48 protein-coding genes, 3 rRNA genes and 1 pseudogene (2 of these 52 cut by a window edge) are annotated in these 57,671 nt (G+C 55.3%); 45 read left to right on the forward strand and 7 right to left on the reverse strand.

Going from position 1 to position 57,671, the window contains the following annotated elements; genetic code table 11:
* Both EL294_RS00595 and EL294_RS00600 read right to left on the reverse strand, forming a co-directional pair.
* Positions 1 to 352, reverse strand: partial view of an LrgB family protein gene (locus tag EL294_RS00595; RefSeq protein WP_126464604.1) — the 5' portion only. The gene continues 353 nt to the left of window position 1, outside the view; the window shows 352 of its 705 coding nt (coding positions 1-352); its start codon is at positions 350 to 352; its stop codon lies off the left edge, out of view.
* On the reverse strand, positions 345 to 704 hold the full coding sequence (locus EL294_RS00600; protein ID WP_164715157.1) for a CidA/LrgA family protein: 360 nt from the start codon (positions 702 to 704) through the stop codon (positions 345 to 347). The genes EL294_RS00595 and EL294_RS00600 overlap by 8 nt, the downstream gene beginning before the upstream one ends.
* 127 nt (positions 705 to 831) lie before the next feature.
* Between EL294_RS00600 and EL294_RS00605 the strand changes: the two genes are divergently transcribed.
* From EL294_RS00605 to EL294_RS00615, 3 genes are read left to right on the forward strand one after another with little or no spacing between them, the layout of a single operon-like run.
* Positions 832 to 1,632, forward strand: coding sequence for an amino acid ABC transporter substrate-binding protein (locus tag EL294_RS00605; protein ID WP_126464606.1), 801 nt, complete (start codon positions 832 to 834; stop codon positions 1,630 to 1,632).
* A 29-nt stretch (positions 1,633 to 1,661) separates the two neighbouring features.
* On the forward strand, positions 1,662 to 2,309 hold the full coding sequence (locus tag EL294_RS00610; protein ID WP_126464607.1) for an amino acid ABC transporter permease: 648 nt from the start codon (positions 1,662 to 1,664) through the stop codon (positions 2,307 to 2,309).
* Positions 2,306 to 2,962, forward strand: coding sequence for an amino acid ABC transporter ATP-binding protein (locus EL294_RS00615; protein WP_126464608.1), 657 nt, complete (start codon positions 2,306 to 2,308; stop codon positions 2,960 to 2,962). Before EL294_RS00610 ends, EL294_RS00615 begins: the two co-directional genes overlap by 4 nt.
* Before the next feature lie 155 nt (positions 2,963 to 3,117).
* On the opposite strand, the gene EL294_RS00620 is transcribed toward EL294_RS00615, so the two are convergent.
* The 3 genes from EL294_RS00620 to EL294_RS00630 all read right to left on the reverse strand — a co-directional run bounded on the left by EL294_RS00620 (position 3,118) and on the right by EL294_RS00630 (position 6,996).
* Complete coding sequence (locus EL294_RS00620) at positions 3,118 to 3,369, reverse strand: GlsB/YeaQ/YmgE family stress response membrane protein (protein WP_197721093.1); 252 nt, start codon at positions 3,367 to 3,369, stop codon at positions 3,118 to 3,120.
* A gap of 107 nt (positions 3,370 to 3,476) precedes the next feature.
* On the reverse strand, positions 3,477 to 5,285 hold the full coding sequence (locus tag EL294_RS00625) for an ABC transporter ATP-binding protein (RefSeq protein WP_232006481.1): 1,809 nt from the start codon (positions 5,283 to 5,285) through the stop codon (positions 3,477 to 3,479).
* Positions 5,278 to 6,996 (reverse strand): ABC transporter ATP-binding protein, encoded by a 1,719-nt coding sequence (locus tag EL294_RS00630; RefSeq protein WP_164715158.1) that lies wholly within the window; start codon positions 6,994 to 6,996, stop codon positions 5,278 to 5,280. The genes EL294_RS00625 and EL294_RS00630 overlap by 8 nt, the downstream gene beginning before the upstream one ends.
* An 83-nt stretch (positions 6,997 to 7,079) precedes the next feature.
* On the opposite strand from EL294_RS00630, the gene EL294_RS07855 reads away from it, so the two are divergent.
* Together EL294_RS07855 and EL294_RS00635 are read left to right on the forward strand one after the other, a co-directional pair.
* On the forward strand, positions 7,080 to 7,664 hold the full coding sequence (locus tag EL294_RS07855; protein ID WP_164715159.1) for a hypothetical protein: 585 nt from the start codon (positions 7,080 to 7,082) through the stop codon (positions 7,662 to 7,664).
* Positions 7,665 to 7,701: 37 nt separating this feature from the next.
* Positions 7,702 to 8,193, forward strand: a complete 492-nt coding sequence (locus tag EL294_RS00635) for an LURP-one-related/scramblase family protein (RefSeq protein ID WP_164715160.1) — start codon at positions 7,702 to 7,704, stop codon at positions 8,191 to 8,193.
* Positions 8,194 to 8,249: 56 nt separating this feature from the next.
* Here EL294_RS00635 and EL294_RS00640 read toward each other — a convergent pair whose 3' ends face one another.
* Entirely contained in the window at positions 8,250 to 8,960 is a 711-nt protein-coding gene (locus EL294_RS00640) for a CPBP family glutamic-type intramembrane protease (protein ID WP_126464612.1), read from the reverse strand.
* Positions 8,957 to 9,733: an IclR family transcriptional regulator gene (locus tag EL294_RS00645; RefSeq protein ID WP_126464613.1), complete on the reverse strand. Its 777-nt coding sequence runs from the start codon at positions 9,731 to 9,733 to the stop codon at positions 8,957 to 8,959. The genes EL294_RS00640 and EL294_RS00645 overlap by 4 nt, the downstream gene beginning before the upstream one ends.
* 98 nt (positions 9,734 to 9,831) lie before the next feature.
* Between EL294_RS00645 and EL294_RS00650 the strand changes: the two genes are divergently transcribed.
* From EL294_RS00650 to EL294_RS00850, 40 genes and pseudogenes are all read left to right on the forward strand, one after another.
* Positions 9,832 to 10,992: an aminotransferase class I/II-fold pyridoxal phosphate-dependent enzyme gene (locus EL294_RS00650; RefSeq protein ID WP_126464614.1), complete on the forward strand. Its 1,161-nt coding sequence runs from the start codon at positions 9,832 to 9,834 to the stop codon at positions 10,990 to 10,992.
* A 283-nt stretch (positions 10,993 to 11,275) separates the two neighbouring features.
* Complete coding sequence (locus EL294_RS00655; protein WP_126464615.1) at positions 11,276 to 12,412, forward strand: glycosyltransferase family 4 protein; 1,137 nt, start codon at positions 11,276 to 11,278, stop codon at positions 12,410 to 12,412.
* A gap of 281 nt (positions 12,413 to 12,693) precedes the next feature.
* Positions 12,694 to 15,624: a CehA/McbA family metallohydrolase gene (locus EL294_RS00660; protein WP_126464616.1), complete on the forward strand. Its 2,931-nt coding sequence runs from the start codon at positions 12,694 to 12,696 to the stop codon at positions 15,622 to 15,624.
* Positions 15,625 to 16,696: 1,072 nt separating this feature from the next.
* Positions 16,697 to 17,635 (forward strand): S-layer homology domain-containing protein, encoded by a 939-nt coding sequence (locus tag EL294_RS07860; RefSeq protein ID WP_164715161.1) that lies wholly within the window; start codon positions 16,697 to 16,699, stop codon positions 17,633 to 17,635.
* A gap of 1,004 nt (positions 17,636 to 18,639) precedes the next feature.
* A complete protein-coding gene (locus tag EL294_RS07865; protein WP_164715162.1) occupies positions 18,640 to 19,350 on the forward strand; it encodes an S-layer homology domain-containing protein in 711 nt (236 codons plus the stop codon).
* Positions 19,351 to 19,832: 482 nt separating this feature from the next.
* A 16S ribosomal RNA gene (locus EL294_RS00675) occupies positions 19,833 to 21,360 on the forward strand.
* Between the two features lie 229 nt (positions 21,361 to 21,589).
* A 23S ribosomal RNA gene (locus EL294_RS00680) occupies positions 21,590 to 24,438 on the forward strand.
* Between the two features lie 31 nt (positions 24,439 to 24,469).
* Positions 24,470 to 24,586, forward strand: a 5S ribosomal RNA gene (rrf, locus tag EL294_RS00685).
* Together the 16S, 23S and 5S rRNA genes form the textbook arrangement of a ribosomal RNA operon.
* A 45-nt stretch (positions 24,587 to 24,631) precedes the next feature.
* Positions 24,632 to 25,012 carry a hypothetical protein gene (locus EL294_RS00690; RefSeq protein ID WP_126464619.1) on the forward strand — a complete coding sequence of 127 codons (381 nt, stop codon included), beginning with the start codon at positions 24,632 to 24,634 and terminating at the stop codon, positions 25,010 to 25,012.
* Positions 25,009 to 26,391, forward strand: a complete 1,383-nt coding sequence (locus tag EL294_RS00695) for a hypothetical protein (protein ID WP_126464620.1) — start codon at positions 25,009 to 25,011, stop codon at positions 26,389 to 26,391. The genes EL294_RS00690 and EL294_RS00695 overlap by 4 nt, the downstream gene beginning before the upstream one ends.
* 1 nt (position 26,392) lies before the next feature.
* Positions 26,393 to 28,165, forward strand: coding sequence for a DUF7601 domain-containing protein (locus tag EL294_RS00700; protein ID WP_269471186.1), 1,773 nt, complete (start codon positions 26,393 to 26,395; stop codon positions 28,163 to 28,165).
* A 267-nt stretch (positions 28,166 to 28,432) separates the two neighbouring features.
* Positions 28,433 to 28,852, forward strand: coding sequence for a flavodoxin (locus EL294_RS00705; RefSeq protein ID WP_126464622.1), 420 nt, complete (start codon positions 28,433 to 28,435; stop codon positions 28,850 to 28,852).
* Entirely contained in the window at positions 28,812 to 29,423 is a 612-nt protein-coding gene (locus EL294_RS00710) for a DUF3793 family protein (RefSeq protein WP_126464623.1), read from the forward strand. Before EL294_RS00705 ends, EL294_RS00710 begins: the two co-directional genes overlap by 41 nt.
* 178 nt (positions 29,424 to 29,601) lie before the next feature.
* Positions 29,602 to 29,985, forward strand: a complete 384-nt coding sequence (locus tag EL294_RS00715) for a GntR family transcriptional regulator (RefSeq protein WP_126464624.1) — start codon at positions 29,602 to 29,604, stop codon at positions 29,983 to 29,985.
* The gene (locus tag EL294_RS00720) at positions 29,966 to 30,661 is read left to right on the forward strand and encodes an ABC transporter ATP-binding protein (RefSeq protein WP_126464625.1); all 696 of its coding nucleotides are present in this window, start codon (positions 29,966 to 29,968) and stop codon (positions 30,659 to 30,661) included. The genes EL294_RS00715 and EL294_RS00720 overlap by 20 nt, the downstream gene beginning before the upstream one ends.
* The gene (locus EL294_RS00725) at positions 30,651 to 31,418 is read left to right on the forward strand and encodes a hypothetical protein (protein ID WP_126464626.1); all 768 of its coding nucleotides are present in this window, start codon (positions 30,651 to 30,653) and stop codon (positions 31,416 to 31,418) included. The genes EL294_RS00720 and EL294_RS00725 overlap by 11 nt, the downstream gene beginning before the upstream one ends.
* A gap of 1,135 nt (positions 31,419 to 32,553) precedes the next feature.
* Complete coding sequence (locus EL294_RS00730; protein WP_126464627.1) at positions 32,554 to 32,754, forward strand: AtpZ/AtpI family protein; 201 nt, start codon at positions 32,554 to 32,556, stop codon at positions 32,752 to 32,754.
* Positions 32,751 to 33,137: an ATP synthase subunit I gene (locus tag EL294_RS00735; RefSeq protein ID WP_126464628.1), complete on the forward strand. Its 387-nt coding sequence runs from the start codon at positions 32,751 to 32,753 to the stop codon at positions 33,135 to 33,137. Before EL294_RS00730 ends, EL294_RS00735 begins: the two co-directional genes overlap by 4 nt.
* Positions 33,134 to 33,871, forward strand: coding sequence for a F0F1 ATP synthase subunit A (gene atpB / locus EL294_RS00740; protein WP_232006482.1), 738 nt, complete (start codon positions 33,134 to 33,136; stop codon positions 33,869 to 33,871). Before EL294_RS00735 ends, atpB begins: the two co-directional genes overlap by 4 nt.
* Before the next feature lie 21 nt (positions 33,872 to 33,892).
* A complete protein-coding gene (gene atpE, locus EL294_RS00745) occupies positions 33,893 to 34,156 on the forward strand; it encodes an ATP synthase F0 subunit C (RefSeq protein ID WP_126464629.1) in 264 nt (87 codons plus the stop codon).
* 32 nt (positions 34,157 to 34,188) lie between these two features.
* Positions 34,189 to 34,692 (forward strand): F0F1 ATP synthase subunit B, encoded by a 504-nt coding sequence (gene atpF / locus EL294_RS00750; protein ID WP_126464630.1) that lies wholly within the window; start codon positions 34,189 to 34,191, stop codon positions 34,690 to 34,692.
* Positions 34,682 to 35,206, forward strand: a complete 525-nt coding sequence (gene atpH, locus EL294_RS00755; RefSeq protein WP_126464631.1) for an ATP synthase F1 subunit delta — start codon at positions 34,682 to 34,684, stop codon at positions 35,204 to 35,206. Before atpF ends, atpH begins: the two co-directional genes overlap by 11 nt.
* Before the next feature lie 11 nt (positions 35,207 to 35,217).
* Complete coding sequence (gene atpA, locus EL294_RS00760) at positions 35,218 to 36,717, forward strand: F0F1 ATP synthase subunit alpha (protein ID WP_126464632.1); 1,500 nt, start codon at positions 35,218 to 35,220, stop codon at positions 36,715 to 36,717.
* A gap of 8 nt (positions 36,718 to 36,725) precedes the next feature.
* On the forward strand, positions 36,726 to 37,580 hold the full coding sequence (gene atpG / locus EL294_RS00765; protein ID WP_126464633.1) for an ATP synthase F1 subunit gamma: 855 nt from the start codon (positions 36,726 to 36,728) through the stop codon (positions 37,578 to 37,580).
* Positions 37,581 to 37,594: 14 nt separating this feature from the next.
* Positions 37,595 to 39,079, forward strand: coding sequence for a F0F1 ATP synthase subunit beta (atpD, locus tag EL294_RS00770; protein ID WP_126464634.1), 1,485 nt, complete (start codon positions 37,595 to 37,597; stop codon positions 39,077 to 39,079).
* Complete coding sequence (gene atpC / locus EL294_RS00775) at positions 39,076 to 39,477, forward strand: ATP synthase F1 subunit epsilon (RefSeq protein WP_126464635.1); 402 nt, start codon at positions 39,076 to 39,078, stop codon at positions 39,475 to 39,477. The genes atpD and atpC overlap by 4 nt, the downstream gene beginning before the upstream one ends.
* Positions 39,478 to 39,616: 139 nt before the next feature.
* Positions 39,617 to 41,203: a cardiolipin synthase gene (cls, locus tag EL294_RS00780; protein ID WP_164715164.1), complete on the forward strand. Its 1,587-nt coding sequence runs from the start codon at positions 39,617 to 39,619 to the stop codon at positions 41,201 to 41,203.
* A gap of 12 nt (positions 41,204 to 41,215) precedes the next feature.
* Entirely contained in the window at positions 41,216 to 42,982 is a 1,767-nt protein-coding gene (locus tag EL294_RS00785; protein ID WP_126464637.1) for a DUF4153 domain-containing protein, read from the forward strand.
* Positions 42,983 to 42,995: 13 nt separating this feature from the next.
* Positions 42,996 to 43,873, forward strand: a pseudogene (locus EL294_RS08225) (TMEM165/GDT1 family protein).
* A 61-nt stretch (positions 43,874 to 43,934) separates the two neighbouring features.
* A complete protein-coding gene (locus EL294_RS00800) occupies positions 43,935 to 44,606 on the forward strand; it encodes a tRNA1(Val) (adenine(37)-N6)-methyltransferase (RefSeq protein WP_126464640.1) in 672 nt (223 codons plus the stop codon).
* Entirely contained in the window at positions 44,596 to 45,408 is an 813-nt protein-coding gene (gene rsmI / locus EL294_RS00805; RefSeq protein WP_126464641.1) for a 16S rRNA (cytidine(1402)-2'-O)-methyltransferase, read from the forward strand. Before EL294_RS00800 ends, rsmI begins: the two co-directional genes overlap by 11 nt.
* Positions 45,405 to 46,364 carry a DNA double-strand break repair nuclease NurA gene (locus EL294_RS00810; RefSeq protein ID WP_126464642.1) on the forward strand — a complete coding sequence of 320 codons (960 nt, stop codon included), beginning with the start codon at positions 45,405 to 45,407 and terminating at the stop codon, positions 46,362 to 46,364. The genes rsmI and EL294_RS00810 overlap by 4 nt, the downstream gene beginning before the upstream one ends.
* Positions 46,365 to 48,200, forward strand: coding sequence for an ATP-binding protein (locus tag EL294_RS00815; RefSeq protein ID WP_232006483.1), 1,836 nt, complete (start codon positions 46,365 to 46,367; stop codon positions 48,198 to 48,200).
* The gene (glgB, locus tag EL294_RS00820; RefSeq protein WP_126464643.1) at positions 48,201 to 49,967 is read left to right on the forward strand and encodes a 1,4-alpha-glucan branching protein GlgB; all 1,767 of its coding nucleotides are present in this window, start codon (positions 48,201 to 48,203) and stop codon (positions 49,965 to 49,967) included. It begins immediately after the preceding gene.
* A gap of 10 nt (positions 49,968 to 49,977) precedes the next feature.
* Positions 49,978 to 51,111, forward strand: coding sequence for a glucose-1-phosphate adenylyltransferase (locus EL294_RS00825; protein WP_126464644.1), 1,134 nt, complete (start codon positions 49,978 to 49,980; stop codon positions 51,109 to 51,111).
* A gap of 9 nt (positions 51,112 to 51,120) precedes the next feature.
* Positions 51,121 to 52,248, forward strand: a complete 1,128-nt coding sequence (gene glgD, locus EL294_RS00830) for a glucose-1-phosphate adenylyltransferase subunit GlgD (RefSeq protein WP_126464645.1) — start codon at positions 51,121 to 51,123, stop codon at positions 52,246 to 52,248.
* Positions 52,245 to 53,669: a glycogen synthase gene (locus tag EL294_RS00835; RefSeq protein ID WP_126464646.1), complete on the forward strand. Its 1,425-nt coding sequence runs from the start codon at positions 52,245 to 52,247 to the stop codon at positions 53,667 to 53,669. The genes glgD and EL294_RS00835 overlap by 4 nt, the downstream gene beginning before the upstream one ends.
* Positions 53,666 to 56,296: an alpha-amylase family glycosyl hydrolase gene (locus tag EL294_RS00840; protein ID WP_126464647.1), complete on the forward strand. Its 2,631-nt coding sequence runs from the start codon at positions 53,666 to 53,668 to the stop codon at positions 56,294 to 56,296. Before EL294_RS00835 ends, EL294_RS00840 begins: the two co-directional genes overlap by 4 nt.
* A gap of 139 nt (positions 56,297 to 56,435) precedes the next feature.
* Entirely contained in the window at positions 56,436 to 57,224 is a 789-nt protein-coding gene (locus EL294_RS00845) for a copper amine oxidase N-terminal domain-containing protein (protein WP_126464648.1), read from the forward strand.
* Between the two features lie 166 nt (positions 57,225 to 57,390).
* Positions 57,391 to 57,671, forward strand: the 5' portion of a protein-coding gene (locus EL294_RS00850; RefSeq protein WP_126464649.1) for an S-layer homology domain-containing protein. 619 nt of this gene lie beyond the right edge of the window; the window shows 281 of its 900 coding nt (coding positions 1-281); it begins with the start codon at positions 57,391 to 57,393; its stop codon lies off the right edge, out of view.

The following is a 57,671-nucleotide window of genomic DNA, read 5'->3' on the forward strand; positions in this document are numbered from 1 at the left end:
TGCCCAGCACAAAGCCCGACACCAAGGCGACCACCGCCCCGACGAAAATGCCGCCCAAAATCGGCACCGCATTGGCGAGGAGCACGTGGCGCTGTTTATACACCGGCATCCCCAAGGCGAGGGTCATGGGCCCTACCAAAAAGGTAATCATATCCCCGCCCTTTTGGTAGGACGCGACGTCGATCCCCGTCAGGGTCAAAAACCCGATTAAGAGGAGCAAAGAGACGAAGAGATTGGTGATATACGGGCGCTTTAGGCGCTCGACGATCCGCTCCGCCGACAGAAAGGCCGCCACGGTAAGCAGCACCCCGAACAGCGGCGTATCGATCAGTACGGCGAGGATATCAGACACGGCGCGCCTCCTTTCTGCGGGCCAAAAATTGGGTGGTGAGGCCGGTGGAGATAATGACGAGAATCGTCGAGACCACCGTAACGAAGAGAATCTTTAAGACCGTGCCCCGAATCGAGGGGTAGACGAGGATCAGATTGACCGCCCCCGGGGCAAAAAACAGATTCATATGCAGCAAGAGCGATTCGCAGATCGCATCGACGATCTCCTCGGGAATCACGCCGGCCACCAATCCGGCGAGAAAAATTCCCATCCCATAAATGGAGCCGGGAATCGCCACCGGAATCAAAAGCGTCAGGATATTTCCGAAAAGCAGACAGAGCAATAGAATCAAAAAACCGTAGGTATTGCGCATAGAACCTCCAATACAATATATTTTCAATCCGCCCTTTACAAAGGGGAGCAAAGGGGGTATTATAGAAACAGATGATTTAGTATGATAAAGCGATAAAGAATAGAAGCAATCGAGAAAGGACAAAACCATGAACAAGAAACTGATCGCCCTATTGACGCTCTGCCTCCTGCTCTTGGCGGGCTGTGGCAAAGAGAACGCGGCCGCAACCGATGAAAAAGCCGGCGCGGATGCCGTCCTGGATACCGAAAAGACCTATGTAGTCGGCCTGGACGACACCTTCGCGCCCATGGGATTTCGAGACGAATCCGGCGAGCTGATCGGCTTCGACGTCGAGCTCGCGCGCGATGCGGCGAAGCGCATGGGCATCGAGCTGGACTTTCAGCCCGTCGATTGGACCATGAAGGAACAGGAACTCGAATCCGGCAATATCGACTTTATATGGAACGGATACTCCATTACGCCGGAGCGCGAGGAAATGGTGGCATTCTCCGAGCCCTATATGGACAATCGTCAAATAATCGTAACCCAAAACGATTCGCCGGTCAATTCCAAGGCGGATCTCGCGGGTAAGCGCATCGCCGTGCAGGGCGAGTCCTCGGCGCTCAAGGCGGTCATGGAAGATGCGGCCTTTGTCGATACATTGGCGGAAGTGCCGGTGGAATACGCCACCAATGTGGAATGCTTTAAAGACGTGGAGGCGGGTCGTTCGGACGCGCTGGTGGTCGACGAGGTACTCGCGCGTTATTATATGAAGGAAAACGGCGAGGAAAACTACAAAGTGCTCGACGAAAACTTCGGCGAAGAGCGCTACGCCGTGGGCATGCGCAAAGACGATGTGGCCCTGAAATCCGCGCTGGATCAGGCGATGAAGGAACAAAAGGAAGACGGAACCTACGACAAGATCTACGCGACCTATTTCGCAAAATAGGCGTAGATCGGTAAGATCAGGAGGCCGATTTGGAAGTATTACAACGACTTCTCCCCTTGTTGGGAGAGGGGATCCGGACGACGGCGGCGGTGTTTTTCGTCACCTTGCTCTTCTCCGCCGTTCTGTCGCTTCCGGTGGCGCTGGCGCGGCTCTCGAAGAACCCCATTCTCTCGAGGCTCGCCGCCCTCTATATCTATATTATACGGGGTACGCCCCTTTTGCTGCAGCTGATGTTCGTATTCTTCGGCCTGCCCCTTTTGCCGGTGGGGGCGATTGCCCTGGGGAGATACAGCGCCATATTCCTCGCCTTTGTTTTGAACTACACCGCCTATTTTGCGGAAATCCTGCGGGGCGGCATCCAATCCGTCGACCCCGGCCAGTGGGAGGCGGGAAAGGTGCTGGGGCTCTCCAAAAGCTATACCTTCTTTAAGGTCATCCTGCCGGTGGTGATCTCGCGCAGTTTCCCCGCGCTTTCCAACGAAGTCATCACCCTCGTCAAGGACACTTCCTTGGTGTATATCCTCGGGGTGATGGACATCTTAAAGGCGGCGAAGTCCGTATCCAATACCATGTCGTCGATTCTGCCCTATGTCTATGTGGGGGTTTTATACCTCGTGATCGTCGGCGCGCTCAGCATACTGCTCAGAAATATGGAGAGGAAGATCGAAGCGTCATGAAAATATCCGTTCGCAATTTAGAAAAATATTTCGGAGAACGAAAGATTTGGCAAGGCATCGATCTCGACATCACATCCGATGAGATCGTCACCATCGCCGGAAAAAGCGGCGAGGGCAAGACCACCTTTCTCCGCTGCCTAAACGGCCTGGAAACATACAGCGCCGGCGAGATCCGATTCGACGACCGCCGAATGCCCGTCGGCGAGACCGACGCAAAGAAGATCGGCATGGTGTTTCAGGGGTATCACCTGTTTCCCAAGATGACCGTATGGGAAAATATCCTCCTCGCGCCGAAATTCCACGGGATCGACGCCGCCGTGGCGGAGGCCCGGGCGCGGGATCTTTTAGAGGAGCTGGAGATCGCGGACGAGGCGGACAAATACCCCCGCGAACTCTCCGGCGGCCAACAGCAGCGGGTGGCGGTGGTGCGCGCCTGTATGCTGGAACCCGAGATCCTCTGCTTCGACGAACCCACATCGGCCCTAGACCGCGAGACCATCGACCGGCTGGTGTGCATGATGGGGCGGCTCAAACAAAAGGGCATCGGCATGATCGTCGTCACCCACGACCGCGAATTCGCCCGCCGCGTATCCGACCGCATCCTCCACTTTGAAGGGGGCAAGTTGCGCGAAGAAATTTTACACGCGGCATAGAGCGCCCGCAAGCGAATTTTACAAAGCCGTGGTATGCTTATACTCGTAAGCGGCTTTGACAAGTGCAAAGACCCGAAAATCGGCGCCATGCGTCGATTTTTTTATGCCCGTTTTTTCGCAAAAAAAAGTACCCCGAAGGGCACTTTGTCCAGCGCTTAGGAGCGTTTGGTCACTGCGTTGACGATCAGCAAGAGAATGACGGAACCCGCCACGCCGATCAATACACTGTAGAGATTGAATCCGGAAACCTTGCCCAGACCCAAGAAGTTGCTTGCAATCCAACCGCCGATAAAGGATCCAACGATCCCGGTGATAATATTGGCGATAGCGCCCATTTGCGCGTCCTTACCCACGATCATACTGGCGATCCAACCTGTCAAAGCTCCGAAGATTAACCAAAATAACATATTGATCTCCTTTCATGACTAAACAATGATTGCATACTTTTTATACCCGCTGCCCGGGTCTCTATTCACAATTTACAAAAAACATACATTCTTTCCGGCGAAGCACATTAAATTTCTTCGCCGGCGAATTGCGAGCGGTACAACTCGGCGTAGACGCCGTCTTTTTGCATGAGCGCGTCGTGGCTGCCCTGCTCAACGATATTGCCGTCCTGTAAGACGAGGATCGTATCGGCGCCGACGATGGTCGAGAGCCGGTGGGCGATGACGAAATTGGTGCGTCCCGCCATCAGGCGGTCCATCGCCTTTTGGATCATCTTTTCCGTACGCGTGTCCACCGAACTGGTCGCCTCGTCCAAGATCAAAATATCCGGATCCGAGATCAGGGCGCGGGCGATGGTCAACAGCTGCCGCTGCCCCTGAGAAATCTCGGAACCCGACTCGGTGATTTTTGTCTCGTAGCCCTTGGGCAGGGTGCGGATAAAGTTGTCGGAGTAGGTCGCCTTTGCCGCCGTTACGATCTCTTCGTCGGTGGCATCGCGCCGGCCGTAGGCGATATTGTCGGCGATGGTGCCCGAAAACAGCCAAGTGTCCTGGAGCACCATGCCGAAGTGGCGTCGAAGGTCGTCGCGGGACATATCGCGAATGTCTATGCCGTCGATAGTAATGCGGCCCGAATCCACGTCGTAGAAGCGGAGGAGCAGGTTGATCAACGTCGTCTTTCCGGCGCCGGTGGGGCCGACGATGGCGATGGTTTCGCCGCTTTTTACGTCGAGGCTAAAGCCCTTAATGACCTCGCGGCCCGGTTGGTAGCCGAAGTGCACGTCTTCAAATCGCACGGCGCCTTGAATGTCTTCGAGGACGGCGGCGTCTTGTACGGGGGCTTCTTCGGCCGCATCAAGCACCTGAAAGATGCGGTCCGCGGCCGAAATCGCCGATTGCAGCGCCCCGACCACTTCCGCCATGCCACTGATGGGTTGGTTGAGCTTGCGGGAATATTGGAAGAACGCCTGAATGGCGCCCAAGGTAATATTGCCGGCGAGCACCAAATATCCGCCGAATACGGCGATGGCGACGTAGCCCAGATTCGAGATAAAGCCCATCAGGGGCATAATTTGTCCCGAGATAAACTGCGCCTTATACGAGTTTTCGTACAGATCTTCGTTGATGGCGTCGAATTCCGAAAGCGCCCGAGACTCAAAGGTAAAGCTCTTTACCACCTCGCGGGAGCTGATGACTTCTTCCATATAGCCGTCGATCTTGCCCAAATGGTGGCTCTTTTTGCGGAAATAGCCCTGGCTGATCGAGGCGATCTTCGCCGTTACGATGCCGCTTACCGGAAGCACCACCAGAGAGATCAGCGTCAAGCGGGGTTCGATGGAAAACATCATAATCAAGATTCCTACAATGGTCACCACCGCGCTGATAATCTGCGCGATATTTTGGCGCATATTGTTGACGATCGATTCCATATCGTTGGTCATGCGCGAGAGGAGATCCCCCACCGAATAGCCGTCAAGATAGGCGACGGGGAGTCGCTCGATCTTGTCCGAGAACTCCTGCCGCAGCGTATAGACCGTCTTTTGGGTGATATCCACCAGAATGCGGCCGCGAATATAATAAAAGAGCGACGAGAGCAGATACAGCACCGCCAAGATCAGGATCAAGCGCAGCAGATATTCGTAGTCGATGGCGACCTTCGCCTTGAGGGATTCGAAGATGCTCGTAATCCCCAACCCCAAGATCCAGGGCGTAAAGATATCGAAGATCGTCGAAGTGGCCGTAAAGAGCACCGCGAGAAACATCGGCAATTTGTCTTGATTCAGATAGCCGAACAGGCGGCGCAGAATCTTTCGGCTCTCCCGGGTGCGCAGGGAGCGCTTGTCTTTTTCCGAGACCACGTGCATATGTCTAGGCATAGGCGGCCTCCTCTCCCAATTGCGAAGCGGCGATCTCGCGGTAGATCTCCGAAGACGCCATCAGTTCGTCGTGGGTGCCGCGCGAGAGAATCTTTCCGTCCTCGAGGACGAGGATTTCGTCGGCATCCAGCACCGTCATCACCCGTTGGGCGACGATAATGGTCGCGGCGTCTTTGCTGATGGGGGCGAGGGCCTTTCTGAGCGCCTTGTCGGTCTTAAAATCCAGCGCCGAGAAGGCGTCGTCGAAGAGCAAAATCTTCGGCCGCTTTGCCAGGGCGCGGGCGATGGAAAGCCGCTGTTTTTGCCCGCCGGATAGGTTCTTTCCGCTTTGGGATACGGCGCTGTCGATCCCCGATTCCATCTTGGAGACGAAGCCGTCCGCCTGGGAAATCTCCAAAAATTCCAAGGCGTCCTCGTCCGAAAGGGGGATGTCGCGGCCCAAGGACAGATTGTCGCGCACGCTCCGCGAGAGCAGATGCGGGCGCTGGGGCGCATAGCCCAATGCCTTTCGAAGGGCGTCAGTGGACAGATCGCCGATGGGTACGCCGTTTAGGCGAATTTCCCCTTCGCTCACCTCGTAAAAGCGGTGGATCAGCTGGAGGATGGTGCTCTTGCCGCTGCCGGTCCCGCCGATAATGGCGAGCTTTTTGCCCGCTTCTACTTCAAACGAGATGTCCGAGAGCACCGGCCGTTCCGCGCCGGGATACGAGAAGCTCACGTGGTCGAAGGTAAGGGTGGTCTTCTGTTCGGGGAGCGCCCGTTTGTCCTCGTCGGGATAGATCGGCGTCGCCAACAGTTCCGAGATCCGGTCGTAGGCGGCGCGGGCGTTGGGATACATGGCAAAGAGCATAGAAAACATGCTCAATGCGAACATGATTTGGGTAATATACTGAATGAAGGCCATCAGATCGCCCACTTCGATTGCCCCCGCCGAAATCCGGCCGGCGCCGAAGTACAACAGCGCGATCATCGTCATATTGAAAATGAGATTGAAGGCGGGCAGCATAATTACCATATAATTGTTGACTTCTTCCGACACCGCGCGCATCTCGTCGTTTACCGTAGTAAACCGTTCGTGCTCGTAGCCCTCCCGGCGAAAGGCGCGGATCACGCGGATCCCCGTCAAGCGTTCGCGAAAGCGGAGGTTGATGGCATCCATCAGCACGCGGATCTTACCGAAGCCGGGGATCGATTTTCTCGCGATCCAGGACACCAGCCCCAAGAGCATAGGCGCGCTTACGAGAATCACCGCCGAGAGCGGAAGGTCCGTCGTCACCGCCATAAAGGTGGCGCCGAAAAACATAAGGGGCGCGCGGACCATGGGCCGTAGGGTGACGATCGCCATCCGCTCCAGTTGGCTGATGTCGTCGGTGGCGCGGGTCAATATGGAGGGCGCGCCGAAGGTCTCGAACTGCTCGAACCGGAGCGACAATACATGCGAAAAAATCGCCCGGCGAATATCCCGTGAAAATCCCATGGAAATCTTGGACGCCAAATGGCCCGCCGCCGTCATCAAAAGCACCGAGACGAGGGCGAGGCCGATCATATACAGGGCGTATTCCAAGATCAAGTCCACATTGCCCCTGAGCACCCCGGCGTCGATGATAAAACTCATCAAGCGGGGTAGATACAAATCGGCCAGAATACTCAGGCCGATCAGGAGCACTTCGGGGACGATCAGGGGAATGTAGGGTTTGATATGCTGTTTCATTCCACCATCCTTTTGTGCATACATCGATTGTGATTTGTACGTTAGTTGTCGAAATAAATACCCGTTCCTTGGGAGGGATACACATGGGCGAGAGTATAGGCATACGCAACAAGCGCTTCGTCGCGGTGGCGGGGGGGTTCGGTTTCGACCAAAACGCCTTAAAGGGCCGCTGGAGCGGCTACAATGTGGACCGATCTTGCGGCGTCGCCGCCCTGGCGAATTTGATCAGCTACGAAAAGCGCGAGTTTTCCCTCGATAAAAAAGATGCCCTCGCCCGCATGGACCGCATCTTGTACCACGCCCCGCCCCGCCCTTGGGGCATCGTGGGCGCGAGCATCTTAGAAGCGGCGCTGGAGAATATCCTGCCGCAGATGCGCCTAAAGGCGATCGCCGGGCATATCTACGGCGATGCCGCGCGGTCTTTTATTCGAGAGGGCTTGGCGGCGGACAAGCCCGTGGCGCTGATGAACACCAATCATCCCCATCCGGGTTTTCGCTACCATTGGGTCACCATCATCGAACTGCTGTATGAGGACGGGGCGGAATTCGTGCGGTTTTCGTCCTGGGGGCGGCGCTACAAACTGCCCTTCGACGTGCTCCTCACCCCCAAGACCGTCTACCGGGTGCTGGCGTATTTGGAGCATAAGGACGCGGGGAGAAGGGTATAAAGCGATCACACCGAAACGATCGAAACGGAGGTACGCTATGGAAAAACTATACGTAAAACAGAAGGTCCTCAAGATCACCGACCACTATCCCATCCTCGACGAGCGGGAGAACGAAATCTATCACGTCGACCAGGACTTTAAGCTGATCGGCAACACCGTTCGGGTCTCCGATGCCCGCGGCGAGGAGATCTTCGTCGTCGACCGCGAAGTCTTCGCCTTTCTGCCGCGCTTTTACGTGCGCTTTGCCGACGGCCGTGAAATCAAACTGCAGGGGCGACTCTCCTTTTTGCGGACCAAGATCGACATCGAATCCGACGATATGGATCTCGCCATAGAAGGCGACCTGATCGCCAAGGACTTCCGCATCTTCAACCGGGACGGGGGCAGAGAGATCGGAAGTGTCGATCGCAAGATCCTCGCCTGGGGCGACACCTACGAGATCACCGTCGATGTGCCCGAAATGCGCGATGTGGTCGTCGCCGTTATGATCGCCGTCGACCACCTGATCGACATGGCGGAAAACAGCTAAAACAAAAAACGCGTCGCGGTAGCTCTGCGGCGCGTTTTTCTGTGGATGTATCGATCTTACAAGCGGCGTCCTTTGCCGTAACGAAAGTTGCGGGACACAACGGTCCCCACAGCGACGAGCAGCAAAAACAGGAGATGGTGCGAAAGGCACACGGCGCTTCCGTCGAAGGGAACGAGCAGCGCGTTGTGTAGGGCGTGTACCGCGACGGCGGTGACGATGCCGCCTTCGTCGTAAAAGGCGTCGATCAACAAAGAGATCGCCGCGCCGCGAAGGGCCTGGGTCAGTACATAAAACCCCGTCAGGTATAGGGGCGCGTGCCACAGTCCCCACAGGAGGCCGGTGGCGAGGGCGCCGTAGGGGCCGGCGGGGAGTTCGGGCCGCAGGATCTTTCGCAGAAACAGCTCTTCCGAAAAGACGAAGACGAGGGTTCCGATCAGGCCGTTGGCCGCCCGGGAAAGGGAGTGCGCCGAAAATGCCGCCCCGGCGGCAAAAAAGGTCGCGAGCGCGGCGGCGGTAAGGATCAAAAGGGGCGGAAGCAGTATGCGGCGGTCCGTATGGCGCCACCACAGCCACAAAACCCCCAGAGAAAGGGCGCCCTCTACATAAACCCCATAGGGCGTAAAGGCCGAGGCGAGGACGTAAAAGGCGAAGAGGACGAGGGCGGGAAGGCGAAACTTCTCGTTTCGCACGCCGTATAAGAGCCCCGGCACCAAGAGGGCGAGCTTCTGCGGAAGCACCCAGGGGGCGCCGAAGTAGAGGAGCATCATAACTGCAGAAGCGATCCCAGTCCCGGTTCCGCCGCCAGGGCATCCGCCACATCGGCGAGGATTTCTTCCATGCGGTCCATCCCCTTATGTGCGAGCCGGCTCGTGGGGCCCGAGAGACTGATCCCGGCGATCAGCTCGCCTCGGGCATAGATCCCCTTCGCCATACATGAGAGGCCGTACTCGTATTCCTCGCGGTCATAGGCGGTGCCGGTCTCGTCGATGGTCTTAAGATCGGCGAGAATGCTCTTCTCGTCGCAGAGGGTCGAGATGGTGCGGGGCGTAAAGACCGTATTTTCGAGATACTGCCGTCGGTCCTCCTCTTCGTACTCCGCGAGAAAAATCTTTCCGATGGCGGAGCAGTACAGCGGAGCGATGGGGATCAAATGCCGCATAATAAAAAACTCCTCGCCCGCCACCGTATCCAGCATAACGATCGCGTCGTCTACGCAGATCCCCAGGTTCAGACTCTCGCCGCTCAAGGCGACGCCCCGTTCCATAATGGGGCGGGTGACGTCGGTGAAGTTCCAGCGGTTTCGGATTTCCGCCTCAAAGGGCAAAAAGCCCAGCCCCAAACTATAACGGTCCTCGGCGTCTTTTGCCACCAGCCGGTCCGATTCCAGCGTATAGAGGATCTTAAACACGCTGGTCTTGGGGAAGTTTAGCGCCTGGGCGATCTCGCCGATGCCGTGGGAACCGCGGTGTTCCAGCAGAAAATGCAAAATTTGCAGTGCCCGTCGGACCATGGGCACGATGTATTCCGGTTTCTTTGCCATAAGGGCAACTCTCCTTTATAATAGTACCATTCGATACAGAAATGCCTGTATTTTCAGTATAGCAGATAATTTCCGACAGAAGAAACGGAGGAATGCCCATGTCCAAAGAAATCGTCGCAGCCAGATACAGAAACACCGCCGCCAGCGCCTTGGAAGAAGGCGCCGATTTGGCGAAGCGCTACGCCGATGTGGCGGATTTTACCCTGGGGGATCCCGATCTCGCCACCCCCGAGATCATCATCCGCGCGGCCGCCGAAGACGCCTTGGCGGGGCACACCCACTACACCGACAGCTGCGGAGACCCGGAGCTGATCGAAGAGATCCTCGCCTTTCAGCGTGAGGAATACGGCATGGCGCTCTCGAAAGAGAACGTCCTCGTCACCACCTCCGCCTGCCACGGTATGTGGCTCGTGCTCGAGGCGATGCTCGATCCGGGCGACGAGGTCATCGTCATCGAACCCTACTTTCCGCCCTATGCCGATCAGATCGCCATGGCGGGCGGCGTCCCCGTGTTCGTAGAGACCGATCCCGACGCGGGATTCGTGCCCGACATCGAACAGATTCGCCGAAAGATCACCGAAAAGACCAAGGCGATCATCTTGAATACCCCCAACAACCCCTCGGGTCTCACCTTAAACACCGAAACCCTGACGGAAATCGGACATCTGGCAAAGGAGGCGGATCTCTTTTTGATCGCCGACGACATCTACACCGCCTTTTCCTACGAGACGCCCTTCGTCCCCGTTGCCTCCTTAGAAGACTTCTTTTCGCGTACCGTCACCCTGCGTTCGTTCTCCAAAAACTTCGCCATGACCGGCTGGCGCATCGGCTATATCCTTGCCGATCCCGCGTTGATCCGCGCGGCGGATATCATCAACGAGAGCAATGTCTATGCCGCCCCCTCTATTTCACAGCGGGCGGCGATCCACGCCTTACGACATCGCAAAGCGGTTCAACCCGCGCTGGTGGCGGAGTTTAAGAAGCGCACCCGCCGCGCCTACGAGCGCATCCGGCGGCTGAAGAACGTGCACGTCGCCCCGCCCCGCGGCACCTTCTATCTATTTATGGACGTCCGCCCCACCGGCCTTTCGGAAGAAGAAGTATGGCGACGCCTCGCCGAAGAGGCCCACGTACTCACCGTACGGGGCAGCGGCTTCGGAAAGAGCGCAGAGGGCTTTCTGCGCCTCGCCGTCACATTGGACGTCGATGCCATCGACCGCGCCTTCGATCGCATCGAGCAAATGGAAATCTTTCAATAAACGCGAAAAAGCGCCCCTTCCGGCATCGAAGGGGCGCTTTTCGCTCTATACTTTTTAAGGAGCACGATTAGACATAGATGAATGGATGCAGGAATACACCTGCCGACTATATTTTACCACAAATTCCCCATTTGGGTAGGGGGTAGAGCGAAAGAATGTCGTAAACAAGTCTAAGAATCGGCATGGGGAACATTCGTTAGATAAAACTTTGAAAAAGTTTACGAGAATGTCATCTGTTGTAAACGCAGCTTTGGTACAATGAGCGTGAAACAAAGGAGGCACTATGCGAATCGGACTCTTTACGGACACCTATTACCCGGAGATCAACGGGGTGGCCAACTCCACCTATATGTTGCGCAACGCTCTGGAGGCCATGGGACACACCGTATACGTCATTACCTCCCGCGTAAGCGGCACGGAAAGTTCTCCGGAGGAACATATCTACCGCATTCCCAGCATCAAGCCTTATCTGGTCAAGGATCGGCATCTGGCGCTGGTGGTAGAACCCTATTGGAAGCACAAGGGCAAGCAAATGGAGCTCGATGTGATCCACACCCAGACGGAATTTACCGTCGGCATGCTCGGCATGCGGATCGCTCAAAAATTCGGCATTCCGCTGGTACATAGCTATCACACCATGTACGAAGACTACACCCATTATTTCCACGTGCCCAAGAGCGAAAAACTCAAGCCCGTGGTGCGCATGCTCAGCGCCAAATTCTGCAATTACGCCGACGGCGTCATCGTCCCCACCGACAAAGTGCGCAAAAAGCTGCACAGCTACAAGGTCTACCGCGACGTGTATGTGGTGCCCACCGGGCTCGACCCCGCCAAGTACGGCAATTGCGATGCAAACGAGGTAGAGCGCCTGCGTGCGCGCTACGGCCTCGAATCCGGCTATACCCTGCTGTATATCGGCCGCCTCGCCGAGGAAAAAAACATCGACCAGGTCATCGACCACTACAAAAAGCTCGAGGACGCGGGCGAGGACGTGAACCTCTTGATCGTCGGCGACGGCCCCGTGCGGGGAAAGCTCGAAAAACAGGCGCGGGATCTTCGTATCCGAAACATCGCCTTTACCGGCGCCGTGCCCTGGGAGGAGATCCAGAACTATTACGCCCTGGGCGATCTCTTCGTATCGGCCTCGACCTCCGAGACCCAGGGGCTCACCTACAACGAGGCGCTGGCATCGGGCTTGCCGATCTTGGTGCGCCGCGACCCCTGCCTCGAGCAGGTCCTCCGAGAGGGTGAAAACGGCATGGGTTTCGTCGGCGAGGAGGAGTTCCTAAAGGGCTATCGCGCCATCCGCGCCCTGCCCGAAGGCCTCGCGCCCGAGGCATACACCGATCGCGACTTCGCCCAAGAAGTCCTCGCGGTCTACAAAGAAATCTCGTCCGAGGCCATGCGCCACCGGGCATAAGAAGGGGAAACCCTTCTTTTTTTGTGCCCTCGCTATTTTTTACATAGCGCAGTCCTCCTTAACGGGAACTTAATCTACCCCTAATCTGAACAGTCTCTGCCTTTGCTATACTGCAATTGTTTGAAGGTCGATATATAAGTAGCAAGTATGCAGAAAGGTAGGAATGATTTCGTTGAGAAGAGGTGTGGCCCTTCTGTTGGCGCTGCTCATGGTCTTGAGCATCGTGCCCGTCGGCGCCCTTCGTCTACGGCGAGTCTAAATCCATCGGTAAGACCGTCACGGTGAAGGTAGACAATTCGCCCCAGATTTTGAACGTAAAACCCGCGAACAACGCCGAAACGCTCGACGACAAGCGGCCCGAAATCTCGGCCACCCTCTTGAATGTGTCCGACCGGGCGACGGCGACGATCTCCCTAAACGGCGGCGAGAAACAGCCCATGGTGCGCGAAGGCGCGCTCGTGCGCTACACCCCCGATACCGACCTTAAAGACGGCAAGACGGAGGCGACCATCACCGTCACCGATGGCGATGTGGTAAAGGAATATTCCTGGAAGTTCTATGTGGGCAAGGCCACCGTGAAGCACTACCGCGGCCAGATCCACTCTCACTCCAACTATTCCGACGGGGCGGGTACGCCAGAAGAAGCGATCCAATACGCATCCACCGCGGATCATATCGACTTCTTCTCTTTGACCGACCACTCCAACTATTTCGATAAAGAGGCCAATCTCGGCACCATCGACGACGAAAACAGCGGTCTGAAAGATCCCCGCGACGGCAGCAAGTCCAAGTGGAAGCGCTACAAAGAAATCGTCGAAGCCGCGCGCACCGAGGACTTCCTCCCCATCTACGGGTACGAAATGACCTGGACGAAAACCGGCGCCAACTACGGCCATATGAACACCTTTAACACGAAAGGATTCGTCTCCAGAAATAGTGATTTCTATAATGACAAAACCGATTCTAAAGGTCTGCTCCGCTACTACGAGTTAATTTCAGGCTTGGGAACCGACACTTTCTCTCAATTTAACCACCCGAGCAAGACCTTCGGCAATTTCGACGAATTCGCCTACTACGATCCCAAAGTCAACGAAAATGTAAAACTCGTGGAAATCGGCAATGGCGAAGGACCCATCCACGGCGACGGCTATTTCCCCAGCTACGACGAATACATTAAAGCGCTGGACATGGGCTGGAAGCTCGCGCCTTCCATTAACCAAGATAATCACAAGAAAAGATGGGGCGATGCAAATGACGGTCGCAATGTGGTAATCGCCGACGGCCTGACGAAAAAAGATATCATCACCGCCATTCGCAATCTAAGCGTCTATGCATCGGAAGATAAAGATATTACGGTTGATTTTACCATCAACGGTCACATTATGGGCTCTACTCTGGCTGATGCCGGAAAAACCCTGAATGTAGATATTGCCGTTGCGGAACAGGGCGGCAAAAGTATCGGAGCGGTAGACATTTTAACCACCGGCGGAAAAGTGATCAAGTCTATGGAGTCTTCCGCCGACACCGACCGCTTTACCTTTGAACTGCAAAACGACTATCCCTACTACCTCGTGCGCATCACCGAAGCCGACGGCGATTTTGTCTTTACCGCTCCTATCTGGACAGAAAAAGTAGAAGCGAAGGGAATTACGGCCCTAAGTCCCGTAGGTGGCGACGAGGCCACAGTCGGTGAAGAGAAAGAATTAAGCTATACCTTCTCAGCAGAGGGAGAAAGAATACAATCTGTTGAAGTTTACGACGGCGATACCGTCATCAGCACCAAAACAGAGTATGGAAAAGTCACTGTCGTGCCGGCAAAAGAAGGCAAGCGTCAGCTGACCCTCAAAGTAAAAACCGACGGTGGCGAATACGAGCGGAATGTCGAGCTCGTCGTTTATCCGAAAGGACTCGCCACATCGCCTATCAGCGAGGTGCAAAAAGCAAAACCGGGCGAAATCTTCCAAATCGAAGGTATCTTAACGTCCAACGCTTCCGGATACGATAAGGCCACCGCTTTCTTCGATGCCGCTTATGTACAAGATGAAACCGGCGGCATCAATATCTTCCCCATCAGCGGGAACTACAAAATTGGCGACCGCTTAAAGATCCGCGGTATCCGCGACGGCTACCAAGACGAGCGTCAGCTTTCCATTACGAGTATGGAAAAAATTGGCGAAACCACGCCGCCACAACCGACAGTCCTCCCCACAGGTAAGGTGAAAGACAATACCGGCCTTTTGATTCAAACAAAGGGCAAGGTCGTAAGCGTAGTAAAAGACGATCTCAGCGAAATTATGATCGACGACGGCAGCGGACCGATCAAGGTCTTCATCGACGGTTATATCGGGCGACCGAAATCTGATGATAAATCCATGCCGAAGATTGCAGTTGGTGACATCCTTCAGGCAACGGGTCTCGCCTCGGTCAATCCGGAAGGGGATCGCATCCGCATTCGCAATCGAAACGATGTGGTCGTTCTAAACGAAGCAAAAGAAACCGAGCCGAATACACCTGATACACCGAATCAACCGGATAAAAAACCGAAAGATGAGCAACCGACGAAACAAAATGGGGGCATCATCTTAACACCGGTAACGCCGTCTCCGGGTAAGACGGACGAAGGAAAACCTGAAACACCGGCACACCCGGTAAATCCGGTAAATAATGAAAGAAAAGGATTCAAGGACGTGAAGGCGAGCGATTGGTTTGCAAAAGATGTAGACCGCATCGTAGAGAAAAAACTCCTCGTCGGCATGACCGAAGATACCTTCGGTCCGAATGAAAAGGCGAGCCGCGCCATGATCGTCACCATGCTCCACCGCATGGCGGGGAAACCTTCTGTAGAAGGCAACCATAAGTTCACGGATATCGAAAAAGGAAGCTGGTACGAAGAAGCCGTCAACTGGGCAGAAGCTAAAGGCGTGACGGCGGGCATCAGCGAAACCGCATTCGATCCCCACGGCGACATCACAAGAGAAGCATTCGTCGCCATGATGTATCGCTACTATGTAAGCGAAGGTCTTATCGAATCCGTAGAGGGCAAGCCTCTCGACGGCGTATCCCCCTGGGCGCAAGAAGCCATGACCTGGGCGGTGGATAACAAGATCGTCGTCGGACGAGAAAATGGAAACCTCGCGGCGAAAGAAACCATTACGCGTGCAGAAATAGCGGCCATCACGCTTAGGGTAATGGATCGATTCGGCAGCAAATAGCATTAGAAAATAGAGGAACAAAAAAGAGCGAGAAATCGCTCTTTTTTGTTGGGAAGAATTACAAGATGATAGGAGTTAAGAAAAGCATAGAGAATTTAGAAGCGTCAAGAATTGCAAAAGCTGTAAAGTTCTATTTTGTAGTTAGATGCAAGTAATTATATGCATATGAATTAAGCGAAAATACAGAAAACATTTTCTCCAAAAACACGTAGTTTATCAGATGGGAAGATAAGCTTAATTTAGGAAATGAAATCTTCAAAATAAAAAGATAAAAAATAGTATACGAGAACATTTTCCTATAGTTTGTGGTAGAATAATAACAAGCAATAATCTCGTTTATGGATGATGGAATAGTTCACATTCATCATAAACGCAATATTTAAGAAAGGAGAATTCGATGAGAAAAAGATTAGGCATGTTTTTTATCCTGCTCTTACTGACCTTAACCATGAGTTTCGGTACTCCGGTGTTTGCCGGCGGAGAGAGCGAAAGCGTCCGTACCGCTAGTGACAAGTACAGCGGTGGAGGTTCAGGGAATGGAGGTGGCAGCAGCGGAGGGAGTGGAAGTGGCTATGTCTCCAGTCAACCGGTTTACTGGGAATTACCGCCCATTACGAAACGAATCCTGCTACCTGACGGTAAGACCAAGTTCCAAGGGAATATTAAATTTGATATTAAGGTAACATTGTTAATCTACAGCCCGCAGGGCCCACAACCCCTTAAGTCGATGGCAAAGCAAAATGCTTTCAGCATCGATTTTTCCAGCAATGAAATGGGAAACGGAAATAGCGTAGAAAAAAGCTATGAAATCGACACATTGGTCCGCGGCATGGTAAGCAAACTTGAACAGCAACCACCTCAACCCGGAGGCGATGGAGGCAATGGATGGCCCGGCATGCCCTATAGCGGAATTCTTGTAGAAGTTTCGGAAAGTGAAAGTAGCACCCCCGGCTTAAGCCTCGTTATGCCGGAAAAGAATCTCGTAACGATGTCGATTGACCTAATACCTGGAGGCTCCCAACCCCAACCTCGCCCGAAGGCACTTGCCCCTTCCGGGACGGTACCGCCTCAATTGGAAGGTCGTGTTCACCGGAATGGACCTGTTCTGTATGGCAATACCCGGTTTGTCAACCGCTACACACCGGACAAGCCGAACGAACCCGATTGCCCCAACGTATGTCCCAATCCCAACCAAGGTAACTGCAAACAAAACAGTTGCGACACACCCTGCAGGAGCGGTTGCCCGGACATTAACATCAACATCAACAACGAAAACAACTCCTCTGCCAACAACAACAACGTGAACAACAATACCAACGTGGGCAGAGACCAATACAATGTCAACCAAAACGCAAACCCGAACCCGAACTTAAAACTGGATCGGTACAACCACTTCGTCTACGTCCACGGCTACCCGGATCGCAGCTTCCGCCCCGAAGGCACCATCACCCGCGGCGAAATGACCGCCATCTTCCGTCGTCTCCTCGATCAAGGCACCTTCATCGGCAGTAACAGCACCGCCTTTCGAGATGTTCGCTCCGGCGACTGGTATGCATCCGATGTGGATCGCCTAAGCACCCTCGGCGTCATCTCCGGCTACCCGGACGGCTCCTTCCGCCCGAACGCCTCCGTAACCCGCGCTGAATTTGCAAGCGTCGCCGCGAAATTCGTCTCGGCGAAAAGCGGCCAAGGCTTCAGCGACCTGAACGGCCACTGGGCCCAAAACGCCATCGAAAAACTGAACAGCGCCGGCTGGGTCAGCGGCTACGGCGATGGGTCCTTCCGTCCCGATTCCGTCATCACTCGCGCAGAAGTAGTAAGCATCGTCAACCGCATGCTCGATCGACAAGCCGATGCCGGATACGTCCAAAACCACAGAGGCAGCCTGATCCAATACACCGACCTCGCCCCGAATCACTGGGCCTACCTTCCCATCATGGAAGCCTCCAACGCTCACGACTACACAAGGAATAGTGACGGATCGGAAACCTGGACGCGGCATTGGCGGTAAGAAAGGAGATCGAAATGAATAAACTGAAACATCATGTAACATCACTTGTTGCCGTTCTTTTGTGCGTACTTCTTCTTCTGCCAAGCGGCATGGCTTTTGCCGAGGGTGATGCAGGTGATGACGGTGACATTCAGCCAATTATCCTTCGCGAAAAAATCCTGCTTAGCGATCCCGACAAGCCCTTAGAAGGAACGGTTCGATATAGGATAAGTGTAACCTTGAATAATATAAGAATATGGCTTCCACCAGAAGGAAAGAAGTCCGTGGATTCGAAAACTGCATCAGAGACTTACGACGTAGATTTCACGGAACGGGAAAAAACGGACGACTATACCATGAGTCGAGATATTAATATTGCACCTTCTATCAAGGCACTTATTGGAAAATTGGAGCGAGAAGTGCAAGAGCGTATTCGAGAGGAAGGTAAAGTTTACGAGGGTCCTTTTTTTGGACCGACAGACGTATATGCCACCTACGATAGTATTACGATCCGTGTACATGAGGAGAGTGATCAGTCGAATTTGACGCTTATGCCCCAGGTTGAAAGCGGCTCCACGATACAGTACAAGATACGGGAGGGGGGGGCAGAGGATCCTGCCAGGTGTGTCCGGATACAGCATCCCAATGCTTATCTAACGGACTATGATAAAAAGATTCAAAAAAAGTTCCCCCATCCCAAGCTTAAGGTTCGTAATGGGGAAGATCCGATCTTCACTTACGGATACACACCGCCGACGCCCCTTCCGGAACCGCAACCGAAACCGCCGGCACCGAATCCCCAACCGAATCCTCCGGCGCCGAGCCCTGATCCCGGCCATGGACAAGATTCGTCTGTAACACCTAAGCCCCAACCTGCGCCCGATCAAGGCACCTGCCCGGCACCCGGAAACAACACCTGCCCGGTACCCGGAAACAACACCTGCAAGCCCGATTGCAACAGCGGTTGCCCGGACATTAACATCAACATCAACAACGAAAACAACTCCTCTGCCAACAACAACAACGTGAACAACAATACCAACGTGGGCAGAGACCAATACAATGTCAACCAAAACGCAAACCCGAACCCGAACTTAAAACTGGATCGGTACAACCACTTCGTCTACGTCCACGGCTACCCGGATCGCAGCTTCCGCCCCGAAGGCACCATCACCCGCGGCGAAATGACCGCCATCTTCCGCCGCCTGCTCGATCAAGGCACCTTCATCGGCAGTAACAGCACCGCCTTTCGAGATGTTCGCTCCGGCGACTGGTATGCATCCGATGTGGATCGCCTAAGCACCCTCGGCGTCATCTCCGGCTACCCGGACGGCTCCTTCCGCCCGAACGCCTCCGTAACCCGCGCTGAATTTGCAAGCGTCGCCGCGAAATTCGTCTCGGCGAAAAGCGGCCAAGGCTTCAGCGACCTGAACGGCCACTGGGCCCAAAACGCCATCGAAAAACTGAACAGCGCCGGCTGGGTCAGCGGCTACGGCGATGGGTCCTTCCGTCCCGATTCCGTCATCACTCGCGCAGAAGTAGTAAGCATCGTCAACCGCATGCTCGATCGACAAGCCGATGCCGGATACGTCCAAAACCACAGAGGCAGCCTGATCCAATACACCGACCTCGCCCCGAATCACTGGGCTTATCTTCCCATCATGGAAGCCTCCAACGCCCACGACTACACCCGTAACAGTAACGGATCGGAAACCTGGACACGGAATTGGAAATAAAATAAAACAACGCTTGTAAATATAAAAAGAGATCTGCTCCGGACGCGGATCTCTTTTTTAATTTTCGAGTTCAAGAAACTTAGATAATTTAAAACTATTATTATTTAGGCTCTTCCGGTTCACGCCGAAAGAATCGAAATAAAACGGTTGACACAAAATAAATTCGGTGTTACTATATGAAAGTCGCTTCGAAAGAGCGGAATCGCAAAAAAGAATTTCAAAAAAGTTCTTGACGCGGCGCTGATTTCGAGGTAGTATATACAAGTTATCTCTTGAAGGGAAAGCAAGTGTAAACAAAACTTAACAAAGTTTTAAAAAGCGCTTGACAAAGTCTTTTCGAGAAGATATACTAAATAAGCTGCTTCACCGAAGCGGCACATTGAACCAAGTTAATTAAATGGTATAAGAGAATAAACCATAACACATCTAAGCTTAAAGCGGAAACACAGTCAGTGAATCCGAGTTAGGCAAACTCAAAAGTTTTTATTGAGAGTTTGATCCTGGCTCAGGACGAACGCTGGCGGCGCGCCTAACACATGCAAGTCGAGCGATGAACCTCTTCGGATCCCTTCGGGGTGAAGAAGAGCGGATTAGCGGCGGACGGGTGAGTAACGCGTGAGGAACCTGCCTCTCACAACGGGATAGCCTCGGGAAACTGGGATTAATACCGTATGAGACCACAGTAACGCCTGTTACAGTGGTTAAAGTCACAGCGGTGAGAGATGGCCTCGCGTCTGATTAGCTAGTTGGTGGGGTAACGGCCTACCAAGGCTGCGATCAGTAACCGGCCTGAGAGGGTGAACGGTCACATTGGAACTGAGACACGGTCCAAACTCCTACGGGAGGCAGCAGTGGGGAATCTTGCACAATGGGGGCAACCCTGATGCAGCGACGCCGCGTGAGCGATGAAGGCTTTCGAGTCGTAAAGCTCTGTCCTATGGGAAGATAATGACGGTACCATAGGAGGAAGCCCCGGCTAACTACGTGCCAGCAGCCGCGGTAATACGTAGGGGGCGAGCGTTGTCCGGAATTACTGGGCGTAAAGGGTTCGCAGGCGGCTCGGCAAGTCCGATGTAAAAGGCGAAGGCTTAACCTTCGCAAGCATCGGAAACTGTCGAGCTTGAGTGAAGGAGAGGCAAGTGGAATTCCTAGTGTAGCGGTGGAATGCGTAGATATTAGGAGGAATACCGGTGGCGAAGGCGACTTGCTGGACTTCAACTGACGCTGAGGAACGAAAGCGTGGGTAGCAAACAGGATTAGATACCCTGGTAGTCCACGCTGTAAACGATGAGTGCTAGGTGTCGGGGGTCAAACCTCGGTGCCGTCGTTAACACAATAAGCACTCCGCCTGGGGAGTACGTGCGCAAGCATGAAACTCAAAGGAATTGACGGGGACCCGCACAAGCAGCGGAGCATGTGGTTTAATTCGAAGCAACGCGAAGAACCTTACCGGGACTTGAAATATTGTCGCCAATTTTAGAGATAAAATGTTTTCTTCGGAAACGGCAATACAGGTGGTGCATGGTTGTCGTCAGCTCGTGTCGTGAGATGTTGGGTTAAGTCCCGCAACGAGCGCAACCCTTACTTTCAGTTGCCAGCGCATTATGGCGGGAACTCTGGAAGGACTGCCGATGATAAATCGGAGGAAGGTGGGGATGACGTCAAATCATCATGCCCTTTATGTCCCGGGCTACACACGTGCTACAATGGTCGGTACAGAGGGCAGCGAGACAGCGATGTTAAGCGAATCTCAAAAAGCCGATCCCAGTTCGGATTGCAGGCTGCAACTCGCCTGCATGAAGTCGGAGTTGCTAGTAATCGCGGATCAGAATGCCGCGGTGAATGCGTTCCCGGGTCTTGTACACACCGCCCGTCACACCATGGGAGTTGGCAATACCCGAAGCCAGCGAGCCAACCGTAAGGAGGCAGCTGTCGAAGGTAGGGTTAATGACTGGGGTGAAGTCGTAACAAGGTAGCCGTATCGGAAGGTGCGGCTGGATCACCTCCTTTCTAAGGAAAACGGCCCTCGCCTGCGGGCGAGGCGCCATAAAGATGGTTACTTCTCTTATACCTTTAATTGTGAATCCGCAAGACGCCTTGCGTCCGTGCAAATCGGACGGGATTCGTAATATTGAACCTTGACAATCACATACACAATCAACGAGAACATCGTAAGAATCAAATCTTCAAATTTTTTAAGATTACAATTTCAACGATTGGATCAAAACAGATCAATTTAGGTCAAGTTAGAAAGAGCATCCGGTGGATGCCTTGGCACCAAGAGCCGATGAAGGACGCGATAAGCTGCGAAAAGCTGTGGGGAGTGGCAAATACACTTTGATCCACAGATTTCCGAATGGGGAAACCCCCTTTGATAGCCTCAAAGGATCCTAAGGTCAATTCATAGCCTTAGGAGGGAATACCGGGGGAACTGAAACATCTAAGTACCCCGAGGAAAAGAAAGAAACCTCGATACCCTAAGTAGCGGCGAGCGAACGGGGTAGAGCCCGAATTGAGATACGGAAGTGACGACGAGTAGAATCGCCTGGGAAGGCGAACCGTAGGGGGTAACAGTCCCGTATACGAAGAAGTCACAACCACTCTAAACGAGTACCACAGGGCACGTGAAACCCGGTGGGAATACAGGGGGACCACCCCCTAAGGCTAAATACTCCTTGGTGACCGATAGCGCATAAGTACCGTGAGGGAAAGGTGAAAAGAACCCCGGGAGGGGAGTGAAATAGAATCTGAAACCGGATGTTTACAAGCAGCGAAAGTGGCTTCGGCCACGATCGTGTACTTTTTGTAGAACGGGCCAGCGAGTTATGTTCTACGGCAAGGTTAAGGTGTGCTGCACCGTAGCCGTAGCGAAAGCGAGTCTGAACAGGGCGAAGAGTCGTAGGGCATAGACCCGAAACCGTGTGATCTATCCATGGGCAGAGTGAAGTTGCCGTAAAAGGCAATGGAGGCTCGAACCGGGTAGCGTTTAAAAGCTATCGGATGACCTGTGGATAGGGGTGAAAAGCCAAACGAACGCGGAGATAGCTGGTTCTCCTCGAAATAGCTTTAGGGCTAGCCTGGAAGGGAGTGTCTCGGGGGTAGAGCACTGAATGGTCAAGGGACTTTACCAAGTTACCGCGACCTATCAAACTCCGAATACCGAAGACATATCCTCCGGAGTCAGACTATGTGGGATGAGCTTCATAGTCGAAAGGGAAACAACCCAGACCACCGTCTAAGGTCCCAAAATTCGTGTTAAGTGGAAAAGGATGTGGAGTTACTGAGACAACTAGGATGTTGGCTTAGAAGCAGCCATACATTGAAAGAGTGCGTAATAGCTCACTAGTCAAGTGACCCTGCGCCGAAAATAACCGGGGCTAAACACGATACCGAAGCCGTGGAATCAAAGGATTGGTAGAGGAGCATTGTGTGCGCTGTGAAGCAAAAGCTGTAAGGCATTGTGGAGTGCACAGAAGAGAGAATGCTGGCATGAGTAGCGAGAGGGGAGTGAGAATCTCCCCCGTCGAAAACCTAAGGTTTCCTGAGGAAGGCTCGTCCACTCAGGGTAAGTCGGGACCTAAGGCGAGGCCGAAAGGCGTAGTCGATGGACAACAGGTGGAAATTCCTGTACCGGCGATCGCAATGAAGAAGTGGGGACGCAGAAGGATACGCGTAGCGCCCAGTTGGTGTGGCGTGCAAGCACAAAGGATGGAAAGTAGGCAAATCCGCTTTCCCGAGTCTGAAGTGTGATGCGGATCGAAAATAAGTAGAGAAGGAGCCGACTCCAAGCTGCCGAGAAAAGCCACTATTCGCGTAAGCCGCCCGTACCGTAAACCGACACAGGTAGGTGAGGAGAGAATCCTAAGACGAGCGGAAGAACCTTTGTTAAGGAACTCGGCAAAATGACCCCGTAACTTCGGGAGAAGGGGAGCCATGGCAACATGGCCGCAGTGAAAAGGCCCAAGCGACTGTTTACCAAAAACACAAGTCTCTGCGAAGTCGAAAGACGAAGTATAGGGGCTGACACCTGCCCGGTGCCGGAAGGTTAAGGGAACAAGTTAGCGCAAGCGAAGCTTAGAACTGAAGCCCCGGTAAACGGCGGCCGTAACTATAACGGTCCTAAGGTAGCGAAATTCCTTGTCGGGTAAGTTCCGACCCGCACGAAAGGTGTAACGATTTGGGCACTGTCTCAACAAAGGATCCGGTGAAATTGTAGTAGCGGTAAAGATGCCGCTTACCCACGACAGGACGGAAAGACCCCATGGAGCTTTACTGCAGGCTGATATTGGATTTTGGAATGAACTGTACAGGATAGGTGGGAGACTATGAGCGGAGCACGCCAGTGTTTCGGGAGTCGCCCTTGGGATACCACTCTATTCATTCTAGAATTCTAACCTACTTCCGTGAATCCGGAAGAGGGACACTGCCAGTCGGGCAGTTTGACTGGGGCGGTCGCCTCCCAAAGAGTAACGGAGGCGTTCAAAGGTTTCCTCAGCACGGTCGGAAATCGTGCGTAGAGTGCAAAGGCAAAAGGAAGCTTAACTGCGAGAGCGACAACTCGAGCAGATGCGAAAGCAGGACTTAGTGATCCGGTGGTACCGCGTGGAAGGGCCATCGCTCAACGGATAAAAGCTACCCTGGGGATAACAGGCTTATCTCCCCCAAGAGTCCACATCGACGGGGAGGTTTGGCACCTCGATGTCGGCTCGTCTCATCCTGGGGCTGAAGCATGTCCCAAGGGTTGGGCTGTTCGCCCATTAAAGAGGCACGCGAGCTGGGTTCAGAACGTCGTGAGACAGTTCGGTCCCTATCCGTCGTGGGCGTAGGAAATTTGAGAGGATCTGTCCTTAGTACGAGAGGACCGGGATGGACAAACCGCTGGTGCATCAGTTGTCATGCCAATGGCACGGCTGAGTAGCTAAGTTTGGACGGGATAAGCGCTGAAAGCATCTAAGCACGAAGCCCACCTCGAGATGAGATTTCCCTCAATGATAAGACCCCTTGTAGCCTACGAGGTTGATAGGTCTCAGGTGTAAGTACAGCAATGTATGTAGCTAAGAGATACTAATCGGTCGAAGACTTGACCAAGCGTAGTTGATTGTGTAGTGATTGTGGGTTGTCCGGTGACAATAGCAAGAGGGACACACCTGTTTCCATACCGAACACAGAAGTTAAGCCTCCTAACGCCGATGGTACTTGGTTGGTAACGACCCGGGAGAGTAGGAAATTGCCGGTCATACAAAGAACACACGCTGATCCTGAAGGACGGCGTGTGTTTTTTTTGCGTACATACGATAGAAAAAATCGATATAAAACAAAAACAGAGGGAAAAATGCGTAAACGGTTCTATGCGCTCTGCCTGATGGCGGCGCTACTGTCGTTTCTGACCGGCCACGCGTCGGCGGAATCGGAAACGGCGGCGCCTGCGGCAGAAAGCGCGGCGGACACAGCGCGTGATCCCGTAGATGGACCCGCGGCCGACTCCGAAGCGGTGGCCGACGTGCTCGAAGCGGGCACCGAACTCGACGCCGAGGCGCTCGCCCGCGCTCCCAAAGCGCTGGGGCCGCCGCGCAAGCGGAAGAAGCGGATGCGGTCGTCGAGGTCCACAGCTTCGACGAGCTCAAAGCGGAGATTCAAAATGCCGGTTCGAAGAAGACCGTGATCAAGGTTATGGAGAGCTTCGAATTGACCGAGAAGCTGACCATCGCAAAGGATCAGAACATATTGCTTACGGCGGACAACGAACAGACCGCCGAGGAACTCTGGAAGCCCATCGAACAGCCGGCGGATTCGAATGATGCCGGTGAAGAAAAACAGAGAGAAAGCATTGATGCGGGCAGAAACCGCGGCGAAGAGGCTTTAGAAAAAGCCGATACGCCCCTGCCTTCCGAAGAAGAAGGCGCGATTATTCTAAAGCGCGCAAAAGAGTTTGTGGAAGATACTTTATTTGCAATCTTTGGTACGTTGACATGGGGCGACGAAGATAGCGCCATCCATATCGACGGAATCGAAGAAGTAGAGACGGAATTCGACGATCGCGGCGCTATTGCCACGGTAGAAAACGGCGGCAGCTTGACCCTAAAGAACGGCACGGTGATGCACGCCAATAACAAACACGGCTACACCGCGCCGATCAAGGTAAAGAAGGGCGGTACCTTCACGATGGAAGGCGGCCGCATCTCCCATAACAAATCCTATGAGCGGATCGATCCCGACTACAATCGTCCCACTTCGTCGGGCGCGGTCTATGTAGACCCCGGCAGCACCTTCCATATGACCGGCGGCATGATCGACAACAACGACGGCGGCATGAGCGGCGGCGTGTTTGCCGGCAGCCTGTTCGGCAGCACAGGCGATCCCGCCCGGGTGATCATCGACGGCGGCATCATCGCAAACAACAGATCGAATACGCGGTACCAGTCCGGCGGGGGGATTACGATCTACCCCAAGGCGGAGCTGCATATGAACGACGGCATTGTAGCGGGCAACAAATCCGGTTCCGGCGGCGGGATCGCCGTGTCGGATCAGTTTCTCAGTGAATTTTCGAACATTATAAATCGCGAATACGCCAATACACCGGCAGATTACGAAAAACATTTGGAAGAAAATAAATCCGAGGCCTTTATCGACGGCGGACTGATCTACAAAAACAAAGCATCCGCCGTCGGCGGCTTGGTCTATGTGGACACGAATTTCGTCCACTTCGGCAAGACCATGATTTTGGATAACAAATCCGGGAACTTCGGCGGCGGGGTCTATATCTCCTTTCCGCCTCGCATTCAGACCCTCGAGAATTTGTTGATTACGGAAAACACGGCGATTGCCACCTGGATCGATTCCTTCGGCGGCGACGGCGGCGGATTGTGGAACTGCCCCACGGGCTATGTCCACATCGGCGACAAGCACACCGTCTACGTCTTCGACAACGAGGCCAAAGGGAGGGGTAAGGACATCGGCTTTTTCGAAAAGACGAAGTACTTCCTCTTAAACAAAGAAAATATTCAAGACAAATTCTACTCCCACATTCTACGCATTCGGTGAACTGAACGTAGAAAAGAGTTGGAAGGTGCCGGAAGCGCAACTGCCGAAGAGCGTAACCCTATACCTCCGCCTGGACGGCGAGCGGATCGTCGACGGCTACGACGAAGCTGGCAAACCCATCTACCGCACCCTGACCTTGACGAAAGAGGACGGTTGGAAGGGCAGCTTCGACAAGCTGGACCCCGGTGCCCTGGCGAAGGGCCGCTACACGCTGGAAGAAGATTCCGACGTATTTGCGCCGAAGTTTACGCCCAAGGACGACACCTACGACATTCGCATCGAGTATGCGGACAATTACAAACCGGAAGCAGATCTGACCGACGACGGATTGATCCGCCTGCTCCCCACCAAGGATCACTTTAAAGATTTTGCCGGCAATATTACTTTGAACCTGCACAAGGACGGCAAGGTCATCGACTCGCAAGTATTTACTTGGAATAAAATTCCCCATCCGGTTTTGGATGGAGAATTCCTCACGGAGTTAGACAAAGAAGTCGTCTTCAAGTCCCTGTCTCTCCCCAGCTATGGCACGGGGATTCGCGTACGAAGCTATGACCTCGTAACCAACGAACCAGGGTTTACGACCTACGACTTCTATCTCAAGCAAGGGGAAGACGGGTTCTACACCCTCTACCTGCCGCGGCTTGTGATCGACGGCGTGCCCTACGAGTTGTTTAATGTCACCAAGATGGAACCGAATAAGTACGGCTCGTATGGTAAGGAAAGTATAATCTTGCCCGGTGATACCGAAAATACGGGCATGGCGACAGAAAACCACAAGGGACCCGGCCATGAAATCGAGATTTCGAAGCGCTGGAAAGGCGAGGGCAATGCCCCCGATTCGATTACCGTTGTGGTCGTCTCCGAAAACGGCGACACGCGCGAGGTCGTCCTCAATGCAGACGGCGATTGGCAAGACCGCATCGCCGACTTGGAGGGAACCTTCCGCAAGCACGGCTACATCATTCGAGAAGCAAAGGTACCGGGCTACACCGGCACCGTAGATACGAATAAGAACTTGCGGATCGTCGATAAGGACGGCAAAGACGTAGAAATCATAAAGGAAGAGGACGGATCCTATCTCATCCGCTATCCCGAAGGGATGAAGGTGACCGAGATCCTGGACGTCATCCTCACCAATACCGCCACGCCGCCGGATACGTCGGACAATCCGCCGGAGGAACCGAACTACGGCGAGCTCATTGTCTCGAAGACGGTGATCGGCGAAGAAAGCGGCAAGGACTTCCGTTTCCGCGTTGTCCTACAAGACGCGAACGGTGCAGAGCTTAAGGATGTCTTCGATTACTTGAAAGAGCGGATCGACGGCGAAACCCTGCGCGGCTCGATTCAGAGCGGTGAGATCTTTACGCTGAAAGGCGGAGAGACCTTCCGCATCTTAAAACTCTCCTACGGCACGAGCTATATCGTAGAGGAATTGGACAAAGCAGGCTATACCGTGACCGAAAGATATACCCAAGGTGTGATCGGAGCGGCAGAGATCCGGGTAGAATTTACAAACCATAAGATCCCGCAAGAACCGCCGGTAACGCCTCCGGAAGTACCGGAAGAACCGCCGGTAACACCGCCGGAAGTACCGGAAGAACCGCCGGTAACGCCGCCGGATACACCCAAGGTGCCGCCCTTTGATAAGATTACCAAAAATCCCAAGGGCAAAGCGCCGCAGACCGGCATCGACGGCATCGGAATGTACCAGGCCGCCATGCTGTTGGCCATGGGCGGATTGGCCTATATGGAAAGTAAGAAAAGACGATAACACAAATTGTATGAGGCATCCCTACGGGGATGTCTTTTTATGTGGTGAATGTATGAACCCTCGCAAGCTAAAGGCGAGAGGAACTCCGGTCGAATAAAGGAAAATTAATATCAAAAACCCCTTGCAATTTCTCCAAGAGGTCTATATAATGAAGTTGTAAACGATATGAATTATCAACTCGACGGTACATATTCGATAAGTCGTGTCGTTTACACCAAAACAGACGGTTGTTTTACGGTACCGTCGAGGGAATAGAAAGGAGGAACTATGATTCCTGTGGTGTACTGGTCCGGAACGGGCAATACGGAAGCCATGGCTAAGGCGGTGGCGGAAGGAATTGCCAATGCCGGCGGCGAAGCGGAGCTGATCGAGGTTGCAGATGCGACCGCGGATACGGTTCGCGCGGCGGAAAAGATCGCCTTCGGATGCCCCGCCATGGGCGCAGAGGAACTGGAAGAATCCTATATGCGGCCCTTTATGGACGAGGTAAATTCCGATCTCAAAGGCAAACACGTCCTCCTCTTCGGCTCCTATGAGTGGGCCGACGGAGAGTGGATGGAGCGTTGGGAGGACGAGGTCCGCGGATTGGGCGTCGCCTCGGTAGACGTCTTGATCGTAAAGGGCACGCCGACGGAAGAGGACGCGAATGACTGTATGGCAAGCGGCGGCGCGCTTTGTAAAGCGTAAGCTCAAAGAAAATACCCTCACTTATCTGGAAAACTGCAGAGATTGCGGTGACGGGGAATATCTCCTCGCCCTCCTAAAACTTTACACGGCGCCCACCGTATTTGCGGCAAAGACCGGCACGCTGGTCAATCTGAACGCGGGCGGGCGCGATCTGTATCGCTGTTGGCGTTGTAACGATTCGCTCCGAAAGGCAATACCCCTTGCGTATCTGGAGCTTGAAAACGAAAAGGGAACGCCACTCTTGTACTTTTACCATCCGAAGCGCCTGAAACGGCGCCTTGCGCGGCGGGATTGCCGGGCATTTTTAGAGAATCGCGGCTATGTATATACGAGCGCTGCGGAGGCACTCCGCGAGTTGCGTGCGCGGTTTCGGACGGGATGCCCCGACGAGATCGGCATATTTCTCGGCTATCCCCCGGCGGATGTGCAGGCTTTCAGTGAAAAGCGCGAGCATCGCTATGTCGACTATTGGAAGTGCTACGAGCATATTTTCCGATCGAAAGTCCTATTTTTTCTGTACGATGTTTCCAAACACTTTGTCATTCAAAGAACGATATACCTTCCCGAATAGAACGATCAATCCTAGATGAAAACTACTTTTCCTAAACCATACAAAGGCGGACTCGAGAGAGTCCGTTTTTTGTTTGCGCCGATTTAGAAATATTTTGAAAAAAGAGTTGACACTGTATTAAGACGATAGTACAATATGATTGTATTAAGGAAGTGATACAGATTGGAGAGGAGGTCCCATGGACTTTGACGCAAGTCGGCCGATCTATCTGCAACTCTACGAGGTATTTCGTCGCCATATCGCGGCGGGGGAATGGCCCGGGGGCGAGAAGATCGAATCGGTGCGGAATTTGGCGAAGGCGTATCGGGTCAATCCCAATACGGTACAGCGGGCATTGGCGGAATTGGAAAGGGAGGATTTGATCGTGACGGATCGCACCAGAGGAAAATATGTAACCGAAGACGAGAATTTGATCGCGCTCTTGGGGCGGGACGCGTTTGTAGAAGCGTGTAGGGAGCTTCGGCGCATCGCCGACGACCTGTCGATGAGCAAGGAAGTGGCATTGAAACTGCTGTCGGAACAGTGGGAGAGAGGAGGAGACGATGGAAGCCGTACGCATTAACGAACTCTCGATGGGATACCGCGATACGCTCGTGCTCGACGATTTGGAGCTCGCGATACCCGCCGGCAGTATGGTGGGGCTTTTGGGGCCCAACGGCGCCGGCAAGACGACCTTGTTAAAGATCCTTGCGGGCCTGGAGATGGCCTACCAAGGCGAAGTTAAGATCTGCGGCAGCGTCCCGGGGCCTACGAGCAAGGCGAAGGTCAGCTACCAGCCCGACCATTTGCCCCTCGCCAAGGATATGCGGGTGAAGGAGACGACGGCGCTTTACGAGACGTTTTTCGAGGACTTCGACACAAAGCGGGCCAATTTTATGATCCGGCGTTTGGGTCTCGATCGGGAGAGCCGGATTCGGGAGATGAGCAAGGGCATGCGAGATAAACTGCAGATCGCGCTCACCCTTTCCCGCCGGGCGGAGGTCTATCTCTTGGACGAGCCCATCGGCGGGGTGGATCCTGCGGCGAGAAGCGGCGTGATCGACGCCATACTCGACGGCTTCGACGACGGCGCGACGCTGATCATCTCCACCCATATGGTGGCGGACATCGAACCGTTGATCGATCGGGCGGTGTTCCTCGGCGGCGGAAAGGCGTTGCTCAACGAGAACGTGGAAACGCTACGGGCGGTACACGGCAAGGGATTGGAAGAGATTTTTCGGGAGGTGTATGATGCGTAAGCTGCTGGGATACTTTTTTAAGCGGGATCAAGTGGTGCTCTTGTCGGCATTCGGCATTTCTCTCTTGGCGTGTCTGATCAGCCGGGCAAATGCCGCACCGGAGGTGACGCTCTTTGCGGCGATGGCCATCTATGTCGCTGCGGTCGCGGGCGGGATTGTCGTATTGGCGCGCGACTACCGGGCGTTCTGCGGCGATCGTTCCCCGTTTTTTGCCGCCCTTCCCCTTACGGGGCGGCAGGTCGTCGGCGCGCGGTTTGCCTATCTCGGTCTCCTTTTGCTCCTAATGAGCCTGATCGGGGCCTTTATGGGTGCGCGCCTGTTGGTATTGTTCTCTGCGGCGATCGGCGGCCAGTTAAATTTCGTCATCGAACAACTGAAAGTCATGTATTCGCAGCCGAGCGGCATCGCTCTCATCGGCAGCCTGTTTTTGCTTAATCTGGGCACGCAGGTCGCACTGTGGTTGTTTGCGGTTTCGGTGGGGAGCGAACGCACCCTTCGGCGCTTTAGCTTCGGCGGGCCGGTCCTCGTGTATATCCTCACCGCCCTCGGAATCGGTGCCATAGACACCCTTTTGGGGGCGCTCTTTCCCTTCGGCTTTGTCTTTGAATGGGGACGCGGATTTTTCTTCGGCGCGATTCAGCCGGAACAGGAGCTGTTCGGACTACCGCTCACCATTTGGATCGTGTCGGCACTGTGTGTCGCCCTCGGCCTCTGGCGGAGCGCGTATAGCCACAATCAAAAACTTTCGGCGTATTGAGAAAGAAGGCGCGTACCGGTGTGTACGCGTCTTTTTTTTGGAGAAAGGGCGCGGGGTGTAGTGAGGTAGACTGCGCAGCCCACCCCCTTGTCATTCTGAGCGAGGAACTCCGTTCCGAGTCGAAGAATCTCTTTCCCTGTGAGGGGTTAGCGTAAAAGCCGGGGCCGAACCGCGCGATGAGGTTTTTGTCGTCAATGTGACCCGCAATAGCTCACTAGAGATCCGTTCGACTCCGCTGCGCTCCGCTCAGGATGACAGTGTAGGGGATTCGCAATAGCTTCTGCCGTACCGCACGATCCACCCTTGTCATTCTGAGCGAGGAATTTATTCCGAGTCGAAGAATCTCTTTCTCTGTAAGGGGTTAGCGTAAAGCCGGGGCCGTACCACACGATGAGGCTTTTATCGTCAATGTGACCCGCAATAGTTCACTAGAGATCCGTTCGACTCCGCTGCGCTCCGCTCAGGATGACAGTGTAGGGGATTCGCAATAGCTTCTGCCGTACCGCACGATCCACCCTTGTCATTCTGAGCGAGGAATTTATTCCGAGTCGAAGAATCTCTTTCGCTGTACGGGGTTCGCAGAGAAGCCGGGGCCGTACCACACGATGAGGCTTTTATCGTCAATGTGACCCGCAATAGTTCACTAGAGATCCGTTCGACTCCGCTGCGCTCCGCTCAGGATGACAATTTTTTTTCTCGCTAAACCACCCTTGTCATTCTGAGCGAGGAATTTATTCCGAGTCGAAGAATCTCTTTCGCTGTACGGGGTTCGCAGAGAAGCCGGGGCCGAACCGCACGATGAGGCTTTTATCGTCAATGTGACCCGCAATAGTTCACTAGAGATCCGTTCGACTCCGCTGCGCTCCGCTCAGGATGACAATTTTTTTCTCGCTAAACCACCCTTGTCATTCTGAGCGAGGAATTTATTCCGAGTCGAAGAATCTCTTTCTCTGTACGGGGTTCGCAGAGAAGCCCTGCCGTACCGCGCGGTGTTTTCTTATTCTCCGAACGGAATTTTGCCGCGGGTGATGAAAATTTTACACAGTCCTCGCCGCTTTAGGGGCAAAGGAATTGAATTGATCGCCGATTTCCGATAAAATATACAGACAGTCCAAAGAGATGGGAGGCAGTCCGCATGAAAAGATCCGCGTATGAAGCTCTGGGTCAGATTACCCAGGTGGGGCTCAATGTCTTGATCCCCATTTTGGGATGTATGCTCTTCGGGTCGTGGCTTGACAAAAAGCTCGCCGCCCGGGGCGTATTTCTGCTGATCTTTACCCTCGTCGGCGTCGCCGCGGGGATCGGCAATATCGTGCGGCTCGGCAAAAAACTATGAAGGACCGATTCAGTAATGGGTATATAGTAAAGACGGCGGGCATAATGCTTATCGTCAGCGGCATTATGTTTTTTCTTTTTGAGACGCCGGGCGCCTACATACTCGGTTGGGTCTTCGGTTGTCTCATCTCCATGGCGATGTTTAAGCAATTGTATTTCACCCTGATGCGAGCGGTGGAAAAATCGGAGCGGGGCGCGTCTCGCTATGCGGGCATCCACTACGCGCTGCGCTACGCGATCTATGCCGTCGTGCTCGTCGTGGCGGCAAAGGCGGAGTATCTCAGTTTAGCGACGACATTTTTCGGGCTATTGTCTGTCAAATACGTCATTCTCGCCGAAAACGGCATACGGTACCTCCGCGAAAGGAAAGGAGGGGGCATTTGAAACGTGGCATCCTGTTTCACGCAAACGGACAGGAGATATGGCTGCACGAATCGCTGTTTACTACATTCGTGATCGTCATTTTTTTGACGGTTTTGAGCATTTGGCTCGGCGCCAAGATCAAAAAAGCCGACTATCGAAAGAAGCCCGAGGGGATCTTACACATCACCGAGATCCTCGTCGAAGGGGTGCGCAATTTGACCGCGCAGGTTATGGGAGAACACAATCTGGGCTTTGCGCCCTATATGCTGAGTTTGGGTGCATTTCTCGTATGCGCCAATCTCTCGGGGTTGTTGGGCTTTGTCCCGCCCACCAGCGACTACAATGTGACGTTGGCACTGGCGCTGATCACCTTTGTGATGATCCACTTCTTCTCGGTAAAGACCAAGGGCCTCGGCGGGTATTTTAAGCAATTCGCAGAGCCCCTCGCGATTCTCACGCCGATCAATATCCTCGGCGAGTTGGCGAATCCGGTTTCGTTGAGCTTCCGTCTGTTCGGGAATATCCTGAGCGGTATGCTCATTATGAGCCTGGTCTATCAGGGACTTTCGAAGATCTCCCGCCTGTTGATTCCCCTGGTGGCATGGCCTTTGCACGGGTACTTCGACGTATTCAGCGGCCTGCTCCAGACGTTTATCTTCCTGATGTTGAGCATGACGTATATCAGCTCGAATATGGCAGATCCCGAAGAAATGGCAGAACGACGCGCGGCGAAACATTCCGCCGAAGTGAAATAAAAAATCAGATGGAGGAAAAGTATGCAAATCAGTAATGAAGCGTTCGTATTGGGTTGTTCGGCAATCGGCGCGGGCCTTGCGGTCATCGCGGGTATCGGCCCCGGGATCGGGCAAGGGTATGCGGCAGGACAAGCGGCAAGTGCCGTAGGCCGCCAGCCGGAAGCCAAGGGCGACATCGTACAGACCATGCTCTTGGGCCAAGCGGTCGCAGAGACCACGGGTATTTACGGATTGGTTATCGCCATTATTCTGTTATTCGTACAACCGCTGATGGGTGCCCTGTAATCCGCGAGGAATAGACGAAAGGAGTTGTCCCTATGGAAATTTTTGTCGTGCCGGATATTTGGAATGTTTTGGCACAATGGGGCGCCACCCTCATCCTGTTTCTCGTCATCCGTCACTTCGTCTACCGCCCCATGAGCGAGTTTCTCGCCAAGCGGCAGGAGGCCGTCACCTCGGATCTGCAGCAGGCGGAAGATCGGCGCCTGGAAGCGGAGCAGCTGAAGGCGCAATACGAGGAAAAGATCGACGATGCCAAGCGCGAAGGCGCCGAAATCGTCGAAGAATCCCGTAAGCGCGCAAAGTTAATGGAACAGCGCGCCGCCGAGGACGCCCGCGCCGAAGCCCGAGCGCTGATGGAACGCGCCAAGGGCGATATCGACCGGGAAAAGAAGAATGCCGAAAAAGAGGTGCGCACAGAGACCGCCGATCTCGCGGTTTTGATCGCACAAAAGCTCCTGAAGGAGAATATCGAGGTTTCCGACCAGGACCGCCTCGTCGACGGCATGATCGAAGAGCTGGAGAAGAACCATGTTCGATGATGTGGTAAAAAAATATTCCGAGGCCCTATACGACGTCGCCGAGACCGAAGGCGACGACATGCTCGAGGATTTGCGGATGGTGGGCGAAGCCTACGAAAACCGCGAGCTCCGCGGCGCTTTGTCGCATCCGGATCTGGGTGCGGAGGAAAAGCACGCGATCGTCGAGAATCTATTCCGCGGGCGCGTCTCGGATTTTGTGACGAACTTCCTGTTGATCTGCGTCGACAACCGCCGCAGCGATCTGGTGCCGTATATCGTAAAGGACTACGAGGACCTGTATTACGAGCGGCGGGGGATCGAGCGGATCACGGTGGTTACGCCCATCGAGCTGGAAGAAGAGAAGCTCCGAGCCATCGCCCGCGCCTATAAGGGCGACGATGCGGTTGAAGTGAGACAGCGCATCGACGAATCTTTGATCGGCGGGGTGCAGATCGAAACCGATACGGGCATCATCGACCGTTCGATTGCAAGGCAGTTGGAAGACATGGCGCGTGTGTTGCGCCATCATCCATAGAGAGGTGAGACGTGGAACTGCGATCCAAAGAGATCAGCTCCGTCATTCGGGAGCAGATCCGAAATTATAATGTAGATTTGGTCATGGAAAACGTGGGAACCGTCATCGAAGTCGGTGACGGCATCGCGCGTGTCTATGGCCTGGAGGAGGCGAAGGCCGGGGAGCTGATCGAGTTTCCCGGCGGCGTCTACGGCATGGTCCAAAACTTGGAGATCAACAACGTAGGGGTCGTCCTCCTCGGTGAAGGAAATATCAAAGAAGGCGATCGGGTCACCGCCACCGGAAAGGTCGTGCAGGTGCCCGTGGGAGAAGGCCTATTGGGCCGCGTGGTCAACGCCTTGGGCGAGCCCATCGACGGAAAGGGCGATTACGCCTATGAAAAGACCATGCCCATCGAAAAGATCGCACCGGGGGTTATCACCCGCCACTCCGTCGACGAGCCGCTGCAGACCGGCACCAAGGCGATCGACGCCTTGTTCCCCATCGGCCGCGGACAGCGGGAGCTGATTATCGGCGACCGGCAGACGGGAAAGACCGCCATCGCGATCGATGCGATCATCAACCAAAAGAACACCGACGTCATCTGTATCTATGTCGCCATCGGGCAAAAGACCTCTACGGTGGCGCAGATCGTCGACACCTTAGAAAAACACGACGCCATGGGACATACCATCGTCGTCGCGGCGACGGCGGCGGAATTGGCGCCGATCCAATATATCGCCCCCTATGCCGGGGTCACCATGGCGGAAGAATTTATGGCGCAGGGAAAAGACGTACTTATCGTATACGACGACCTTTCCAAGCACGCGGTGGCATACCGCACCATGAGTCTTCTTCTGCGTCGTCCGCCGGGACGCGAAGCCTATCCGGGCGACGTGTTCTACCTGCACTCCCGGCTCTTGGAGCGGGCGGCGAAGATGAGCGACGAATACGGCGGCGGCTCTATTACGGCGCTACCGATTATCGAAACCCAGGCGGGCGACATCTCCGCCTATATCCCCACCAATGTGATCTCGATCACCGACGGGCAGATCTTTTTGGAGACCGACCTGTTCTTCTCGGGGCAGCGTCCCGCGATCAACACCGGCCTTTCGGTATCCCGGGTCGGGGGCGCGGCGCAGACCGATGCGATCAAAAAGATCGCCGGCACGCTGAAGCTCGACTTGGCACAGTACCGCGACCTCGCCTCCTTCGCCCAGTTCGGGAGCGAATTGGACAAGGACACCCAGCGCACGCTGGCTTTGGGCGAGCGCACCATGCATATTTTGCGCCAAGACCAGTACCACCCCATGAAGCTCGAGCACCAGGTGCTGATCCTGTATGCGGCCACCAAGGGCTATCTGCTCGACGTGGAAGTGGAAGACATCTCGCGCTTTGAAGAGGAATATCTGCAATATGTCGACGAAGCGCATCCCGAGCTGATTCGCGAACTCGAAGAGAAAAAGGCGCTCACCCCCGAGATCGAGGAAGCCATCAAGACCAGCCTGAACGACTTTAAGAAGACGAAATAGGAGGGAATATGGCATCCGCAAGAGAAATCAAACGGCGCATTCGGGGGATCAACAGCATCTTACAGATCACCAAGGCGATGGAACTGGTTTCCACGGCGAAGCTCCGCAAGGCGCGCATCCGTTTGGAGGCGACGAGGCCGTATTTCGAGACCGTACTCGACGACATTCAAGAAATTTTGGGCCTGGTGGGAGACGCCCATCCGCTGGTGAAAAAGCGCGAAGAGAAGACGATTCTCTATATCGTCCTCACCTCCGATCGGGGTCTCGCCGGGGGCTACAATGCCAATGTGCAGCGCCTCGCCGAAGAGACTGCAAAGAAGCGCTCTGCGAAGGCGAAGCTCTTTGTCGTCGGCTCCAAGGCGAAGGAGTACTTCGCCCGCAGAAATTACGACATCCTCGAGTCCTATACGGGCATCAGCGACGCGCCGTCTTTTGAGCACGCAAAGAACCTGGCGACCACCGCCCTGGACCTCTACCGAGACGGCACGGTGGATGCAATCGATCTGGTCTACACCCGATTCGAGTCCACGCTCAAGTACACCCCCAAGGTAGAGCGCCTGCTCCCCTCCGAAGAATTGAAGGCGAAGGCAGACAAAAAGGCGTCGACCCTGGTGGAATTCGAGCCGTCTCCCGAGGCGGTGCTGGACTACCTGATCCCCATGTACGTGGAATCCTGCATTTACGGTGCCTTGATCGAGGCGGCGGCATCGGAACAGGGCGCGCGGCGCCTTTCCATGGAAAATGCCACGGACAATGCGAACGAAATGATCGAGGAATTGGAAACCAACTTTAACCGCGCTCGGCAGGCGGCGATTACCAACGAAATCACCGAAATCGTCTCCTCCGCCGACGCCGTACAATAGGAAGAGGGATCTGTATGCAAGAGAATATAGGAAGTATCGCACAGGTCATCGGACCCGTTGTGGACATTCGATTCGACCCGGACCGCCTTCCCGACCTGTTGGACGCCATCGAGATCGAAAACGGGGACGAAACCCTGACGGTCGAGGTATCCCAACACATCGGAGACGACATTGTGCGGACCATCGCCCTGGGTTCCACCGACGGCCTGCGCCGCGGCATGGACGCGGTGCACACCGGCGCGCCGATCTCGGTTCCGGTGGGCAAGGAAACCCTGGGCCGAATGTTTAACGTTTTGGGCAATGCCATCGACGGGAAAGAAGACCCCGAGGCGAAGCAATATTCGCCCATCCACAAGCCCGTGCCCTCCTTCGAGGACCAGGACACGAGCAATGCGGTCTACGAGACGGGCATCAAGGTCGTCGATTTGCTCTGCCCCTATTCCAAGGGCGGAAAGATCGGCCTGTTCGGCGGCGCCGGGGTCGGAAAGACCGTACTCATTCAGGAATTGATCCACAATATCGCCCAGGAACACGGCGGGATCTCCGTCTTTACCGGCGTGGGCGAGCGAACCCGCGAGGGGAACGACCTCTACTACGAAATGATCGAATCCGGCGTTATCGACAAGACCGCCCTGGTCTTCGGTCAGATGAACGAACCGCCGGGATCCCGTATGCGTGTGGCGCTCACGGGCCTGACTATGGCGGAGTATTTCCGCGACGAAGAAGAGCAGGACGTGCTCCTCTTTATCGACAATATCTACCGCTTTACCCAGGCGGGGAGTGAAGTGTCGGCGCTGTTGGGCCGCATGCCCTCGGCGGTGGGCTACCAACCCACCTTGGCGACGGAGATGGGGGCGCTGCAGGAGCGGATCACCTCCACCAAAAAGGGCTCCATCACCTCGGTACAGGCGGTCTATGTCCCGGCGGACGACTTAACCGACCCGGCGCCGGCGACCACCTTTAACCACTTGGACGCCACCACCGTGCTTTCCCGGGACATCGCGGGCATGGGTCTGTATCCCGCCGTCGACCCCCTGGACAGCACCAGCCGGATTTTGGACCCCAATGTGGTGGGCGAAGAGCACTATGCGGTGGCCCGCGGCGTGCAGGAAGTCCTCCAGGAATACAAAAACCTCCAGGACATCATCGCCGTACTGGGGCTCGAGGAGCTCTCCGAAGAGCAGCGCACCACCGTGGCGCGCGCCCGTAAGATTCAGCGCTTCCTCTCCCAGCCCTTCAGCGTGGCGAGCCAGTTTACCGGCCAGGAAGGAAAGTACGTCCCCATTGCCGAGACCGTGCGCGGCTTTAAGGAGATCCTCGAAGGCAAACACGACGATCTGCCCGAAAGCGCCTTCTTCTACGTAGGCACCATCGACGAAGCCGTAGAAAATGCGAAGGCATCTGGCGATGCGGTCGAACAGGAGGCCGCGGCGAAAGAAGCGGAAGACCCCGAAGCACAAGAAGCCGAAGCGGTCGAAAAGGCGGGAGATACAGCATGATTACCCTGCGCCTGGTGACGCCGCAGGGCGACGGCTTTACCGAAGAAGTCGAGAAGATCATCCTCCGGGGCATCGAAGGAGATCTGATGCTGATGCAGGGCACCGCGCCCCTCGTCACGCCCCTCGCCTACGGCGCCATCCGCATCTTTCAAGACGGCGCGGCGCGCACCGGCGCCATTCACGGCGGCTATGTGTCCATGAAATCGGACGTCGCCACTGTCGCCACCGACGCCTTCGAGTGGATCGAAGACATCGACGTGGAGCGCGCCCGGGCGGCAAAGGACCGCGCCGAGACCTATCTGAGAGACAACGCCGACGAGACCAAGGCGGAAATCGACAAGGCAAAACTCGCCCTTTTGCGCGCCACCAACCGCCTGAATGTCGTAGACAAAAGATAATCGCCCACGAAAGTGGGCTTATTTTTATGTCTTTGTGCGGCAAAGTCAATGAAATGTAAAAATTAGAAGAGAAATGAGGCCCGCGTCTACGCCGTGCCGTCGCCTTTGTTATAATAAGACAAAGAAAGGAGGCCCGGCCATGTCACAAAAGACCGGAACCCGCATCCAAAAAAAGACGAGAACGCGCATCAAAAATTCGCTTTTCGGCACGTTGACTACCGTACTCGTCTACGGCATTTTGTTTTTGATTCAGTTCTTCGTCATCTACTATGCGGGCGCATTCTTAAACGAGCACCGGGACGTACTGCAGTACGCCTTCTTTATCCTGGACTTTACCGTCGCCCTGCATATCTTAAACGACGGCCGAAACGACCCGGTCTATAAGATGGCCTTTCTCTTTACCATCGTCGTTCTGCCCGTGTTCGGCGCCTTTCTCTATGTGCTGAGCAAGCGCGACATCCTCCGGCGGTGGTTTTCCCGGCGATTCGAGACCTCCAAAGAAGACTTTACCGGCCTCTTTCACCAGGAACCCGAAATTCTCGAGGAGATCCGCGAGCGGGACCCGCTTTTTTACAACACCGCCCGGTTTTTGTGGAACGAGGAGAGCTTTCCCGCCTATCGAAACGGCGATGCGCACTATTTTCCCCTGGGGGAGGACTATTTCGAACAGATGTTGAAGGAGCTCGAGAGCGCAAAGAAGTACATATTTATGGAGTACTTTATCGTCGAGCAGGGATATATGCTCGATCGCATTTTGGACATCGTAAAGCGCAAGATCGACGAGGGCGTGGAGGTGCGCTTTATCTTCGACGGCACTTCGGTCTTGACCAAGGTGCCCCTGAACTTTCGAAAGGAAATGGAGAAGCTGGGCATTCGCACCAAGGTGTTTAAGCCCATCATCCCCGTCCTGAGCCTGTACCAAAACCACCGCGACCACCGAAAGATTCTCGTCATCGACAATCGCGTCGCCTTTACCGGCGGCATCAATATCGCCGACGAGTATATCAATGCCGTGGAGGTATACGGCCATTGGAAGGACACGGGCATCGCCGTCTACGGCGCCATGGTGCGCTCCTTTACCAATATGTTTCTCGCCATGTGGGGGGTCTCGGAGGACGAGCCGGAAAACTACCGGCCCTATCTCCTGCCGCCTGATTCCGCCTATGCGGGCAAGCACAGCGGCTATGTGGTGCCCTTCGGCGACGATCCCTACGGCAAAAACCGCGTGGGGAAAGAAGTCTACAACGATATGATCAACCAGGCGGTCAAGTATCTGCACATCACCACGCCCTATCTGATCCTCGACGAGGAAACCCAGAGCGACCTGATCCATCTCGCCCAGAGCGGGGTGGAGGTAAAGATCATTACGCCCCATATTCCCGACAAGCGGTTGGTCTTTTTGGTGACCCGCTCGCACTATAAGGTGCTCCTCGACAGCGGGGTCGAGATCTACGAGTACACCCCGGGTTTTATTCACGCCAAAAACTTTTCGTCCGACGACACCAAATGCGTGGTGGGGACCATCAACTGCGACTACCGCTCGCTGTTTTTGCACTTCGAATGCGGCGCGTACTTCTACGACCGCGAGATGACGGCAAAGGTGGAGGCGGATTTTCAGGAGACGCTCAAGATGTCGATGCCCTTTACCCGGAAAATGTGCGAGGATTTTTCTCTGTGGCGCCGCGCCGCGGGGCGGGTGCTCCGGATTTTTGCACCCATGATGTAGGAGGAATGGTCTATGAAAATGTCCGTACGACTTCGGCCGAGACTTGAGAAATTGATACGCGGCCTCCGCCGCTTTCCGGCGAGTGCCTTTTTCGCCCTGTCGGCGGCGATCTTCCTTTGGTTGTGGATTTGGGACGTGCCCCTTTCCCTTCCGAAAGAGGCGGCATTTTACGGCATCGTCTGTATCCACGGCTTCTTTATCGCCCTCGCCGTCGCCCTCTACGAAGAAGGCGAGGCGAAGCGCGTGGGCACAAAGCACAGAAAGATCTTGGAGCGCGCGGTGGGGGCGGTGTTCTTCGTCCTGAGCTACTATGTGCTCGCCGAGACCGCGACCGAGGGCATAGAGCCCTTCTTCGCCCCGGAAAGCCTGCTGTTGATCGCGGCCTACGGCCTTACGGTCTTTTTCGCCGGGCGATTCAATCGGGAGCAGGGCTTTGTGGGCTATGCCCTCGATATGCTCTGGCAGATCGTCGTCGCCTATATCTTTGCGACGGTGCTTCTGTGCGGCCTGGGACTCATCTTTTTTGCCGCGCGCATCCTATTCGACATCTTTCGCGCCGACGGATGGCTCCTTTCGATCCCCATCCTCTGCTATATTCCCTTTATGGCGGCGGTGTTTTTGTCGAATGTGCCGCCTGCCGACGGCGAATACAATTCCGACGACGACAGCTTTTCGATCTTCGAGAGCGTGATGAACCACATCATGGTGCCGATCCTTATGCTCTATACCGCCGTCATGTATATCTACTTTGCGAAGATCCTGATTTATTTCGAACTGCCGGAAACCAGCGTGGTGAATTTGGTGCTCTGGCCCTCGGTGCTGGGCGTCTTCGTGCTGTTTTTCGTCGACCACAACCGGGATCTGCAGCTCACCTATCTGTTCCGCCGCTACTACCCGGCGGCGACGCTTCCGCTGCTCGGGCTGATGTACTACGCGTGGTTTTTGCGGGTGAGCCAGTACGGCATCACCGAAAACCGCTATATGGTCCTCGCCGTGGGAATTTGGGTGTTTTTCGCCATGGTCCACTTTATTTTGGAGAAGCGGGAGATGCACGTCATCCTGCCCCAGACCCTGGTGCTGATCCTCTTGGTGGCGGCACTGGGCGGGCCGATGAGCGCGCGGGGCGTGGCGTTTCGCTCGCAAAAGGGCCGTCTCGAGTCGATCCTCGTGCGCCACGGCATGTTGGAAGGCGACAAGCTCACCCCGTCGAAGACCGTGACCCAAGAGGAACAGCGGGAGGTCACCGAGATCGTAAGCTATCTTCACGACCGCCACGACACCGGGAAGATCCCCTATCTGCGGGGCCTGGATCCCGAGAACAATATGGAAAAGTTCTTCGGCTTTCATGCGCTTTGGGTGGGAGAGACGGCGATCGAAGAGAGTCTCAATGTCACCTTTGCGGCGCCTTTGGGGACGGCGATCCCCGTGGCGGGCTACGATACCTCCTATCGGGCGGAATCGTACAGCACCGAAGGGGCGGAGCCCTACAATGCCGCGGGGGATTTCGGCACGGTGCGCAGCAAAGATCGGATACAGGTCTTTTTCGGCAAGGACCACTCGATCCCCCTCGCCACCATCGATTTGGAATCGGTGCGCGAAAAGCTCGTGGCGCTCTCGAAAAAGAGCGCGGAGATTTCGATCGAAGACCTGGCGATCGAAGGGGAGACAAACGGGTATGTGTATAAAATCTACTTTACGAATCTGTACTTTAACGACGCGGCCGGCGACATTCAGATCACCGACGGCGCCACATTCGTAGTATTGGTCAAGACAAATTAGGAGGAGTAGGACTTTGCGGGAATTTATTGAGGCCTTTGTCATGGTCTTTATCGGCGAGATGGGCGACAAATCCCAGTTCCTCGCCCTCGCCTTCGCCACGACCTATCCCATGCGGACGGTGCTGGGCGGGGTGAGTTTGGGGATCGCCCTCAACCACGGCCTCGCCATTTTGGCGGCGGTGTTGATTTCGGGCTTTTTTGCCGACGTCGGTTTTTTACAGATTATCGCGGGATTTCTGTTCCTGTTCTTCGGGTTGAGTTCGCTTTCGGTGGACTATGAAGACGAGGAGGACGATGTGGTCGATCGGGGAAATCGCGGGCCGCTGTTGACTATCGCCGCCGCCTTTTTTATCGGTGAACTGGGCGATAAGACCCAGCTGATGGCGATGACCCTCGCCATGGAAAGCACGCGGCCGCTGTTGATTTTGCCGCCACGGTCTCCTCGATGATCCTGGTCTCTGCCATCGGGATCGTCGTCGGCAAATACGTGGGCAAGCGGATCCCCCGGGTGACGCTGAGCTATGCGGCGGGCGCGCTCTTTCTCTTTTTCGGGGTGAGCAAGCTCTACGGCGCGCTGGATGCGAAGTACCGCGCGCCCTGGATCCTGATCCTCTTCGCCCTGGTGCTCTCCGCGGCGGTGGTGTATGTGCTCGTCAAGAACCAGGAGAAGAAGAAAAAGCGCGATTCCCGCTACCTGCTCGCGGCGTACAAGAAGGTCAAATACGCAGAGACCGAAGAAGAAAAGGCGCAGGTCGCCGCCGAAATCGAGCGGATCGGCGCCGAGTATTTCGGCGAGAACATCCCCTTTGTGGGCGATGTGTTAAAGCATGTGGAGCGTCTGCACGGAGTGGACCCCGAAATATACGACGAAATTCGCAAATTGTGGGACTAGAGGCACCGGGCGTGCCTCTTTTTATTGGCGCGTATTGGGGTATCTATAGAAAGGTACGACGATGAGAAGAGATTATATACCGAAAAACGGCATGGTGATCTACCAACAAAAAGGCCTGTTCGCCTTCAGCATGGATTCCGTGCTCCTGGGCGCCTACGCCAAGCCGCGGGGCCGCACCCTGGACTTGGGATGCGGCAGCGGGTACTTGGCACTGATGGCCGCGGCGGATGCCGATGCGGTGGTGGCGCTGGATCGCGAGCCCGAGGCCGCGGAACTGGTGCGCAAAAGCGCCGCCGCAAACGGCATCGAAAACATAGAGGCGGTGACGGCAGATCTTCGAGACGCCGCCGTCGGCCGCTTTGACGTGGTGCTCACCAATCCGCCGTTTTTTAAGGACGGCATTCGAAACAAAGCGGCAAAGATCACCGCCGCCAAGCATTTGGACGACGATATGCGGTGGTTTTTCCACGCGGGGCGCCTGACGGTGCCGGGCGGTACGGTCTACGGTATCGTAGACATCGCCCGCTTTCAAGATGTGATAGAAGACATGAACGAGGGAGGGTTGCAACTCGCGCACATTCGACCGGTCTATTGGCGCGGGGGAGAAGAAGCCCGCCGATTGCTCTTTGCGGCAAAAAAAGGCGGGGGACGACATCTCCGCATGGATCGCCCCCTCTATATTTACGAGGGGACGGAGTATACTCGGGAGGTAGCAGCGTATTATGGAAGGTAAAGTATTTTTGTGTCCCACGCCCATCGGCAATCTGGAAGATATCACGCTCAGGACTTTACGGGTCCTAAAAGAAGCGGATGTGATCCTGGCGGAGGACACCCGACATTCCCTCCTCCTCTTAAAACACTACGAAATCGAGACGCCCTTGGAGAGCTATCATAAATTTAACGAAAACGAAAAGATCGCGAGCATCCTCGAGCGGCTGGAGACGGGGACGAATTTTGCCCTGATCACCGACGCCGGCATGCCCGGGGTATCGGACCCCGGGGCGGTGCTCTTAAGCGCCCTCTTAAAAGAAGGCAAATCCTATGAGGTGCTCCCGGGCGCCTGCGCCCACGTCACCGCGGCGGCGATCGCAAACATCAAAGACGGACGCTACTTATTTTGGGGATTTCTGCCCCACAAGCGGAGCGCGCGTCTCAAGACACTGGAGGCGCTCAAAGAGGAAGCGGTGCCGGTGCTCTTTTACGAGGCGCCCCACCGCATTACGAAATTCGCCGAGGACGTCCTCGCCGCGCTGGGCAATCGCAATCTGATCCTGATCCGCGAGATCTCAAAATTCTACGAGGAGCGGATCGAGACCACGGCGGCGGATTTTCTGCGCGAAATCGACAGCTACACGGTAAAGGGCGAATTCAGCGTGTTGCTCATGCCCCAAGCAAAGGACGACGACGTCGACATTCTCTCGGCGCTTCAGGAAAAGGTGGAGGAGGGGATCAGTCCCTCCAAGGCGGCGAAGCTCGTGGCAAAGGAGTGGAACCTGCCCAAAAACTTGGTATATAAGGAGAGTTTGAAACTTTGAGGCAAGAAGACATCGTTCACTTTCAACGACAGATCGAGGCGCTAAACGACGCGCTGCACCGCAAATACGATGGGCTCCTCTCGATGACCCGGGCGGATCTCGGCAAGCGTATAACGCCCGAGATCGGCACCTTTACGCCCCTTACGCGGCTTTCGGACGGCGAGCTCCGCGCCGTGGGAAGCCTCTACGGCGTGGACGGTTCCACCGCGGGTAAGGGCGGCGCCCACCCCCACTATGTGCTGCTCTTTCAGGGGCTCGCCCTCTCGACCCGAGGGGCGGAAGAGCGGGTGCGCAAGCTCTATACCCCCGTCCTCACCGACGACGATGCCGTAACGGCGGAAAAGCTCGCCGATCGCTATCTCGCCGAATCGGAGCTCGAGGCGGCGATCCGCATCGTAGAAGAAGACGAGGACAGAAAAGACCCCGCCGTTTTGATAATGGACGGGGGGCTGTTGCGCTACAAGATCCACGCCCGGGACAAATGGGAGGAGCTGCGGGCGCTCTGCCTGCGGGAGGGCGTCTTGCTGGTGGGGGCGATCAAAGACGTCAAGACCCGCGAGATCGCCAGTCGCACCGGAAAAGAGGGCTTTTACGACCGCGAGTTTTTGGCGGGCAAGCTGGACTACGGCGAGCTGTTGCTCCTCGCCGAGCGCGACGAAGAGGACGCCGAGAGCAAGGAATCGGCGGGGCTCAGAAGCGGCTTTTATCGCCCCTCCAAGCGCTGGGAGGTGGTGGGCCTTGACGTGCTCGAGGAGCAGGCGGATCGGCTGGTTTCTTTGGCGCGGCTCCTCTTTACCCTCACGCCCCAGCGGGGCCGCGGCGTGCCCTACTGGATCGACGTGGTGGACAAGCGCGCCAAGATTTCGCCCCGCGACGTGGAGATGCTCCTCGAAGAGGGGATGGACCGGGATCTGATGGAGCGGTTTTTTGTATCGGAAAGAGAACGGAGAGTATAGATGCAGATCAAAGTCTTAGGCCTTACCAATCCCCGGGAAGTCACCGTGGGATCGAGAGACCACAATTTTCGCGTCAGTGAATATATCGTCATCGAAGACCCGGTGATCGGCGACGTTTTGGGCGAGGTGGTGGAATCGACCACCTACAACCGCTTTATTCCCCTGGACATCGGCGGCGATTTCGTCGACGACGACGTCCTCGCCTCCCTCAACGCCCTGGGCTTCGACGTGCAAAACGAGACCATCTACATAGGAAAAGTCCGTTTTGTGAGCGAGACCGTGGTGCCGCCCCTTACCGGATCCGACGGCAGGCGGCCTACCTTCGCCGAGGTGGAAGACATCCTCGTTCCCACCCCGCCGACAGAGGGGCTCACCTTGGGCGCCATTCGCAACACCGAATACCTCTACGATGAGATGGAAGCTACGCTAAAGGACCTCTTTCGCCTCTACGAAGCGGGGGGCGCCGCGGCCCAGCAGGACGTGCCCTATATCTTGGACATCCGCGCCATGCACCAATACCCCCATATCGGGATCTTCGGCGGGAGCGGCAGCGGCAAATCCTTCGGCATGCGGGTCCTGATGGAAGAATTGATGGAAAAGCGGATCCCCGCCCTGGTCTTAGACCCCCACTACGAGATGGATTTTTCGAACGCCGCTTCCGGGGGCAAGGACTATGCCGACCGCCACAACCGCTTTCAGATCGGCGGCGACATCGGCGTCAAATTCGAAGACATCAGCGCGGGCGATTTGAAAAACCTCTTGAGCGCCGTATCGGATCTTTCGGAGGCGATGGAGAGCGCGGTGGATCTCTTGTTTCGAAAGAACAACAGCATCGACACCTTTCGCGGCCTGGTCGACGATCTGATCCGCGGCCACGAGGAGGGGGGCGAGGCTCGAATCCGCCAGATCGCCGACTACGCCGAGGGGCCCCAGGCGCTCGAGTGGAAACGCATCCTCGAAAACTTTGTCAAATACGGCCGTTCCACCAATATGTCTTCTCTAAGGGGAATTTTGTGGCGGCTTAAGAATCTGCAGTTCGCCGGGCTCTTCAACCGCGATTCCCGCGCCATCGAAGAGACGCTCTTTGCCGGCAAGGTGGCGGTGATCCAGGGATCGGCGCGGCTGATTCAAATGTATTCCACCTATCTGATCCGCCACCTCTACGGCCTGCGAAGAAACTACAAAGACGCGGGCTTTTTGCACCCGGGGGAAGGGGAATTCTTCCCGCCTTTCTTCGTCGTCACCGACGAGAGCCATACCTTCGCTCCCAAGGGGATCCCCGCGCCGTCGAAATCGGTGATCCGGGAGATCGCCCAGGAGGGCAGAAAGTACGGCGTGTTTTTGATCCTCGCCACCCAGCGGCCCACGCTCTTGGACGACACCGTAACCGCCCAGCTCAACTGTAAGATGATCTTTCGCACCGTGCGCGCCCAGGACATTCAGACCATCCGCGACGAGACCGACATCAGCGCCGAAGAGGCGGCGCGGCTGCCGTATCTCACCACCGGCGACGTCTTTATCTCCTCGTCCCATTTGGGACGCACGACCTTCGCGAGAATCCGCATGGCGAACACCGAAAGCCCCCATACCGAAAATCCCTTTGACGAATTGCGCGGTGCGCGCGACAAGGCGCAGACCGCGCTCATGGACGGCATTCGCCCGTATCTTCCCATCAACGTGTCCTCGGATCTGCTCTATGTGCAAAAAGAACTGGATACCGTCGGCATCCACTACACCGCGGAGGAACTGAAGACGGCGCTGGATGCGCTGTCGGAGCGAGGACTGCTTGTTTGCAAAAAGAATATGCTCAATATTTTAATTTACGAGGAGGTATAAATGCGCATCTCCTACGATCCCGTAGACCAATACGCCGCCTATCTCTTTAAGCGCGGCGAGAACGTGCGGAGCTACGAGCTCTTCGGCCCCCACCGAAAGGGGAAGGACATGACGTTCACCCTGTTTGCGCCCCGGGCGCATCGGGTGGAACTCGCGAGCGCCTACGACGATTGGCAGGGCATCGAAATGCGTCGCGACGAGACCACGGGTCTGTTTACCGTCACGGTGGATATGCCCCTCTATACGCCGTACAAGTACAAGATCTACGGCGAGGACGGCTTGCACTGGAAGGCGGACCCCTTCGCCTTTTCCTCCGAGTCCATTCCCGGCACCGCCTCGATCGCGCTGCCGCTGGAGGACATCCCCGTGGGTGAGATCCTCGCTTCGCCCTTACAGGCGATCTACGAGGTACACCTGGGCAGCTGGATGCGCGACGGCGACCGCTTCTTAAACTACCGAGAGCTCGCCCACAAGCTGATCGACTACGTAAAGGATCTGCACTTTAGCCATGTGGAGCTCTTGCCCATTATGGAGCATCCCTACGACGGCAGCTGGGGCTATCAGATTACGGGATTTTTCTCGGTCACCGGGCGCTACGGCACCGCCGAGGACTTCGCCTATTTCGTCGACTACGCCCACAAGAACGGCATCGGCGTGATTTTGGACTGGACCCCCGCCCACTTCTGCAAGGACGAGCAGGGGCTCAGATATCTCGACGGCACCCCCACCTACGAATCCGACGAGGCGTACTACGCCGAAAACCGCATTTGGGACACCATGGCCTTCGACTATACCAAGGGCCATGTGCAGAGCTTTCTGTTCTCCTCGGCCAATTTCTTCTGCCGCTACGGCATCGACGGCATCCGCGTGGACGCCGTGAGCTATATGCTCTATAAGGGCTTCGGCGAGCGGGACACCGACACCAAAAATCCCGACAACCACCGAAGCGACACCATTTACTTCCTCAAAGAACTCTTGGCGCGGCTGCACGCCGAGCACCCGGGTCTGTTGATGATCGCCGAGGAATCCGAGGACTACCGGGGCCTCACCAAGCCCCTTTCCGAGGGCGGACTGGGCTTCGACCGCAAGTGGAATATGGGCTGGATGCACGACATCCTCGACTATATGGAGATGGACCCGATCTACCGTCAATATCACCATGACGCGCTCACCTTTCCCATCATGTATAGCTTTAACGAAAAGTACATCCTGCCCTTTTCCCACGACGAGGTGGTGCACGGCAAAAAGAGCCTGCTCGACAAGATGTACGGCGGCTACGAGGAAAAGTTTCAGCAGCTGCGGCTCCTGTATCTCTATATGATGGCGCACCCCGGCGAGAAGCTGCTATTTATGGGCCAGGAGTTCGGCCAATTTCGCGAATGGGTCGACAACGAACCCTTAGACTGGTTCCTCCTCGACTACGACAGCCACCGGAGCCTGCGGGACTATTTTAAGGCGCTGATGGCGGTGTATCGAACGAACGAGGCCCTGTCGAATCCCCGGGAAGGCTTCGACGGCTTTCGCTGGGACTTGGTCAATGCCGCCGATATTTCGACCATCGCGTTTAGCCGCATCGGGGAAAATCAGGAGATTATGGCGGTGATGAATTTCACCCCCGTGGGGCGCAATGTGCGCATTGCCGCCAAGGGCGATTGGCGCATTCTCTTCTCGACCCATATGAAAGAAGGCGCAATTTCCAATAAAGATGGGTATATAGACATACAAACCGACGGATACGAGGGAATCTATCTGCTTAAAGAAGTCTAAAGGAGGCACTATGGGAAACCGAACCGAAGTTCTGGCCATGCTCCTCGCCGGCGGCCAGGGCTCCAGACTCAAGAATCTCACCAAACATACCGCCAAGCCCGCCGTACCCTATGGCGGCAAATACCGCATTATCGACTTCGCCCTGTCCAATGCGGCGAACTCGGGCGTATCGAATATCGCCATCCTGACCCAGTACAAGCCCCTGCAGCTCAACGAGCACTTGGGGATCGGCGAGCCCTGGGACTACAACCGCTCTCCGGTGGGCATGAAGATCCTCTCGCCCTTCGCATCGGAAGAAGGGGGGCGCTGGTTTACCGGCACCGCCAATGCCATCTACGAGAATCTGGACTATATCGACTCGATGGATCCCACCTATGTGGTGATCCTCTCGGGCGACCATATCTACAAGATGAACTACATGAAGATGGTGCGCGCCCATAAGGAAAACAAGGCGGACTGCACCATATCGGTCATCGAAGTGCCTTGGGAAGATGCGAGCCGCTTCGGCATCGTAAACTTGGGCGAGAACGGCCGGATCGTGGAATTCGACGAAAAGCCCGCCCATCCCAAGAACAATATGGCCTCTATGGGGATCTATGTATTCACCTGGAATGTACTCAGAAAATACCTGATCGAAGACGAGCGGGACGAGGCGAGCGACCACGACTTCGGCAAAAACATCCTCCCCAAGATGCTCGCCGACGGCAAGGATATGCACGCCTTTCTGTTTAAGGGCTATTGGAAAGACGTGGGGACCGTGCGGAGCTATTGGGAGAGCAATCTCGACCTGCTGAACCCCTACAACGACCTCGACATCTTCGAAAACGACTGGCGCATCTACACCAACAACCTGAACCTGCCGCCTCACCGCATCGGAAAAAACGCCCATATCTCCGAGGCGCTGATCAACGAAGCCTGTCGCATTTACGGTACCGTGATAAAGAGCGTTCTCTTTTCCAATGTGACCATCGAAGAGGGCGCGGAGGTCGTCAACTCCGTCGTGCAGTCCAATGTCGTCATCAAAAGCGGCGCGCGGGTGGAAAATGCCATCGTCATGGAAAACCTGACCATCGAAAGCGGCACGCGCATCGGCGATGGCGAGCGCGTCAGTCTGATCTCCGAAGACGGCATTACAGAGGAATAGGAGGTAATTATGCTAACGACCCTCGGGGTGATCGCCCCCACCTACGACGATTCGGCCTTCGGCAGCCTGACCCAGTCGCGAAATATTTCGATGCTGCCTTACGGCTGTCGCTATCGCTTTTTGGACTTTCCGCTCTCCAATATGACCGACCACGGCATACGCACCGTCGCCATCTATCCCGGCAAGAAGATCCGCTCCCATATGGACCACCTCGCCATGGGGGCGCCGTGGAATCTGAACCGGCGCTTTAACGGCCTGTTTCTCTTTCCGCCCACGGTGTCGGAAGATGCCATCAATAAATACGGCGAGATGGCGGAGTTTAAGTCGACGGCGGACTTCTTCGAAAGGAGCCGCGAGGAAAATGTGCTCTACTACCGATCAGGCATTTTGAACAAAGTCGACCTCAGCGGCCTGCAGGCGACCTTTCGATCGTCGGGGGCCGATGCGGCGGTGGTCTACCGCCCCGTACACGACGCCGATATGGAATACATCGGCATGCAGCGGCTCTTTTTCGACGAAGAGGAGCATTTGGAAAACCTCGGCTACCACTACGGGAGCGACGTCGACGTCAATCTCTACATGAATCTGATCCTCTTAAAGAAAGACGCCTTTCGCAAACTCGTGCGCCTCTCTATGGAGCGGGGCGACGTGTCCACCATGGAAGATGCGCTCTTTAAGTACCGACAAAAATTCGAGATTATCGGCTACAAATACGACGGCTTCTTCGACGTCATCAACAATATTAAAAATTACTACGACGCCAATATGCGCCTCTTAGACCCCGAACACTACGAAGAGGTGTTCTACCGGGGCGGAAAGATCTACACCAAGACCAAGGACGAGCCCTCCAGCTTCTACACGCAGAACGGGTCGGTAAAAAACAGTCTCCTCGCCAACGGCTCCGTGATCTACGGATCGGTGGAAAACTCGCTGATCTTTCGGGGTGTTACCATCGAAGCGGGCGCCACGGTCAAAAACTCCATTATTATGCAGAAATGTTGCATCAGAAAAGATGCCGTCGTCGTCAATTCCATCCTCGACAAATTCGTCACGGTGGGAGAGGGCGAGCATCTGATCGGCTCCGCACAGCAGCCCTATGTACTCCAGAAAAACCAAAGGATTGAGGCGGACGAATGAAATTTTTCTACTGCGCCTCGGAAGTCCACCCCTTTGTAAAAACGGGTGGACTTGCCGATGTTATGGCGGCCTTGCCCAAGGCGATCAAAAAATCGTACGACAAGATTTACGTGGTGCTTCCCCTCTACGGGCATATCGAAGAGCGGTTTCGCCGCGAGATGGAATATATCGGCTACGATTATGTAAAAATGCACGCCGAGCGGATCTATATGGGCGTCTTTCACCTGCGGGAGGCGGGCGTCGATTACTATTTTATCGACAACGAGAGCTTCTTTCGGCGCACGGCGCTCTATGGCTACGAGGACGACGGCTATCGCTTCGCCTTTTTCTCGAAGGCGTGCGCCTCGCTGATCCGCTATCTCGAAATCGAACCCGACATCGTGCACGCCAACGACTGGCATACGGGGTTGGTGCCCCTCTACATCAAGGACTTTGCGGCGGGGGATGCGCGCTACCGTAAGATCCGCACCATCTTTACCATCCACAATATCAACTACCAGGGCTATTTCGACGCGGACGTATTCCGCTACACCGACCTCCACAGCCGCTACTTTACCGAGGAGGGGGTGCGCTTTTACGACGGCATAAATATGATGAAGGCGGGGATTCAATTCGCCGACGGCGTCACCACCGTCTCCGAGACCTACGCCCGAGAACTGCGGGATCCCTTCTACGGCAAGGAGTTGGCGGGGTTGATCGAGTACCACAAGGAAAAGGTCTACGGCATTCAAAACGGCATCGACACCGACGAATACGATCCCGAGCGCGACCCGCTCCTCGCGGCGAACTACGGGCCCGACAGCTTGGACAAAAAGATCGAAAACAAGCGCGACGTACAAAAAAGATACGGCCTGCCCGAGCGCGACGTGCCGCTCTTTACGGTGATCAGCCGCCTGGACCCCCTGAAGGGGATGGATCTGATACTCGAGATTTTGGACGAATTTTTGGACGAGGACGTACAATTTCTGGTTTTGGGCACAGGGGAGGAACGCATTCAATGGAGTTTCAGAAGTATATGCGAAAGACGGGAGAACGCCTCGGCGAATATATTCTTCGACAACGACGAAAGTCACAGGATCTACGCCGCCGGAGACTTTTTTCTGGTGCCGTCCGTAACCGAGCCCTCCGGTCTTTCCCAAATGGTCGCCATGACCTACGGCAACATACCCATCGTTCGTGCCACCGGGGGACTGAAAGATACGGTCGTTCCCTTTGACGAGGCGGGACGCGGCGGCGGCTACGTATTTTACGACATCGACGCCCGCGCCCTGCTCGCCGCCATGCAAAAGGCGAAGGACGAGTACTACGCCCCCATAGACCACATACATCGAAAAAGCGCCATGCGACAGGACTTCGGCTGGCAGCGCGCCGCCAACGCCTATCGCGAATTGTATAAGGAGATCAGGAGGAAAACCCGTTGAAACACTGTCTCATGGGAAGGGGAACCTTCCGCAAAAACGCCCCCGGTCTCTCGGCGGAAAAAAAGATCGCCGTGCTCGAGGCCATGGAAGGCGACTTTCGCGCCTATTACCACCGTCCCGGCGAATTTCCCTATCTCGGCGGCATTCGAGCCGTAGATGGCGAGGGCTTTTCCGCCTTCGGCTACGCATACCGCGGCGAGGATTATGTCTACGAGAGCAAAAGCACCGTCGAAAACCTGCGGATCGCCCTTTCGGAGGTCTTTGCCGAAGAAGAACCCGAGATTGTCGTCGCCTTCGACTATCCCGCCCGCGCTCTGGTGGCGGAGATTCTGCGCATTCTGTACGACGAGTACGGCTACGAAAAGGACGACGCCGAGGCGTGGATTCGCAACAAGGTCTTTCTGCTCTACGAGGCGCCCGACGAGGACATCGACGATGCGCGCCTCGTGGAAATCCTTTCGGGCACCGACGCGGATTTTAGAGAATGCGTCGACTTCGGCCCTCTGCAGAAAGAATGGGAAGAAGCGATGGATGCCGTCGCGGCGGCGTATCGTAAAGAGATCGCCGAAAACCGAAAGAGCGCCTACAACAAAGACCTCAACTTCCCCAATCCCCGGGGCGTATTTATCGGCACCGACGGCAATCTCGCCGGCGAAATGTGGGAGGACATTCGAAAGATCTTCGAGGCCCTCACCGAACGGCCCCAATGGGACATTCCCGACATCGTCTTTTGCCTGGAAGACCGCGCCGATCCCGAGATCAATCTCGACCTAAGGACCCGGCATAAGATCAAGGTCATTCCCGTCGACTTTCTACCCGATCTCTTCGTTACCGACGATCCCTTTCTCGAGGACTTTTACGGGCGTATGGCGATCGAAACCACAGTCGAGGTCGACCCCGTGGCCTTCGCCCGTTCCCGTCGCGACGAGACCGAGGGCGAAGGGGGGATCGGCTACGAATTCCACGTCTACGCCCCCGCCTTCGACGAGGTGTTTCTCTACCTCTATCCCGACGCGCTATCCCTTTCGCGGGAGAAAATCCCCATGAAAAAAGAGGGCGAGATCTTTAAGGTACAGATTCCCATGGAGCGCCTGCCCGTCTACTACAATTTCGGCGCCGCCGAATTCGAGATCGTCGACCCCTATGCCAAGGCGCTTTCGCTGAACGGACGGCGCGGCTACGCCTTTGATGAGATCGAGCGCTTTTACCGAGACGACTATATCGCGCGTCCCGCCCACCCCGTCATCTGCGAACTCCACGTCAAGGACTTTACCCTCGACGGCATCGAAGACGCGCTGGCGGGCACCTTCCTCGGCGCGGCTCAGGCGGGGGTGCAAATCGCCGATACCCCCGTCGGCTTCGACCACCTAAAGGCGCTGGGGGTGGATTATATTCACCTTATGCCCGTTATGAACTACATCAGCGTATGGGAACAGAAGGCGTCGAAATACGACGCCGACAACTACAACTGGGGCTACGATCCCGACCATTATTTCGCCCTGGAAAACAGCTACGCCACCGACCCCGCCGATCCCGTCTCGGCGATCGAAGGGCTGTCCCACTTGATCGAGTCGGCCCACGGGGCGGACATCGGCATCGTCCTCGACGTGGTCTACAACCACCTCTATCTGGGCGAAAAATCCGATATGGCGCGGCTCAACCCCGCCTGTATCCGCTACCGAAAAGACGGCAACCTCTCGGACGGGAGCGGCACCGGCACCGAGATCGCGAGCGAAGACGTAGCCACCGGGCAGCTGATTCGCGACTCCGTACGCTATATGCAAAAGCTCGGCGTAGACGGCTTCCGCTTCGACCTCGCCGCCCTCACCGATTCCGACACCCTATCGAAGATCGAAGAGGAGGCCCGCGAGACCAACCCCGCCACCCTTTTGTACGGCGAGCCCTGGACTGCCGCCGAGACCGCCCTCGATCCCGCCCTGCGGTTAAATACAGACTCGCGCGAAATGCATTTCTTCGACGACGCCTACCGCAACGGCCTTCGGGGCGACAGCTATTCTAAGGAGATCGGCTGGATCGGCGGAGACGTCGACGCGCAGCCCTATCTCGAACAGGTGCTGATGGGCGAGGGCAAGCACCGGCACAATCTCGCCTACTTCTCTTGCCACGACGACCTCGTACTCGGCGACTTTTTGGATGCCGCCATGCAAGATGCCTCCGAGGAAGAGAAAGAGCGCACCATGAAACTCGCCTTTGCGGTGCTTATGATCACGCCGGGGCCGGTGCTCTTTCACGCCGCCGACGAATTTTTGCGCCGCCGCTACAAGGACAATCCCTACAACGGCCCGCTGGACAATGTGGTGCTCCATTGGCACGAACTCGTCAAAAAATCCCATCTTTCGGACTACGTCGCCGATCTGATCGCCCTTCGAAAAGAACTCGACCTTTCGAAACACAGCTTCCTGCACCGCGAGGCGGGTTTTGTCGTCCTCGAAAACGGCGACAAGCGCATCTTTATCAACGTCACCGACGCGCCCAAAGACATCACCCACTGGCTCTATCCCAAAACCCGCTGGCGCTTTATGGAACAAGGCGCGGCGGACAAGCGCTTCTACCTGGGGCAGATCTTGGGGCCCAGAAACTTCGTCGTCATCGAGGCGGAAGAATAAAAAAACACTCGCATTCGCAATAAAAGCTCGAAAAATCGCGGGGGGTGTTACAATATTCACAGGAGCCGGAAAGTGTATTCCCGCGGGAATGGCTTTCCGGTTTCGTATACTTACTAATTATTCATAGAAGAGGTGTAAAATGAAAAAATCGATTGTACTCGCCGTACTCTGTTGCTTTCTGTCTACCGGCGTATTCGCCCAATCGGCGCCGAATATGCACATATTCTTAGAGGGAAAGAGCATTCAGGCCGAAGAGGGCGCGCACCCGATCGTAAAGGACGATCGCATCTGCCTACCCCTGCGCTATATTGCGGAATCCCTGGGCTATACGGTGGATTGGAACGCCGAGAAGAGAGTCGTCACCGTAAAAGACGGCGAAAAGACGCTCGCCATGACCATCGGCAAAAAGGCATATGTCGCGGGAAAAGAAAACAAGAAAATGGACGTCGCTCCCTTTATCGAAGGCGACCGCACCTATTTGCCCATGCGATTTGTGGGCGAAGCATTGGGTAAAGAAGTCAAATGGGACAGTAAGCACCGCATCGCCCAGTTTGGAACCTTGCCCCACGTAAAAGCAGAAAAAGGCGAAAAGATCTCCGTCAGCGACGGCTATAAATTTGTGATCCCGAAAGCACTGGAAGACACCTTCGTCTGTAAAAATACCACGACGGGCATCCTCCTCTTCGATAAAAAGAATTATGAGGCAGAAGGAGACTATGACGGATTTATCGGTAACTTTGTGTTAACAGAAGCGGTGGATACGGAAACCGTAAGCTATATCTTAGGAGAGATCGACGGCAAATACCTAGTGTTCTATACCGTCGGTGATGTCAACTATAATCACGAAGACGTGGAGTTGACCCGTTCGTATAAAGATGCAACTGAAAAAGTCGTAGAGGTATTAAAGACCGTAGAAGTCGAGAAATAAGAACTACGGCCAAAAAACCGAAGTGTATAGTAAAAATTGGGATGCTTCCTATTCTGTCGTTTCGAGCAAGCTGAGCACTATCTTTCTATAGAGACACATCGGAATAACAATCCTGTTCTGATATAACTATGGGGAGATAGATAGACATTATTTTAGGAGGAGTTGTATGAAGACAAACCGTTTTGCTTTGATGATCGCGATTTTTGCCCTGCTGCTCCCCGCACATTTTGCCGAGGCCAAGGGCACAACCGCCGGGGAGGGTACGGACGGCGCACGGCGGCAACACTTGCTTCGAAATACAGAGGTAAAGGATGACGGGCAGTCCCTGACCTACGGAGATTTCGGGCAGATTCTCTATAATTTGGTATACGAGGAAGAAAACACCGAGATCCAAAAGATGGCGAAAGATCGAAAAGAAGGCGAGGGGTTGAGCTGGCTCAAGGCGCT

The organism is Aedoeadaptatus ivorii (assembly GCF_900638585.1).
Lineage (GTDB): Bacteria > Bacillota > Clostridia > Tissierellales > Peptoniphilaceae > Aedoeadaptatus > Aedoeadaptatus ivorii.

What these genes read in the sequence shown, in the direction of transcription:
- EL294_RS00600 (WP_164715157.1), bottom strand. Translation starts at nt 704, where the DNA reads ATGCGCAATACCTACGGTTTTTTGATTCTATTGCTCTGTCTGCTTTTC.
- EL294_RS00605 (WP_126464606.1), top strand. Translation starts at nt 832, where the DNA reads ATGAACAAGAAACTGATCGCCCTATTGACGCTCTGCCTCCTGCTCTTG.
- EL294_RS00615 (WP_126464608.1), top strand. Translation starts at nt 2,306, where the DNA reads ATGAAAATATCCGTTCGCAATTTAGAAAAATATTTCGGAGAACGAAAG.
- EL294_RS00620 (WP_197721093.1), bottom strand. Translation starts at nt 3,369, where the DNA reads ATGTTATTTTGGTTAATCTTCGGAGCTTTGACAGGTTGGATCGCCAGT.
- EL294_RS00625 (WP_232006481.1), bottom strand. Translation starts at nt 5,285, where the DNA reads ATGCCTAGACATATGCACGTGGTCTCGGAAAAAGACAAGCGCTCCCTG.
- EL294_RS00630 (WP_164715158.1), bottom strand. Translation starts at nt 6,996, where the DNA reads ATGAAACAGCATATCAAACCCTACATTCCCCTGATCGTCCCCGAAGTG.
- EL294_RS07855 (WP_164715159.1), top strand. Translation starts at nt 7,080, where the DNA reads ATGGGCGAGAGTATAGGCATACGCAACAAGCGCTTCGTCGCGGTGGCG.
- EL294_RS00635 (WP_164715160.1), top strand. Translation starts at nt 7,702, where the DNA reads ATGGAAAAACTATACGTAAAACAGAAGGTCCTCAAGATCACCGACCAC.
- EL294_RS00640 (WP_126464612.1), bottom strand. Translation starts at nt 8,960, where the DNA reads ATGATGCTCCTCTACTTCGGCGCCCCCTGGGTGCTTCCGCAGAAGCTC.
- EL294_RS00645 (WP_126464613.1), bottom strand. Translation starts at nt 9,733, where the DNA reads ATGGCAAAGAAACCGGAATACATCGTGCCCATGGTCCGACGGGCACTG.
- EL294_RS00650 (WP_126464614.1), top strand. Translation starts at nt 9,832, where the DNA reads ATGTCCAAAGAAATCGTCGCAGCCAGATACAGAAACACCGCCGCCAGC.
- EL294_RS00655 (WP_126464615.1), top strand. Translation starts at nt 11,276, where the DNA reads ATGCGAATCGGACTCTTTACGGACACCTATTACCCGGAGATCAACGGG.
- EL294_RS00705 (WP_126464622.1), top strand. Translation starts at nt 28,433, where the DNA reads ATGATTCCTGTGGTGTACTGGTCCGGAACGGGCAATACGGAAGCCATG.
- EL294_RS00710 (WP_126464623.1), top strand. Translation starts at nt 28,812, where the DNA reads ATGACTGTATGGCAAGCGGCGGCGCGCTTTGTAAAGCGTAAGCTCAAA.
- EL294_RS00715 (WP_126464624.1), top strand. Translation starts at nt 29,602, where the DNA reads ATGGACTTTGACGCAAGTCGGCCGATCTATCTGCAACTCTACGAGGTA.
- EL294_RS00720 (WP_126464625.1), top strand. Translation starts at nt 29,966, where the DNA reads ATGGAAGCCGTACGCATTAACGAACTCTCGATGGGATACCGCGATACG.
- EL294_RS00725 (WP_126464626.1), top strand. Translation starts at nt 30,651, where the DNA reads ATGATGCGTAAGCTGCTGGGATACTTTTTTAAGCGGGATCAAGTGGTG.
- EL294_RS00730 (WP_126464627.1), top strand. Translation starts at nt 32,554, where the DNA reads ATGAAAAGATCCGCGTATGAAGCTCTGGGTCAGATTACCCAGGTGGGG.
- EL294_RS00735 (WP_126464628.1), top strand. Translation starts at nt 32,751, where the DNA reads ATGAAGGACCGATTCAGTAATGGGTATATAGTAAAGACGGCGGGCATA.
- atpE (WP_126464629.1), top strand. Translation starts at nt 33,893, where the DNA reads ATGCAAATCAGTAATGAAGCGTTCGTATTGGGTTGTTCGGCAATCGGC.
- atpF (WP_126464630.1), top strand. Translation starts at nt 34,189, where the DNA reads ATGGAAATTTTTGTCGTGCCGGATATTTGGAATGTTTTGGCACAATGG.
- atpH (WP_126464631.1), top strand. Translation starts at nt 34,682, where the DNA reads ATGTTCGATGATGTGGTAAAAAAATATTCCGAGGCCCTATACGACGTC.
- atpG (WP_126464633.1), top strand. Translation starts at nt 36,726, where the DNA reads ATGGCATCCGCAAGAGAAATCAAACGGCGCATTCGGGGGATCAACAGC.
- atpD (WP_126464634.1), top strand. Translation starts at nt 37,595, where the DNA reads ATGCAAGAGAATATAGGAAGTATCGCACAGGTCATCGGACCCGTTGTG.
- atpC (WP_126464635.1), top strand. Translation starts at nt 39,076, where the DNA reads ATGATTACCCTGCGCCTGGTGACGCCGCAGGGCGACGGCTTTACCGAA.
- cls (WP_164715164.1), top strand. Translation starts at nt 39,617, where the DNA reads ATGTCACAAAAGACCGGAACCCGCATCCAAAAAAAGACGAGAACGCGC.
- EL294_RS00785 (WP_126464637.1), top strand. Translation starts at nt 41,216, where the DNA reads ATGAAAATGTCCGTACGACTTCGGCCGAGACTTGAGAAATTGATACGC.
- EL294_RS00800 (WP_126464640.1), top strand. Translation starts at nt 43,935, where the DNA reads ATGAGAAGAGATTATATACCGAAAAACGGCATGGTGATCTACCAACAA.
- rsmI (WP_126464641.1), top strand. Translation starts at nt 44,596, where the DNA reads ATGGAAGGTAAAGTATTTTTGTGTCCCACGCCCATCGGCAATCTGGAA.
- EL294_RS00815 (WP_232006483.1), top strand. Translation starts at nt 46,365, where the DNA reads ATGCAGATCAAAGTCTTAGGCCTTACCAATCCCCGGGAAGTCACCGTG.
- glgB (WP_126464643.1), top strand. Translation starts at nt 48,201, where the DNA reads ATGCGCATCTCCTACGATCCCGTAGACCAATACGCCGCCTATCTCTTT.
- EL294_RS00825 (WP_126464644.1), top strand. Translation starts at nt 49,978, where the DNA reads ATGGGAAACCGAACCGAAGTTCTGGCCATGCTCCTCGCCGGCGGCCAG.
- glgD (WP_126464645.1), top strand. Translation starts at nt 51,121, where the DNA reads ATGCTAACGACCCTCGGGGTGATCGCCCCCACCTACGACGATTCGGCC.
- EL294_RS00835 (WP_126464646.1), top strand. Translation starts at nt 52,245, where the DNA reads ATGAAATTTTTCTACTGCGCCTCGGAAGTCCACCCCTTTGTAAAAACG.
- EL294_RS00845 (WP_126464648.1), top strand. Translation starts at nt 56,436, where the DNA reads ATGAAAAAATCGATTGTACTCGCCGTACTCTGTTGCTTTCTGTCTACC.